Source organism: Pseudomonas sp. DrBHI1 (assembly GCF_002205115.1).
GTDB lineage: Bacteria > Pseudomonadota > Gammaproteobacteria > Pseudomonadales > Pseudomonadaceae > Aquipseudomonas > Aquipseudomonas mosselii.
In genome coordinates this window covers 76,984-128,830 of the sequence record NZ_NIBE01000116.1, presented here as the reverse complement: position 1 = coordinate 128,830, position 51,847 = coordinate 76,984, and the positions used below count along the sequence as shown (strand labels likewise).

General features: G+C 63.1%; 53 protein-coding genes, 1 tRNA gene and 3 pseudogenes. 28 read left to right on the top strand and 29 right to left on the bottom strand.

Features of this window, described 5'->3' with window-relative positions:
* A partial coding sequence (locus CC207_RS22345) for a type II secretion system F family protein (RefSeq protein ID WP_143496162.1) occupies positions 1-708 on the bottom strand: 708 nt, incomplete at its 3' end.
* Positions 709-935: 227 nt separating this feature from the next.
* Between CC207_RS22345 and CC207_RS22340 the strand changes: the two genes are divergently transcribed.
* From CC207_RS22340 to CC207_RS22325, 4 genes are all read left to right on the top strand, one after another.
* Positions 936-1,346: a pilin gene (locus CC207_RS22340; RefSeq protein ID WP_088852781.1), complete on the top strand. Its 411-nt coding sequence runs from the start codon at positions 936-938 to the stop codon at positions 1,344-1,346.
* Positions 1,347-1,404: 58 nt separating this feature from the next.
* A tRNA-Thr gene (locus tag CC207_RS22335) sits at positions 1,405-1,480 on the top strand.
* 357 nt (positions 1,481-1,837) lie between these two features.
* Positions 1,838-2,988, top strand: a protein-coding gene (locus tag CC207_RS22330; RefSeq protein ID WP_088852780.1) for an IS3 family transposase whose coding sequence is annotated in 2 segments (ribosomal slippage) — positions 1,838-2,072 and positions 2,072-2,988 — 1,152 coding nt in all. Because the reading frame shifts where the segments join, the coding sequence is not laid out codon by codon here.
* 184 nt (positions 2,989-3,172) lie between these two features.
* Positions 3,173-4,858, top strand: a complete 1,686-nt coding sequence (locus CC207_RS22325; protein ID WP_062363942.1) for an AIPR family protein — start codon at positions 3,173-3,175, stop codon at positions 4,856-4,858.
* A 307-nt stretch (positions 4,859-5,165) separates the two neighbouring features.
* Here the strand turns inward: CC207_RS22325 and CC207_RS26880 are convergent, their stop codons facing one another.
* The 3 genes from CC207_RS26880 to CC207_RS22320 all read right to left on the bottom strand — a co-directional run bounded on the left by CC207_RS26880 (position 5,166) and on the right by CC207_RS22320 (position 7,009).
* Positions 5,166-5,600: a hypothetical protein gene (locus CC207_RS26880; RefSeq protein ID WP_145978890.1), complete on the bottom strand. Its 435-nt coding sequence runs from the start codon at positions 5,598-5,600 to the stop codon at positions 5,166-5,168.
* Positions 5,601-5,834: 234 nt separating this feature from the next.
* Positions 5,835-6,164, bottom strand: a complete 330-nt coding sequence (locus CC207_RS26875; RefSeq protein WP_143496160.1) for a hypothetical protein — start codon at positions 6,162-6,164, stop codon at positions 5,835-5,837.
* Positions 6,165-6,616: 452 nt separating this feature from the next.
* Positions 6,617-7,009, bottom strand: coding sequence for a hypothetical protein (locus tag CC207_RS22320; RefSeq protein ID WP_088852779.1), 393 nt, complete (start codon positions 7,007-7,009; stop codon positions 6,617-6,619).
* Between the two features lie 1,006 nt (positions 7,010-8,015).
* Here CC207_RS22320 and CC207_RS22315 point away from each other — a divergent pair.
* Complete coding sequence (locus CC207_RS22315; protein ID WP_062363944.1) at positions 8,016-8,246, top strand: hypothetical protein; 231 nt, start codon at positions 8,016-8,018, stop codon at positions 8,244-8,246.
* 182 nt (positions 8,247-8,428) lie between these two features.
* On the opposite strand, the gene CC207_RS22310 is transcribed toward CC207_RS22315, so the two are convergent.
* The 5 genes from CC207_RS22310 to CC207_RS22295 form a co-directional block, all read right to left on the bottom strand.
* The gene (locus CC207_RS22310; protein WP_259370155.1) at positions 8,429-9,025 is read right to left on the bottom strand and encodes a hypothetical protein; all 597 of its coding nucleotides are present in this window, start codon (positions 9,023-9,025) and stop codon (positions 8,429-8,431) included.
* A gap of 506 nt (positions 9,026-9,531) precedes the next feature.
* On the bottom strand, positions 9,532-10,089 hold the full coding sequence (locus CC207_RS26870) for a hypothetical protein (protein ID WP_143496159.1): 558 nt from the start codon (positions 10,087-10,089) through the stop codon (positions 9,532-9,534).
* A gap of 492 nt (positions 10,090-10,581) precedes the next feature.
* On the bottom strand, positions 10,582-11,133 hold the full coding sequence (locus tag CC207_RS22305; RefSeq protein ID WP_178080987.1) for a hypothetical protein: 552 nt from the start codon (positions 11,131-11,133) through the stop codon (positions 10,582-10,584).
* A complete protein-coding gene (locus tag CC207_RS22300) occupies positions 11,112-12,131 on the bottom strand; it encodes a hypothetical protein (RefSeq protein ID WP_088852777.1) in 1,020 nt (339 codons plus the stop codon). The genes CC207_RS22305 and CC207_RS22300 overlap by 22 nt, the downstream gene beginning before the upstream one ends.
* A 160-nt stretch (positions 12,132-12,291) precedes the next feature.
* Complete coding sequence (locus CC207_RS22295; RefSeq protein ID WP_088852776.1) at positions 12,292-13,332, bottom strand: DMT family transporter; 1,041 nt, start codon at positions 13,330-13,332, stop codon at positions 12,292-12,294.
* 199 nt (positions 13,333-13,531) lie between these two features.
* Here CC207_RS22295 and CC207_RS22290 point away from each other — a divergent pair, with 199 nt between their 5' ends.
* Positions 13,532-14,296 carry a carbon-nitrogen hydrolase family protein gene (locus tag CC207_RS22290; protein ID WP_088852775.1) on the top strand — a complete coding sequence of 255 codons (765 nt, stop codon included), beginning with the start codon at positions 13,532-13,534 and terminating at the stop codon, positions 14,294-14,296.
* Positions 14,297-14,311: 15 nt separating this feature from the next.
* Here CC207_RS22290 and CC207_RS27915 read toward each other — a convergent pair.
* Positions 14,312-14,413, bottom strand: a pseudogene (locus CC207_RS27915) (type II toxin-antitoxin system RelB/DinJ family antitoxin); the annotation flags it as partial.
* Positions 14,393-15,845 (bottom strand): annotated as a pseudogene (locus CC207_RS22285) (methylenetetrahydrofolate reductase C-terminal domain-containing protein); the annotation flags it as partial. The pseudogenes CC207_RS27915 and CC207_RS22285, both read right to left, overlap by 21 nt.
* Positions 15,846-16,231: 386 nt before the next feature.
* Here CC207_RS22285 and metE point away from each other — a divergent pair.
* Together metE and CC207_RS22275 are read left to right on the top strand one after the other, a co-directional pair.
* Positions 16,232-18,535 carry a 5-methyltetrahydropteroyltriglutamate--homocysteine S-methyltransferase gene (metE, locus tag CC207_RS22280; RefSeq protein ID WP_088852774.1) on the top strand — a complete coding sequence of 768 codons (2,304 nt, stop codon included), beginning with the start codon at positions 16,232-16,234 and terminating at the stop codon, positions 18,533-18,535.
* Between the two features lie 93 nt (positions 18,536-18,628).
* On the top strand, positions 18,629-19,153 hold the full coding sequence (locus tag CC207_RS22275; RefSeq protein WP_062363956.1) for a histidine phosphatase family protein: 525 nt from the start codon (positions 18,629-18,631) through the stop codon (positions 19,151-19,153).
* Positions 19,154-19,266: 113 nt separating this feature from the next.
* Here CC207_RS22275 and CC207_RS22270 read toward each other — a convergent pair whose 3' ends face one another.
* The gene (locus CC207_RS22270) at positions 19,267-20,223 is read right to left on the bottom strand and encodes an arsenic resistance protein (RefSeq protein WP_028689866.1); all 957 of its coding nucleotides are present in this window, start codon (positions 20,221-20,223) and stop codon (positions 19,267-19,269) included.
* Positions 20,224-20,299: 76 nt separating this feature from the next.
* On the opposite strand from CC207_RS22270, the gene CC207_RS22265 reads away from it, so the two are divergent.
* Positions 20,300-21,007 (top strand): SDR family oxidoreductase, encoded by a 708-nt coding sequence (locus CC207_RS22265; RefSeq protein ID WP_062363960.1) that lies wholly within the window; start codon positions 20,300-20,302, stop codon positions 21,005-21,007.
* Between the two features lies 1 nt (position 21,008).
* A complete protein-coding gene (locus CC207_RS22260; protein WP_088852773.1) occupies positions 21,009-21,551 on the top strand; it encodes a nucleotidyltransferase family protein in 543 nt (180 codons plus the stop codon).
* A 39-nt stretch (positions 21,552-21,590) separates the two neighbouring features.
* Here the strand turns inward: CC207_RS22260 and CC207_RS22255 are convergent, their stop codons facing one another.
* Together CC207_RS22255 and CC207_RS22250 are read right to left on the bottom strand one after the other, a co-directional pair.
* Positions 21,591-22,478, bottom strand: a complete 888-nt coding sequence (locus tag CC207_RS22255) for a hypothetical protein (RefSeq protein WP_139121020.1) — start codon at positions 22,476-22,478, stop codon at positions 21,591-21,593.
* A 370-nt stretch (positions 22,479-22,848) separates the two neighbouring features.
* Positions 22,849-24,027: an acetyl-CoA C-acetyltransferase gene (locus tag CC207_RS22250; RefSeq protein WP_028689863.1), complete on the bottom strand. Its 1,179-nt coding sequence runs from the start codon at positions 24,025-24,027 to the stop codon at positions 22,849-22,851.
* A gap of 200 nt (positions 24,028-24,227) precedes the next feature.
* On the opposite strand from CC207_RS22250, the gene CC207_RS22245 reads away from it, so the two are divergent.
* Together CC207_RS22245 and CC207_RS22240 are read left to right on the top strand one after the other, a co-directional pair.
* On the top strand, positions 24,228-24,500 hold the full coding sequence (locus CC207_RS22245; RefSeq protein WP_088852772.1) for a PepSY domain-containing protein: 273 nt from the start codon (positions 24,228-24,230) through the stop codon (positions 24,498-24,500).
* The gene (locus CC207_RS22240) at positions 24,497-25,027 is read left to right on the top strand and encodes a cytochrome b/b6 domain-containing protein (RefSeq protein ID WP_028689861.1); all 531 of its coding nucleotides are present in this window, start codon (positions 24,497-24,499) and stop codon (positions 25,025-25,027) included. Before CC207_RS22245 ends, CC207_RS22240 begins: the two co-directional genes overlap by 4 nt.
* A 107-nt stretch (positions 25,028-25,134) precedes the next feature.
* On the opposite strand, the gene CC207_RS22235 is transcribed toward CC207_RS22240, so the two are convergent.
* Genes CC207_RS22235 through CC207_RS22220 form a run of 4 tightly spaced genes read right to left on the bottom strand, consistent with a single transcriptional unit; the run spans position 25,135 to position 29,304 of the window.
* Entirely contained in the window at positions 25,135-26,259 is a 1,125-nt protein-coding gene (locus CC207_RS22235) for an agmatine/peptidylarginine deiminase (protein WP_062363962.1), read from the bottom strand.
* A gap of 4 nt (positions 26,260-26,263) precedes the next feature.
* Positions 26,264-27,358 (bottom strand): extracellular solute-binding protein, encoded by a 1,095-nt coding sequence (locus CC207_RS22230; protein WP_088852771.1) that lies wholly within the window; start codon positions 27,356-27,358, stop codon positions 26,264-26,266.
* A gap of 3 nt (positions 27,359-27,361) precedes the next feature.
* On the bottom strand, positions 27,362-28,258 hold the full coding sequence (gene aguB, locus CC207_RS22225) for an N-carbamoylputrescine amidase (RefSeq protein ID WP_088852770.1): 897 nt from the start codon (positions 28,256-28,258) through the stop codon (positions 27,362-27,364).
* Positions 28,255-29,304 (bottom strand): agmatine/peptidylarginine deiminase, encoded by a 1,050-nt coding sequence (locus CC207_RS22220; protein ID WP_028689857.1) that lies wholly within the window; start codon positions 29,302-29,304, stop codon positions 28,255-28,257. The genes aguB and CC207_RS22220 overlap by 4 nt, the downstream gene beginning before the upstream one ends.
* Before the next feature lie 134 nt (positions 29,305-29,438).
* On the opposite strand from CC207_RS22220, the gene CC207_RS22215 reads away from it, so the two are divergent.
* The 4 genes from CC207_RS22215 to CC207_RS22200 all read left to right on the top strand — a co-directional run bounded on the left by CC207_RS22215 (position 29,439) and on the right by CC207_RS22200 (position 33,642).
* Positions 29,439-30,296: a LysR substrate-binding domain-containing protein gene (locus CC207_RS22215; RefSeq protein ID WP_028689856.1), complete on the top strand. Its 858-nt coding sequence runs from the start codon at positions 29,439-29,441 to the stop codon at positions 30,294-30,296.
* A gap of 331 nt (positions 30,297-30,627) precedes the next feature.
* Positions 30,628-31,827: an enoyl-ACP reductase FabV gene (fabV, locus tag CC207_RS22210; RefSeq protein WP_028689855.1), complete on the top strand. Its 1,200-nt coding sequence runs from the start codon at positions 30,628-30,630 to the stop codon at positions 31,825-31,827.
* Between the two features lie 167 nt (positions 31,828-31,994).
* A complete protein-coding gene (locus tag CC207_RS22205) occupies positions 31,995-32,681 on the top strand; it encodes a GNAT family N-acetyltransferase (protein ID WP_088852769.1) in 687 nt (228 codons plus the stop codon).
* Positions 32,682-32,733: 52 nt separating this feature from the next.
* On the top strand, positions 32,734-33,642 hold the full coding sequence (locus tag CC207_RS22200) for an alpha/beta fold hydrolase (RefSeq protein ID WP_088852768.1): 909 nt from the start codon (positions 32,734-32,736) through the stop codon (positions 33,640-33,642).
* 70 nt (positions 33,643-33,712) lie between these two features.
* Here the strand turns inward: CC207_RS22200 and CC207_RS22195 are convergent, their stop codons facing one another.
* The 5 genes from CC207_RS22195 to CC207_RS22175 all read right to left on the bottom strand — a co-directional run bounded on the left by CC207_RS22195 (position 33,713) and on the right by CC207_RS22175 (position 36,470).
* Complete coding sequence (locus tag CC207_RS22195) at positions 33,713-34,054, bottom strand: HopJ type III effector protein (protein WP_088852767.1); 342 nt, start codon at positions 34,052-34,054, stop codon at positions 33,713-33,715.
* Complete coding sequence (locus CC207_RS22190; RefSeq protein WP_028689851.1) at positions 34,047-34,343, bottom strand: DUF1244 domain-containing protein; 297 nt, start codon at positions 34,341-34,343, stop codon at positions 34,047-34,049. Before CC207_RS22190 ends, CC207_RS22195 begins: the two co-directional genes overlap by 8 nt.
* A gap of 13 nt (positions 34,344-34,356) precedes the next feature.
* Positions 34,357-35,049: a dihydromonapterin reductase gene (gene folM / locus CC207_RS22185; protein WP_028689850.1), complete on the bottom strand. Its 693-nt coding sequence runs from the start codon at positions 35,047-35,049 to the stop codon at positions 34,357-34,359.
* A 76-nt stretch (positions 35,050-35,125) separates the two neighbouring features.
* Positions 35,126-35,698 carry an antibiotic biosynthesis monooxygenase gene (locus tag CC207_RS22180; protein WP_069016142.1) on the bottom strand — a complete coding sequence of 191 codons (573 nt, stop codon included), beginning with the start codon at positions 35,696-35,698 and terminating at the stop codon, positions 35,126-35,128.
* A gap of 148 nt (positions 35,699-35,846) precedes the next feature.
* A complete protein-coding gene (locus CC207_RS22175) occupies positions 35,847-36,470 on the bottom strand; it encodes a hypothetical protein (protein WP_028689848.1) in 624 nt (207 codons plus the stop codon).
* 184 nt (positions 36,471-36,654) lie between these two features.
* Here CC207_RS22175 and CC207_RS22170 point away from each other — a divergent pair, with 184 nt between their 5' ends.
* Complete coding sequence (locus CC207_RS22170) at positions 36,655-37,110, top strand: flavodoxin (RefSeq protein ID WP_028689847.1); 456 nt, start codon at positions 36,655-36,657, stop codon at positions 37,108-37,110.
* Between the two features lie 43 nt (positions 37,111-37,153).
* Here CC207_RS22170 and CC207_RS22165 read toward each other — a convergent pair whose 3' ends face one another.
* Positions 37,154-38,038, bottom strand: a complete 885-nt coding sequence (locus CC207_RS22165) for a LysR family transcriptional regulator (protein WP_028689846.1) — start codon at positions 38,036-38,038, stop codon at positions 37,154-37,156.
* 102 nt (positions 38,039-38,140) lie between these two features.
* On the opposite strand from CC207_RS22165, the gene CC207_RS22160 reads away from it, so the two are divergent.
* The 4 genes from CC207_RS22160 to CC207_RS22145 all read left to right on the top strand — a co-directional run bounded on the left by CC207_RS22160 (position 38,141) and on the right by CC207_RS22145 (position 41,313).
* Entirely contained in the window at positions 38,141-38,527 is a 387-nt protein-coding gene (locus CC207_RS22160; protein ID WP_028689845.1) for a CidA/LrgA family protein, read from the top strand.
* Positions 38,517-39,203, top strand: coding sequence for an LrgB family protein (locus CC207_RS22155; protein ID WP_028689844.1), 687 nt, complete (start codon positions 38,517-38,519; stop codon positions 39,201-39,203). Before CC207_RS22160 ends, CC207_RS22155 begins: the two co-directional genes overlap by 11 nt.
* A 173-nt stretch (positions 39,204-39,376) precedes the next feature.
* Positions 39,377-40,282, top strand: a complete 906-nt coding sequence (locus CC207_RS22150; RefSeq protein WP_028689843.1) for an alpha/beta fold hydrolase — start codon at positions 39,377-39,379, stop codon at positions 40,280-40,282.
* A gap of 116 nt (positions 40,283-40,398) precedes the next feature.
* The gene (locus CC207_RS22145) at positions 40,399-41,313 is read left to right on the top strand and encodes an SDR family oxidoreductase (protein WP_088852766.1); all 915 of its coding nucleotides are present in this window, start codon (positions 40,399-40,401) and stop codon (positions 41,311-41,313) included.
* Positions 41,314-41,625: 312 nt separating this feature from the next.
* On the opposite strand, the gene CC207_RS22140 is transcribed toward CC207_RS22145, so the two are convergent.
* A complete protein-coding gene (locus tag CC207_RS22140; RefSeq protein ID WP_028689841.1) occupies positions 41,626-42,408 on the bottom strand; it encodes an IclR family transcriptional regulator in 783 nt (260 codons plus the stop codon).
* 189 nt (positions 42,409-42,597) lie between these two features.
* Here CC207_RS22140 and hmgA point away from each other — a divergent pair, with 189 nt between their 5' ends.
* From hmgA to CC207_RS22120, 4 genes are read left to right on the top strand one after another with little or no spacing between them, the layout of a single operon-like run.
* Positions 42,598-43,899 (top strand): homogentisate 1,2-dioxygenase, encoded by a 1,302-nt coding sequence (hmgA, locus tag CC207_RS22135; RefSeq protein WP_069016137.1) that lies wholly within the window; start codon positions 42,598-42,600, stop codon positions 43,897-43,899.
* Positions 43,900-43,902: 3 nt separating this feature from the next.
* The gene (gene fahA / locus CC207_RS22130; protein ID WP_028689839.1) at positions 43,903-45,195 is read left to right on the top strand and encodes a fumarylacetoacetase; all 1,293 of its coding nucleotides are present in this window, start codon (positions 43,903-43,905) and stop codon (positions 45,193-45,195) included.
* A 12-nt stretch (positions 45,196-45,207) separates the two neighbouring features.
* Complete coding sequence (gene maiA, locus CC207_RS22125) at positions 45,208-45,837, top strand: maleylacetoacetate isomerase (protein ID WP_028689838.1); 630 nt, start codon at positions 45,208-45,210, stop codon at positions 45,835-45,837.
* A gap of 51 nt (positions 45,838-45,888) precedes the next feature.
* Positions 45,889-47,238 (top strand): aromatic acid/H+ symport family MFS transporter, encoded by a 1,350-nt coding sequence (locus CC207_RS22120; RefSeq protein ID WP_088852765.1) that lies wholly within the window; start codon positions 45,889-45,891, stop codon positions 47,236-47,238.
* Here CC207_RS22120 and CC207_RS22115 read toward each other — a convergent pair.
* Positions 47,227-48,033, bottom strand: coding sequence for a SirB1 family protein (locus CC207_RS22115; protein WP_062363983.1), 807 nt, complete (start codon positions 48,031-48,033; stop codon positions 47,227-47,229). The two genes, CC207_RS22120 and CC207_RS22115, sit on opposite strands and share 12 nt — an antisense overlap.
* 123 nt (positions 48,034-48,156) lie before the next feature.
* Here CC207_RS22115 and CC207_RS22110 point away from each other — a divergent pair, with 123 nt between their 5' ends.
* A complete protein-coding gene (locus CC207_RS22110) occupies positions 48,157-49,176 on the top strand; it encodes a Glu/Leu/Phe/Val dehydrogenase dimerization domain-containing protein (RefSeq protein WP_028689836.1) in 1,020 nt (339 codons plus the stop codon).
* A gap of 33 nt (positions 49,177-49,209) precedes the next feature.
* On the opposite strand, the gene CC207_RS22105 is transcribed toward CC207_RS22110, so the two are convergent.
* Positions 49,210-49,473 (bottom strand): YebG family protein, encoded by a 264-nt coding sequence (locus tag CC207_RS22105; protein ID WP_028689835.1) that lies wholly within the window; start codon positions 49,471-49,473, stop codon positions 49,210-49,212.
* 222 nt (positions 49,474-49,695) lie between these two features.
* Here CC207_RS22105 and CC207_RS22100 point away from each other — a divergent pair, with 222 nt between their 5' ends.
* Entirely contained in the window at positions 49,696-50,166 is a 471-nt protein-coding gene (locus tag CC207_RS22100; protein ID WP_028689834.1) for a phosphate-starvation-inducible protein PsiE, read from the top strand.
* A gap of 3 nt (positions 50,167-50,169) precedes the next feature.
* Here the strand turns inward: CC207_RS22100 and CC207_RS22095 are convergent, their stop codons facing one another.
* Positions 50,170-50,469 carry a DUF3509 domain-containing protein gene (locus CC207_RS22095; protein ID WP_051555641.1) on the bottom strand — a complete coding sequence of 100 codons (300 nt, stop codon included), beginning with the start codon at positions 50,467-50,469 and terminating at the stop codon, positions 50,170-50,172.
* Between the two features lie 129 nt (positions 50,470-50,598).
* A complete protein-coding gene (locus tag CC207_RS22090; protein ID WP_023630676.1) occupies positions 50,599-50,946 on the bottom strand; it encodes an HPF/RaiA family ribosome-associated protein in 348 nt (115 codons plus the stop codon).
* Positions 50,947-51,198: 252 nt separating this feature from the next.
* On the opposite strand from CC207_RS22090, the pseudogene CC207_RS27910 reads away from it, so the two are divergent.
* Positions 51,199-51,847 (top strand): annotated as a pseudogene (locus CC207_RS27910) (12-oxophytodienoate reductase); the annotation flags it as partial.

Below are 51,847 nucleotides of genomic sequence, written 5' to 3'. Positions count from 1 at the left end.
CCCGCCACCCCCCAGCACAGTTATCAACAGCACCAGCCACCCCACGTGATTGCCCAGGCCTGTGGATAAATCGATCACCCACTGGGTGAACGCCGGCAACGCCTTGTCGAAACTGGCAAACAGCCCCTGAAAGCGCGGCACCACCTCCAGCAGCAACAACGCCGCCACCCCGAGCCCGGTCAGCAGCAACAGCGCCGGATACAGCATCGCCTTGCGCACCTTCTGCCGCAGCGCCTTGCGTTTCTCCAACATCCCCGCCATCTGCTCCAGTTGCCGGTCCAGCGTGCCCGACTGCTCGCCCACCCGCACCAGGTTGCAGTACAGCGCATCGAACCACGCCGGATGCCGCTGCAACGCCTCCGCCAGCCCCAGCCCCGCCGCCACATCCTGCTTCAATCGCGCCAGCAACGCCGCCATGCCGCTGTCCACCGTGCTGCGCGCCATCACCTCGAACGCCTGCAACAACGGCACCCCCGCAGTCAGCAAGGTCGCCAGCTGCCGGCTGAACCCCGGCGCATCCGCCTTGCCCGCCCGCTGCGGCCACCGCCACTGCAACCCACCCGCCAACCTCACCCGCGTGGCTCGGATGCCCTGGCGTTGCAGCCAGGTCTGCACGAACGCCGGGCTGCGCCCCGGTTGCTGGCCGTGTTGACGAGCGCCGGAGGCATCGATGCCCTCCCAGGCGTAGAGGCGGGTAGACGGTGGCATGCGAAGGTCCTTTGCAGTGCGGCGACAAGCCCCGTAACAGCTTGCCGGGCCCGGGAGCGGGCGCGTTTCCATGACGCTCACTAGAGTAGTTCAGCGAAGATGACGCCCTGCCGTGCAGGGGTGACAAAAGGTGTCGGTTCAGGCCTACTGCGCGCCTGCCGGCCGGGGCGCCGAAAAGATGAACATGCGCCGACCGCGCCTCCATGTATTACGAAGGAAGACCGTTCATGAAAGGGCAACGAGGTATCACCCTGATCGAACTGATGATCGTCGTGGCGATCATCGGCATCCTGGCGACCATCGCCATCCCCATGTATACCAACCACCAGGCCCGGGCCAAAGCCGCGGCGGCGCTGCTGGAAATCTCCGCGCTGAAAACGCCGATGGACATCCGCCTGAACGAAGGTAAGGACGTGCCCGACGTCGCCAGCCTCGGCGGCCAGCCCGCCACCGCCCATTGCGCGATCACCGCCAGCGGCACGGCGGCCGACGGCTCCGCCAGCATCGCCTGCACCCTGGCCGATGCACCGGCCAATGTGCTGGGCAAGACCGTGACCCTGGCCCGCACCCAGGCGGGGTGGAGCTGCGTGACCACGGTGGAGGAAGACCTCGCGCCGAATGGCTGCAAGGCACCGTGAAAGTGAGGTGAAACAGGGGTTTGCGTAACGGACACGGCAATGGTACGTTGCGCAACACGCCGGTGTAGCTCAGTCGGTAGAGCAGCGCACTCGTAACGCGAAGGTCGCAGGTTCGATTCCTGTCTCCGGCACCAGAAATCAAGAAGGCTTGCAGCGATGCAGGCCTTTTTTGTGTCTTGGAAAAGGCGATAGGCCTAGGGCAAGGCGAGTCGCCCGCTGAAACAAATTACCGAGTACTGGTGGTTTGACCTATACAGGCAAATCTTCGAGGATGAGCACCGAGGACTGCAACCGCGCATGTTTGGGAATGGCTTGCCAGTAATTGGCCCCCCGAATCCGGCAGCAGTGAAGCTGGCGCTCACTGACGTAGGGACAGTCGATAGGCCCCACCATATGGCCGTTGATTTGACTGGGTTCTGACCTTAAGGTGAATCGCCCCTGGTTTCGTAGACACCTCCAAGCCTCATAATGAGGCCCAAATAGGAGGTGCCATGAGTCGTCAGCGTTACCCTGAAGAATTCAAGATCGAAGCGGTCAAGCAAGTGACCGAGAAAGGCAAACCTGTCGCCGATGTCGCTCAGCGCTTGGGCATGTCCGTGCACAGTCTTTACGCGTGGATCAAGGTCTACAGCAAGCCCCAAGAGCAGCGTCAGCACGACGATGATCAGCAGGCCGAACTGCGCAAGCTGCGCGCTGAACTCAAGCGGGTGACGGAAGAGCGAGACATCTTAAAGAAGGCCGCCGCGTACTTTGCCAAGGAGTGCGGCTGAAGTACGCCTTCATCAAGAAGCACTCGATCGATTACCCGGTGCGGCGTCTTTGTCAAACCCTCAAGGTGCATCCCAGCGGCTACTACGCTTGGCTGGCCGAGCCTCAATCTGCCCGAGCCAAAGAAGATCAACGCCTGCTTGGCTTGATCAAGCAGGCCTGGTTAGAAAGCGGAGGCGTGTATGGCTATCGCAAGATTCACGATGACCTTCGAGAGCTGGGAGAGATCTGTGGGCGAAATCGAGTCGGTCGCTTGATGCAGGCAGAGGGGCTGCGTTCGCAAACGGGCTATCGCCGTCGTCCTGGGTTTTATGGCGGAAAACCAACAGTGGCATCGCCCAACCATCTGGCCCGGCAGTTCAAGGTCAGTGAGCCGAATAAGGTCTGGGTGACCGATATCACCTACATCCGCACCTATGAAGGGTGGCTGTACCTGGCGGTAGTGTTGGATCTGTTCTCTCGCCAAGTCATTGGTTGGTCAATGAAGCCCAGGATGAGCAGCGACCTGGCCATCGACGCCATGCTGATGGCCGTGTGGCGACGCAAGCCACAGCAGCAAGTGATGATTCACTCAGACCAAGGCAGTCAGTTCAGTAGCTCAGATTGGCAAAGCTTCCTGAAGGCCAACAATGTGATCAGCAGCATGAGCCGACGGGGAAACTGCCACGACAATGCCGTAGCCGAGAGCTTTTTCCAGCTTTTGAAGCGGGAGCGAATCCGACGAAAGATCTACGCAACGCGTGACGAAGCCCGAAGTGATATTTTCGATTACATCGAGATGTTCTATAACCCCAAGCGTCGACACAGCAGTGCTATGCAGCTGTCTCCAGTAGAGTATGAGAAACGCTATTTTCTGAGCTTGGAGAGTGTCTAGGAAACCAGGGGCGATTCAGACTGAACGTTACAATCATTTGACACTGATTCCGAGGCCGAAGCTACAAGTCGGTGAGCTCATCCATCGTGTATCATGTTGACATGAGTGGGAGAAATACGCTATTAATTTAAGAGTTTATAAAACCCAGAAGAATTACTTAACACGACTAGCAAAAGGATCAAGGATGTCTGCTTTAAAAGTAAATCAGATTCGTGGAAAGCTCACCTCAATGTTTGAACAGCACCTAGATCTAAGTGATGTCAGCGAAAAAGATACAGATCGCGACAATAAAGTACTTAGCAGATGCTTGGCTGCTTTCACAGTCTATTTGAGTACAGGCTGCACAGAAAAAGAAGCTGCAGATTCCGTTTGGGATGGAGGCGACGATAACGGCATTGACGCTGCATACTTTGATGCTTCAGACATGCGAGTAATTTTTGTCCAGTCAAAGTGGATCAATAAAGGATCTGGGGAGCCAGAAGCCAAAGATTTGGGTAGTTTTGTTAAAGGCGTTAGAGATGCTATAGAACAAGACTCAACCAATTTTCACAAACGTCTCCAAGCCAAATTCAGCGACATCGCGTTGCGCATCAATACTCCCGGCACCTCAGTAGAGATGATAGTTTCGTCAACGGGGGCTAGTAACTTGGCGAAACATGGGAATGCTGTCCTTGATGATTTTATCTCAGAGTTGAATGGCGACGATCCAGATGCTATAGCAAGCAAAACCATTCTCGGCTTAACTGAAGTCTACAACGGCTTAGCGAGCGATTTATCTCAAAGCAACGTTGCCGTAGATGCCACCATACTTGAATGGTCCTATATTGCATCACCCTACCCCGCATATTTCGGGATGATCGATGGCTTATCGCTAAAATCGTGGTGGAAGGCTCACGGCAAGAGCTTAGTTTCATCCAACATCCGTCACTCACTAGGCAGTACAGAAGTTAACAGTGAGATAAAGACCTCAGCATCTAACACACCGCTGAAATTCTGGTATTTTAATAATGGCATCACCCTCGTTGCGAACGAGGCACTAAAGGCCCCAGCCACCGCTGCATCACGCTCCGCAGGAGTGTTCACGTTCAAAGGAGCTTCAATTGTCAACGGAGCTCAAACAGTGAGCTCTTTGGCTAAGGTGGATGAAGACGAGCAGCTTGGAAAGCTACGAGTACCCATTAGAGTAATCCTCCTGAAGGATGCTCCGGATGGATTTGGGGCAGAGGTAACTCGAACGAATAATTTACAGAACCGTGTTGAACCACGTGATTTCGTTGCACAGGACGCTGAGCAGAAGCGTATTAGGCAAGAGATGGCCATTGAGGGCATAGATTACCAATTTGTACGAAGTGATGACTCCGTGCCAACTGCCACCGCCTGTGAGCTAGTAGAAGTCACAACAGCGCTGGCATGTGCAACAGGCGATTCAAATCTTGCGGTACAAATAAAAACAGGGATTGGTAGATTTTTTGCTGACTTAAAGAAAGCCCCATACAAAACACTTTTCAATCCGCAAACCAGTGGCGCAAAATCTTTCAATGCAACCCTCCTTCTGAGAGAAGTTGAAAAGTGGATTGACCAGAAGAAAAGTACATTACCCAAGAAAAGCGGGCCGAGCTGGGGTGTTCTAGTCCATGGCAACAGGATCTTGACCGCAGCAGTAATGAAAAAGATAGGTATTGAGAAGCTTTCTCAACCAATTGCTGACTTCAAAAGCACTTTGTCGGATATGAAGGTGGGTGATAAGTGCGAAGCTATTCACTTAAGTATGGTTGACAGTATCGAGACGCAATACCCGGGCAAGTTTTTAGCAGTGCTATTTAAAAATCCGACCATGAGTAAAACCATATTCGATGTCGCTACGGTGTAAACTTAATTTAACAGGCTACGACTGGACTTTATAGGAGCTTACGGCGGGCCGGCTATATGTTGATGCATCAACCGGCACGCCTCCTTCACCTTGGGAAACTCCGAGCAAGCTGCCTTGGACGCGCAATAAGCAGCGTTTTGACGCCTCCTCACCAATTATTTGCCCTCACTCGGCTCAAAGCTATGGCTTTGCGCAGGTTCTTAGTTTAAAGAAAAAAGGGACAGATTTATTTTTCGATAGCGCGAGGCTTGACAATAAATTTGTCCTTTTTTCTGCTTAACCTAACTCTGGAATGGTGGGTCAGCCGTCATACTGCTGTGGCCGCAAGCTTGCATGCGCGACAAAAAACATCCACGTCGAAGCTTGATATAGTGTCGGGGCGACCCATCCCACCATGCGTGAAGAAGACAAGCAGGTGTTGCCCGCTTCCACCAACGGAAAAGTTGACAGTATTTGAGCCACGGTGCTTGAGCTTATTCAGTGCATCAACAAGCCGCAAATCCTTAACTGTTGCGCCCATAGGTATCGAACCACTACCCGCTACTTGCGCTAGAAACGCCGCCTTTTCTACAGCACTGGCAGGATCAACCAAATCCCCAACTTTTTTTTGAAGTGCCACTTGCAAAGGCGATCCCTGCCAGCCAGGCAGCTTGTCGAGTCGATCACGATGCCTGAGCAATTCGTTCTGAATGTGATCTAGAAGTCCGAAGGCTTCCTCACTAGTTGCAAGTGCATCGGACATATCCTGAGCAAGCCAGCTCTTGCAAAAGCCGGAAGACGCATTGCCAACTAGGCGAATTGACTCAAATAGTGTGCGGGGCGCCGAAGAGTTTGCGGCCACGAGGAACTCAGTAAAACCATTTGCCATAAGTAATAATTCCGAATAAATAGCAATATTGGAGTCAATACTAATCTTTGATTAAGAGGCCGGATTTAGCCCATGCCAGTGAGCGCAGCAAACGGCTTTAAGCACTTGTCAGGCTACATTATCACTGGATTTGGTAAGAATCCCAGAAGCCGCAAAAACAATCCTGTTTAGCGACTTTATGTGTTTCTCGAATTCGTGCTCAATTTCATCGGGGCATGAGTCAACCCCTTCAGAACCGAGCATGCTAATAATGCCAGCCAACTCATCTAGGGATATATCAATTCGATAGTTGTGATTTGAGTCGGTATTGAAGTCCCTAACGCTATTGGATTGTATGATTACGCTATTTTTATCTTCATCCCACGCCACCCGGATTTTTTTAAGATCTATGGTGCTAGTGCCATGATTTGCGGTTGAACCATAACGAGAAATTTTCATATGAGACCTCTAGTAGCCTAACAATCAAGCTAACGGGCGTCCAAAGCGCAGACTTTGGATGACCAGTGAGCGAAGTGAGCGACAGTTGAGAGCATTGCTATATGCCGACTGCTGCGGGCATGGTGTTTATAAAAGTAATTTTTTTGAGTAAGCATCGCAAGAAATAAATAGTATACTAAACCGCGCCGGGTGCTTTTCGATTAAGCCATATATCACGCCTATGCTATTGAGAGTCAACTCTGACATTGCACTAGGATAGTGCTCTCACTACCTTATTAAACTTGGACTAAAAAGAGACGAAAAAGAGACAGATTTATTTTTCGATAGTGCGAGTTTGAAAATAAATCTGTTCCATTTTCTGCTTTTCTACCTGTCCCCTTTTCTACCTGGACCAGCAAAAGGTCCGACTCAGTAGAGGTCGCACTCTTACTTCACCAGACTTTGAGCGCCATTCAGCTCTTTGCTGCAATCGTGCCCGATACGCCCGCACCTACGGCTGCCCCTGTGCCAGCAACAACGGCAGTACCGACTGCCATGCCGCCACCTCCGGCAGCAACAGCCCCCCCACCAAGCGCTGCGAGCGAAGCGTTAGTCAATGCTGCACCGGAAAGTGTGCTGATCGCGGTACCTGTGCTTGCTGCACCCAACAGCCCCGCTGCACCAGCTGTTGCCGCAATCGCTGGAGCTGCAACCAACGCAGCGCCTCCGGTTGCTACGGTCGCAGCGACGACAGCGATGGTTTTGCCCGGACTCTCAGAGATCGCATCTACGACATCGCCCACAAGACCGCCAGCCACACCTGGAGGGCCAAAGAAGAATTCGTCTATCGAACTGAACAGACCCATGTAACCCACTCCTTGACTGAGACCTGGAACACGATAGAGGCCATATGACATCAAGGAAATAACTTACTCCATACCTGTTCTTGATTCTAGCCCTGCAAGCTTCTGCGCATGGTGGCGCGGCGAGACCTCACACAATGGCGACGGCGTCTACTGAGTCGCCCCTAAATTAGTAGGCGCTTGACGGTAGCTCCTGACCAGTCGCTGTCAGCATGAACGACAGCTGTGGGTCGATAGCAGACATCTGTAAATGGCCGTAATGGGTCGTTTTCGCCGTTCCTCACGTAGTGTTTGAAGCGGGTGGGCCTAGCTCTCACTGGACCTCCGCAATTCCCGATTCGATTCCATTAAAAGCCATAAGTAGCTGATCTATTTATAGATACCCTATGAGGTACAACAGAAAATCCACCAAATTCCAGCTCCGCGAAAACCGGGCCCTCACGACCAACAACCGTCCGTCTGTCTGTCTCCGCACTGCTCGCTTCTCTCCGATTCAGCTTCATGTGGTGAGGTTGGGCCTGTCGCGTGAAAGGCTCACTGCCCATTTGTTACAATGTAGGCAATTTCCCGCAGCCTCCATTGCCTTTTCCCAGCCGTCCTAAGCTTGCATTAGCAGCCCCCAAGGAATAAATTCCCTCCGTCGCGGCCATTTCCGCGACCGGGTTTGGCGACCCGACCGAAAAAGGCGCAACGGCGCCCCGACCACGATTGCAGGCGCTTTTTTTGACGTCCGCAGTTCCGTGTAATGGCGGCTGTGCGTGGGAGACCTTCGGGTCTGCCGGGTTCCTTTTCCTCGGTTCGCCAACCTGCGTACAGCTGCCACCCTATTCGTTTGGCGACGATGGTGTGGTGCTTCAACCGAAAAGGACCTCATGCATGCATTTCGCAAATCTGTACAGGATCCTCGCATCCGCTCTCCGCCGCCCAACCCCCGCGGCCACCCCATCCCCAACCTTCTACCCGATCGACAGCCACTCCCTCGCCACCCGCGCCAACCGGGAGGTGCCCCATGCCTGACCATGAACGCCTGTCTACCCTCCAGAGCTACGTCTGGACCCTCGAACTGCTCGGCGAGGCGCTGGTTCAGCATGACGAGGTGCTGGAGTGCGAGCACAACCCGCAGCTGAGCTTTCGCAACACGGCGGGGATTCACCAGGCGATCCGGATCATCAGCCGGTTGGCCAGTGAGCAGTTTGGCAAGCTGGAGGCGATGAAGGAGGAGGGTGTTTCTGGGGATTGATGCTGCGGAGTATTGGGGCCGCTTTGCGGCCCTTTCGCGACACAAGGCCGCTCAGGTACGGCGTTAGCTTTAGATTTTGCGCAGTCCTGTTGGAGCGGCGGTGCGTTCTGCACAGCAGCCTCGTTAGTGGCGACGCGCTAACTGAGCAGGCCAACATGCTCAAAGCACACCTGCGTCAGGCCCTACCAGAACCACCCACCCCGCGCGAGCTCCTGCTCGCAACTCCGGTACTGCGCCCCAAACACCGACGCCCGCGCCTGCACCTTCTGCGACACATTCTTCAACCACGGCTTGGCGTCGTAGCTGCGGTTGCGGTAGCCGCCCCAGCCTTCGTGGTAATTCAGGTACTGGCCATAGGCGTCCCACTTGGACACGCCGTTGACCTGCTGGCTCTTCTGCATGTACCAGCCCATGAAGTCGAGGGCGTCGGCGAAGTCGTCGCGGGCGGCGCCCCAGCCGCCGGCATCGCGCTTGTAGTCGGCCCAGGTCTCGTCCTTGGCCTGGGCGTAGCCGTAGGCAGTGCTGACCCGGCCCCAGGGGATGAAGCCGAGGAAGTAGTAGCGCGGCGGCAGGGCGTCGTGCTTGAACGAGGACTCCTGGTACATCATCGCCATCGGCACCTGCACCGGCGCACCCCAGCGCGCCTGCATCTTCAGCGCCGCCTCGTGCCATTTCGGCTTCTCGCGGAAGATCTCGCAGAGGTTGTCGGGGTTGGCGGGCGGCTTGGTGGCGCAGCCGGCAAGCAGCAGGAGCAGGGCTGGCATCAAGGGCCGAAGCATGACGGGGTTCCTTTGGCAGACGTCGGGGGCGCGGGTTGCTGGCGCTTTATACATGCTTTGGGGATGCATATGAATCAGCGGCCAGTGGTGTACCGGAAACCATGTGGCTTCTCCAGCAGCTGATCTACCGTGCTAGGGGAGGGTATTGTCGGTGAGACCGAAGTGGCGGAGCTGCTGAGCATGAAGGTCTGCAGTCCTATCAGGCGTGCAAAACTGGGGTTACTGGACCAGTTGTGGCGACATCCAGGCCGACCTTGAAGAGACGCATGTGGATACAATTGATGAGGCGAGCGTGCGTTGACGCGTTCCTCCTCTCGGCCTATTTTTCGCGCATCCCGCCCAAGGCAGTAAGCCGTCCACCTTATCCAGGACGTGCCGAGCCCTTGGGCGTTTTGCAATCTGGAGAGCGTCCATGCCGACAATCAGGATCACCCGTCGGTTGGTCGGTGATCTTTCAAGGAGTGGACGTCGTAGGGCCGCTTTCCGGCCCTGCCGAGAGTAGACTGTTAAAAAGTTTTTCCCGCCTTTAGGCTTGTTCTATTGCTTCGTTGAGACTGTCCTTGACAGGGACGGGACTCAAAAACAACTTTCAAGAATATGAAGTCCCCGACAGCTTCAAAGTCAATTAATTTGGCGAAAAAATTGGGTGATATTAACACCTCCATTTCGTGTCGCCAGTCATTGTCGGAAAATATGTCAAAAGCATAGACCGAATTCACAAAGCTTTCGCCAATTTCAATGACCCAGACGTGATAAGGGCCGATTTCTTTCTTTCCACTGTCTGTCGCGTGGGCGGCAGCGGTAACAGCAGTCAAGCTAGTTGAGAGAAAGAAGTTCACGGGTGTTTCTGACCCGATCTCAAGAGCCTCTGGCCAATCTCCACCATGGAATAGCGTCTGCCCGGGGCTCAATGTAGGAAGCCCCGAAAATTCCTCAAACAAGTTGATACGATCTACATTATATACTCGAGACCTTAGTATCTCGCGGGCGTTTGCATCTGACGGCATCTGGTGTAACCACTCTGAATACTCGTCGCTCTGCTCAAGGTGATGTTCAATGTCCATGTCCAGTGATCCACAAAACCCCATGTGGCGAGCCGCACATTTTGCGAAATCAATAGGTTTACTAAGTGTCAGTCTTGTAGGGCGAGGTGGCTCTTCGATACTTTCATCTGTACGTCTAAAAAGAAACGGATTTGGTTGTCGCTGTACGGGGGAGTAAAATAGCGGGAAGTAGTTGATGATGGGTAGTCTTCTTGTTTTCATGTTGGGCTCGGCTCAGTATGAATGTGGTTAGCGTGTGATATTAATTGTCTATGTCGAGTTTTCTATGGCGGTTTTTAGGCTGTAAATTGGTTGTTGAGGCGGTGAGCATGGCTGCTATTCACCTAATTTGAGCAGTTTAGATTAAGATGGTCAATGATGATTGACTTTCTAAGTTTTAGGGTTTTCCGAATTCTTAAGTACCTAGGTTCAGCAATATGAGGCACAAAGGATCCCATCCTGCAATTGAGTACTTCACTTTGCGACGGGTGTTGCTAAATGCGGTCCGGATCATCAGCCGGTTGGCCAGCGAGCAGTTCGGGAGGCTGAAAGCGATAAGGGAACGTGACCTGAGTTGGGCCCAGCGATAACAGGGCCGCTTTGCGGCCCATCGCGGGGCAAGCCCGCTCCTACAGGTATTGCGTTGATCTCACTTGCGATGCTGGGCGGGATTGCCGAGAGGCTTGAGACGGATTCGTCGGTGGGGATTGGAGTCAGTGTGGCGTGCTCGGGGTGGTCGAACTCATCTGGCGTTCGCGAGAACAGTTCGAGCTGTGCGGGGTAGGTTTCGTCCGTGGGGTTCTGGAACCGATAGAACACTGGGCGCGCGGTGCTGGCTTGGCGGATCTGGTAGCCACCGCTGTGGACGAATGCCCAGAACGCCGCGACGAACTGGCTGTCCAGCGCTTCGATGACCAGAACGATATCGAGGTCCTTGGTAGTCCTGAATGAGACACCGGCCTCGTCCATCACAAGTGATGATGCCACTCCGCCAATCAACACGTACTGATCGCGATAGCGGCTGAAGTGCTGCCCGAAAAGCGTTAGTCCCCTGACCCCAACCATTCCACCCGCTCCCTCAGTTCATCGAGCGCCATCTGGATCCGCTCGTCCTGGCCATTGTCCAGGCTCAGGAACAGGGAAGCTGCATCGGCATGGTTGCCGGATGTATCGAGGTTATCGTAGGCCCAGATTTCCACCCACGCCCGGGTATCGTCCACTGATTGGCTGAGGTGCAGCGAGCCATCGACAAGCAGTGCATCAAAACGCTGCTTGGTCATGCCGTAGACGGGCTGCGCGGGTGCGGCCAAGAGCGTTTGGCTGGCCAGGGCGGTTTCACCAGCCAGGAAAACACCATGGCCTAGAGCTGGTTCAGCGGAAATTGCGACCTTACGTTTCACCGGGGAGCGCATGTAAGGCCGAGCCTGTTTGAACAGCTCGGGGGCGCTGGCGCTGAAGGCATAGGCCTGCACCGCGCCTTTGGGTTGGCTGGCGATCAGCAGGCCTGCCTGAAGCAGTTGCTCCACGACCTTCGAGAGGGTCACGCGGCTGTAGTTCAGGTCACCCAGGAGTGCGCTGGCCGGGAATGGCGTGTCGTTGATCCCTCCTCGATAGAGGCGGGCCAGCAACATGGCCTGGGCGGCGGGGAGCAGTGCGGTGATGGCTGTCTGCACGCGGCGTTGGCGAACACGTTCGCGCAGGTCCATGGCCAGTTCGGGGATGAATAGTTGATAGCCAGGCTGGATGAAATTGAGCTGGTGGCTGATCAGGCTGCGGCGGTCGGCAGCGGACAAAGCAGGGCAGACGTAAACGGGTGTGGCGTGGGTAGCTTGGCTTATCTGGGCGATGTGTTTGGTAAGGGTAACTGCGCCTGGATAGGTTGGATTGCAGGGTAAGAGCAGCAACACCACCAGCGGCGCCGGCTTGAACTGGAGGGTGAGTTCGGAGCACGTGTAGGCGTCCAGAAGATGGTAGGGGAGCCTGGGGGATACCGGTTTCAGGTGAGTGGGTATACCGAGGACGGACTCAAGGTAGCGCTGGGTTTCCTTGTGTGGGTTAGCCATGTCGAGGGTGTGCCGTGTTAAGTCATGTTTTGCACTGTAAACCTCAGTGGTTAACAAATCAAAAATAGGGTTAACAGGTGATGATTCATAGAACGGAAAGCGGGACGAAGTTCTCTACCGCTGACGGATGAGAAAAAACAGTCCCCTTATCCTGGCTGGCTCAGTGCCTATGCCGATGATGAACATCCGGAAAATGCGCATGGCTATGTCGAATCGGCGCATGCACATGCGGGTGGCTGTGCGGCTCGGTACCGTCCCACTCGAAGTCATGCTCATGCTGATGGTGCTCGTCGTGCGTATGCCGATGGCTATGATCGAGGGGCTCATGCTGATGCTCATGAACATGGTTTTCCATCAGGTGAATCCACACACCCAAGGCCATCAACGCCGCGGCGAGCAGGAATATCACGGACACCGACTCACCCAGCATCAGGATCGCGACCGCCGCGCCCAGGAACGGCGCTGTGGAAAAATACGCCCCGGTACGCGCACTCCCCAACCCGCGAAGGGCCAGGACGAACAGCACCAGGCTGACGCCATACCCAAGAAACCCAACCAGCAGGATCGACCCCAGCGTGCCCAGGGCCGGCAGTTGCGAGCCGATGGCCAAGGCCAGGCCGCCATTGACCACGCCCGCCGCCAGGCCTTTGATGCCAGCGATGAACAGCGCGTCGGAGGCGGAGACTTTGCGGGTCAGGTTGTTGTCGATCGCCCTGCAAAGGCAGGCGAATGCCACCGCCAGCGGCCCGGTCCAGTCATGGTCCACCGCGGTCTCTTGCGGCCATGACAGTACGATACCGCCCAGGACGATGGCGATCATACCGATCACGATCCGGCGGTCGGCGTTTTCCTTGAACACCACCCATGCCAGCACTGCCGTGAGGACCGACTCGAGATTGAGCATCAACGATGCAGTGGCCCCCGCTGTGCGAGTGAGCCCGAACATCAGCGCCACAGGCGCAAGCACGCCGCCAAAGAAGATCGCACCTAGCAACCAGGGCCATTCTCCGGCAGGCAGCCCGGGCCGCTGCCAACCGCGATCGCGCACCAGACGGACGAGGGTCAGGCCGACGCCGCTGCCCAGGTAGAGCAGCCCGGCCAGCAGGATGGGCGGGGTATCGACACCCAACAGTTTGGCGAGCGGTGTGCTTGCGCCAAACAGTGCGGCTGCAACCAACGCGTAGAGAACACTCAGATTCATGATGGGGCCGCCCTGTCAGGCTGATTGCGTGCAGGAGAGCATCATAGCCTTTCCGCACAAGGGCTGGAGCCACGCTGTGGGGCCAGTGGGAGAGCCATCGCGGGGCAAGCCCGCTCCCACGTTGATCCTATCGTCGATGTAACAGTTGTCTTCTGGGTGGTAGCCGAGCAGAGTCCACTTACCTTGTCAGGAGACGCCCATGCCATCAGCCGTTTTTGCCGCCGCCCAATGCGCCATTGGTGATGGCGACCTCCCCGCCAACCTGGCCTTGCACCTGGCGTTCATGCGCCAGGCCCATGAGCATGGCGTGGACCTGTTGCTCTTCCCCGAACTGTCGCTCACGGGCTATGCCCCCGCGTTGGCCAGTGGCCTGGCGCAGGATCTGGACACGCCGCTGCTGGCGCCACTGCGCCAGCTTGCCCAGGAAGCGGGCATGACCACGGTGGTCGGGATGCCGCTCACGGTACCGGGCCAGGACAAGCCGCGAATTGCGGCCTGCATTCTCCACCCGGATGGCTCGATTGCGGCCTATACCAAGCAGCACCTGCATACCGGCGAGGACGTGTTCTTCAGTGCGGGGAGCGGCGGTGAGTTGTTGTCCGTTTCCGGGCTGTCCGTGGCCTTGTCGGTGTGCGCCGATTTCAGCCATCCGGAGCATGCCGCCAAGGCGGCGCAGCGCGGCGCGCAGGTGTATGCGACAGGTGTGCTGATCGGGGAGGGTGGGTATCCGGCGGATAGCGCGTTGCTGCAGGGTTATGCGCAGCGGCATGCCATGGCGGTGCTCATGGCCAATCATGGCGGCACCACGGGCGGCTGGGCGGCGGCTGGGCGCAGCGCGTTCTGGGACGAGCAGGGGCGGTGTGTCGTGGCTGCTTCAGCTACCGGGAATCGGCTGTTGGTTGTATCCGGTCAGGCTGGGGAGTGGCAGGGAGTGGAGGTTTCACTGGCTCAGCACGCAGGCTGATCCGCTCGTGCCTGGCTACAGGTCGTCCAGTGAGACCTTCACTCGTTGTGGCGCAGCCAGGCGCTCCCGTGTTTTGGCAAGCAGGTCGTCGTCGCTCATCGGTGTGGGCTCAAGTGGCGCAGGCTCGAACCACACCGGCCACGAACTGCGATGCCGGCTCTCCACCTGCACGCAAGGAATCAACCGCTCGCGCAATACCTCGGTCCGGCCCACGCTCACCGCCAGCCGATACTTGGCACTGTGCACGCACTCCCGGTCGCCAAACTCGCAACGGTCCAGGCTCGTGCCGCCATGGCCCGTTCGCCAGGCCTTTGGGGCAGGTCTCGGGGCAGATGTAGAGGGTGTCCTCCAGCCGGCAACTGCCGCAGGTATCGCACCCCACCAGCGGGCGTTTGATACGTCGCTCCAGCCGATGCAGCCACTGCGCCGCCATGGGGTTGGCCCACAGCGACCGGGTCACGGCCCAGCCGAAGCCCTTGCTCAAGGCCGTGGTGCGGCTGAACAACTGATGGTGCATCGCCGAGAGCAGGTGATAGCGGGCCTTTTCCTTGTTGGACGCGGTGATCTGCCGTTGCCCGAGGCGCCAGGCGTGCCCCGGTGGATGGAAGGTGACCGGCGCTAGGTTTGCTTCCTGCCAGGCCGCTTTCCAGGCCGGGGCCCAGTCCTGCAGTGAAGTGAACTGCGGCTGCAGCGCATCGATGGCCTGCTCCAGCGCTTCGAACTGCGCCACTTCGTGGATACCGGACAGGTGCACGCCGGCATAGCCCATCAACTTCAGGCCGATCACCTGCAAGGCCAGGCGATGGTTGGCGCGTTCCCTGGCGTGGGCCTTGGACACCGCCGTTTCGGCGGCGAGCAGCGCGCGCATCGATGGCGTGACGGTTACCCCGGCAACGTGATCGAGCATCCCGGCGCGGCCCTCGGTCAGCGCCATGATGCAGGCCATCAGCGGCTTGGGCCGGGGCTGGCGCTGCATCCAGTCGAAGGCTTCCTGGTGTTTGTCGATATCGAAACCGAGCTGCAGGATGAACAGGTCGGCGCCGGCGGCGAGTTTCTTTTCGGCCTTGCAGTACTGCGCGCCGCCTTCTGCTTCCTGGTACTTGAACGGGTTGAGCGCGGCGGCCAGCAGCCAGTGTGGACGGGCCTGGCGGACGATCTGCAGGGCGGCGACGGATTCCAGGTAGCGTACCGGGCGTTCGCCGGGGGTGTGGCCGGGCAGGCGGTCGCCGGTCAGCAGCAGAAGCTGGTCGAGGCCGGCGGCGTCCATGCGTTGCAACTGGGCCAGCAGGTCGCGGCGTTCGCGGTCCTTGCCGGAGAAGTGCAGCAGGGCGGGAACGGGGTTCGCGAGCCTGCTGAAGGCCTCCAGCGGCGACATGTCCAGGGCGCTGCTGACGCGGTCGCCGATGGCTACGGTCATCGGCCAACCACACAGCCGGGTGCGGGCCATGAGGGTTTCGAGGGTGGCGAAACGCTCGGCGCCGGGCTTGGGGACGAATTCCAGGATGCAGGCGAAGGCGTTGGCGTCCAGGGTCGTTTTCAGCAGGCTCATTGGGTACGGGCTACCGGGTTGGGGCAGGGTGGCAGTGTGCGGCAGATTGGCGGGTGGGGCATGTCTGATTGCGCGGGGTACTGTGCTGGTTGAGACATTCACAACGCTCTGTCAGGTGGCCTAGATCCCTGTGGGAACGGCCTTGCCGAGGCGTCGGACCGGTCGGAAAGGGCTGCGCAGCGGCCCCAGGATTTCAGCATTCATGCACAGATCGCCGTGGCCGCTTTGCGGCCATTTCGCGACACAAGGCCGCTCCCACAGGGATCATCATTTCTGTAAGGCATCATGAACAATTCTTGAGTTCATCTCAAATTTAATGAGTTTGTCTCACCTTAGCCCCGCGCCCAAAATGCCCTCATTCATTTTAAGGTTCGAGGGACGACAACATGGCACTGGCACACAACCTGGGGTTCCCGCGCATCGGCCGCGACCGCGAGCTGAAGAAAGCCCAGGAAGCCTTCTGGAAGGGCGAGCTGGACGAAGCCGGCCTGCGTGCCGTGGGCCGTGGCCTGCGCGCCGCGCACTGGCAGGTGCAGAAGGCTGCCGGCATCGAGCTGCTGCCGGTGGGCGACTTCGCCTGGTACGACCAGGTGCTCACCCACTCGCTGACCTTCGGCGTGATCCCTGAGCGTTTCCGTGCCAAGGACGGTGCCAAGCCGACCCTGCAGACCCTGTTCGCCATGGCTCGTGGTGCCGTAGGAACAAAGGGCAGCGATAGCTGCTGCGGCGGCGCCCACGCCCAGGAAATGACCAAGTGGTTCGACACCAACTACCACTACCTGGTCCCCGAATTCACCGCCGACCAACAGTTCACCCTGAGCTGGGAGCAACTGTTCGAAGAGGTCGAGGAGGCCAAGGCCCTGGGCCATGCGGTCAAGCCGGTGCTGATCGGCCCGCTGACCTATCTGTGGCTGGGCAAGACCAAGGGCGCCGATTTCGACAAGCTGGAGCTGCTCGATCGCCTGTTGCCGCTGTACGACCATATCCTCAACCGCCTGGCCGTGCAGGGCGTGGAGTGGGTGCAGATCGACGAGCCGATCCTCGCCCTCGACCTGCCGCAGGATTGGAAGAACGCCTACGAGCGCGTCTACAACATCCTCCAGCGCGCCCCTTTGAAAAAGCTGATCGCCACCTACTTCGGCGGCCTGGAAGACAACCTGGGCCTGGCCGCCAACCTGCCGGTCGATGGCCTGCACATCGACCTGGTGCGTGCCCCGGACCAGTATCCGACCATCCTCGACCGCCTGCCGGCTTACAAGGTGCTGTCGCTGGGCGTGGTCAACGGCCGCAACGTCTGGCGCTGCGACCTGGAAAAGGCACTGGACGTGCTGCGCCATGCCCATGAACGCCTGGGCGATCGCCTGTGGGTGGCGCCGTCGTGCTCGCTGCTGCACAGCCCGGTGGACCTGGAGCGTGAAGACCAGCTCGATGACGAACTGAAGAGCTGGCTGGCCTTCGCCGTGCAGAAGTGCCAGGAAGTGGCGCTGCTGGCCAAGGCGCTCAACCAGCCCGAGGCTGCGGAGGTTGTCGAGGCGCTGGCGCAGAGCCGCGCCGTGCAACACCGCCGCGCCACCTCGCCACGGATTCACAAGCCAGCGGTGCAGGCCCGTGTCGCCGCGATCAAGCCAGCCGACAGCCAGCGAGCCTCGGCTTTCGAGCAGCGGATCGCCAAGCAGCGTGCCGGGCTGGACCTGCCGGCGTTTCCGACCACCACCATTGGTTCGTTCCCGCAAACCTCGGCGATCCGTCTGGCGCGTCAGTCGTTCAAGCAGGGCAAGCTGAGCGAGGCCGATTACGTCGAGGCCATGCACAGCGAAATCCGCCACGCGGTGCAGATCCAGGAAAACCTGGGGCTGGATGTGCTGGTGCACGGCGAGGCCGAGCGCAACGACATGGTCGAGTACTTCGCCGAGCAACTGGACGGTTATGTGTTCACCCGCTTCGGCTGGGTGCAGAGCTACGGTTCGCGCTGCGTGAAGCCGGCGGTGATCTTCGGTGACCTGAGCCGCCCAAAGGCCATGACCGTGGACTGGATCAAGTACGCCCAATGCCTGACCCGCAAGGTGATGAAGGGCATGCTGACGGGCCCGGTGACCATGCTGATGTGGTCATTCCCGCGCGAGGACGTGAGCCGTGAGGTCCAGGCGCGCCAGCTGGCGCTGGCGATCCGCGACGAGGTGGTGGATCTGGAGGCGGCGGGCATCAAGATCGTGCAGATCGACGAGGCCGCCTTCCGCGAAGGCCTGCCGCTGCGTCGCAGTGCCTGGCCGCGTTACCTGGAGTGGGCCACCGAGGCGTTCCGCCTGTGCGCCTCGGGCGTGCGTGACGAAACACAGATCCACACCCACATGTGCTACAGCGAGTTCAACGACGTGATCGAGTCGATCGCGGCGATGGATGCCGATGTGATCACCATCGAGACCTCGCGTTCGGACATGGAATTGCTGGAGGCGTTCGAGCGCTTCGACTACCCGAACGAGATCGGCCCTGGTGTGTACGACATCCACTCGCCACGGGTGCCGTCCAAGGAGGAAATGGTCAAGCTGCTGCGCAAGGCCGCCCAGCGGATTCCGGCCAAGCGGTTGTGGGTCAATCCGGATTGCGGGTTGAAGACGCGCGGTTGGCCGGAGACCGAGGCGGCGTTGGTGAACATGGTGGCGGCAGCCCGGGAGCTGCGTGCCTCAGCTTGATGACGCGTTGGCAGTACCGGCCCTATCGCGGGGCTGGTACAGGTTTTCCATATTTCGGCTAGAGTGCCCGGACATTCCTGCCAAAGCCTCGCCATGAAGCCTACCCACCTCACCCTGATCTGCCACGCCCGCACCGAGGCGCAACGGGTGGGGCGTTTCGCCATGGACGACGAGGCGCTGCGCGATCCACCGTCGCTTTTGACAGACCTGCCTGCAACCGCCCGCTATCTCATGGCACCTGAACTACGTAGCCGCCAGACTGCCGAGGGCCTGAACGCGACTGTCGACGAAGGCCTGCGCGACTGCGACCTCGGCAACTGGAAAGGCATCCCGCTCAAGCAACTGGACGAAGCCACCCTGCGGGTCTGGCTTTGCGATCCCCAGGCTACCCCTCACGGCGGTGAATCCATCGCCATGCTGTGCGAGCGTGTCGCGACCTGGATGGATACAGCGCTGACGCCGGGCGAGTGGGTCGCGATCACCCATCCCTTTGTCATCCGCGCCGCGATGCTGCATGCGTTGGGCGCGCCTTTCGAGTCGTTTCATCGCATTGATGTGCCGCCCTTGGCCCGTGTGTGCTTGAGCTATTACGGGCAATGGAGGCTGCAGTTGGGCTGATGCCTGTGCACAAGGCTGCTATCGCCGGGGCCGCTTCGCAGCCCTTTCGCGACACAAGGCCGCTCCCACAGGTACGACGTTGACCTTGAGGCTAGCGCAGTCCCGTGTCATGCCTAACGCCGAACCAACGCCGGCACGGCCCGCACATAGACCAGCTCGCTCACCAGCTCCACCAACGTCTGGGTAATCACCGCCGCCGCCGCTAATGCCCGGATCGACTCCGGCAGCGCCAACGCCAACGGCAGCACCACCAGCGAATTACGCGTGGCGGCGCTGAAGGTCACGGCCCGTGCTTCCCCTGTGGACAACGTGAACAGCCGCGCCGCGAACCAGCCAAGCAGCGGCGCCAGCAGGGCAAAACCGAGATACACCGGCACAACCGGCAGCAGGTTGTCCAGCTGGCTGGCCACCACGCCGATCTGCGAGCCGATCACTGTAATCAGCACCAGCGCCATGGCCGGCACCGGCAGCCAGGCCCAGGTGTCGTTCCATTTGGCGACCAGCGCCGAGCGCCGCGCGCCGGCACTGGTGACGACCGCCAGCAACAGCGGCAGCACGATCAGCAGCACGAAGGCTTCGATGAACGGCGCCACGGAAATCTCGACATCAGCCGCGCCACCGAGCATCAGCGCCAGGTACAGCGGCAGCAACGCCAGCTGCACCAGCAGCAGCACCGGCGTGGCGGCGAGGGTCAGGCGCGAGTCGCCCTTGCCGATATGGGTGAACACCACCACGTAGTCGATGCAGGGCGTCAGCAGCACCAGCAGGGCGCCGACCAGCACGCCGGGGTGCTCGACCAGGCCGCGCGTCCCGGCCCACACCAGCAGCGGCACCAGCACGAAATTGGCCAGCAGCAGCGCGCCCATGAAACGCCGGTTGCCCAGGCCCGCGCGCAGGTCGAGGAAGGGGATCTGCAGGAACATCGCGTACATCAGCACGGCGATGGCCGGTGTCACCAGCATCTCCAGTGCCTGGGCAACGCCGGGTGCAAGCAGGCCGACGGCGCAGGCAAGCACCACGGCGATGAAGTACAGGGGGATCTGGTTGCGTTCGAGTTGATCTCTGTCCACGGATGGCCTGGCTTTTCCGACTGAATTACTAGGTGGGGCAGGGTACTATCTGGCGCAATCCATAGGGAGTGATGCGATGCGAATTCTAGTGGTGGGTGCGAGCAAGGGATTGGGTAAGGCACTGGTCGAGGGCCTGGGTAACGCGGGTGATACGTTGATCGGCGTGTCGCGCACCCGGCCGGCGTCGTTGCCGAGCGCGGTGCGCTGGATCGAGGCCGACCTCGGCCAGCCTCGCCAGGCCGCGGCGGTCATCCATGAGGCGGTGGCCGAGGGCGGGCTGGATGTGCTGGTGTACAACGTCGGGATCTGGGAACAGCGGGCCTTCGAGGAGGACTACAGCTTCCTCGACGATGACGAGGGGCAGATCGAGCGCATGGTTGCCACCAACCTCACCGCGCCGCTGTTGTTGATCAAGCGCTTGCTGCCGGTGCTGCTCAAGAGCGCACGGCCACGAATCATCCTCACCGGCTCCACATCGGGCCTGCCAGGTAGCGGTCGGCCAGAAGTCACCTTCGGCGCCAGCAAGTTCGGCCTGCGCGGCATTGCCGAAACCTTGCGTGAAGGCTTCCGCGAGCAGGGGCTTGGCGTGAGCTGCCTGAACCTCGGCTACCTGAATACCGAGGATGGACTGGAGGTGCCGCTGGCCGAAGCCGAACAGCGCGGCGAGGGGACGCTGATCCCGCTGCACGACGTGGTCCAGGTGTGCCGGATGCTGCTGAGCCTGTCGGCGGCCAGCTACGTGCGCGACATCACCTTGCCCGCGCTGCGTGACGAGCGTTTTTAAGGTGAGTTTCGAACGGCAGGTCCAGACCCTGATCCGCAATGACCCTGTGCGCTGGCCCCTGCTGGCGCTGGTGCGCGATCTTGGCGTGCCGGATGCCTGGATCGGTGCGGGTTTCGTGCGCAATGCCGTGTGGGACCATCTGCATGGACGGGCCATGACCGCGCCGCAAGGGGATGTGGATGTGCTGTGGTTCGATCCGGCGCGCAGCGATCCGGCCGAGGACCTGCGGCTGGAGGCGCGGTTGCAGGCCCAGGCGCCGGAGGTGTTGTGGTCGGTGAAGAACCAGGCGCGCATGCACCTGCGTCATGGCCAGGCGCCTTATGCCTCGACCGGCGATGCCATGTGCTACTGGGCGGAGGTCGCCACGGCAGTGGCGGTGCGGCGCACGGCCGATGACCAGTGCGAGGTGCTGGCGCCGCTGGGGCTGGACGATCTGTTCGGCCTGCGGCTGCGGTCCACGCCGGGCAAGGCCGAGGTGATGGCCGCTCGGGCGCGGGAGAAGGGCTGGTTGCAGCGCTGGCCGAAGTTGCGCTCGCTTGGTTGAAAAGCCCGGCAGGGAAACTGCCGGGCTTGGCGCGCGGCCTCAACTGACCAGGCAGATTGCCCGCAGTGACGAGCCTGGTTTCACTGGCGTGGTGGTGTCACCGAGCCATTGCTGGGTATCGGTTTTCTGCTGTTTGGCGAACACATCCCTGACGTTTTCCCAGCTTTCCACCGACAGCTGGTAAACCGCCTGGGACAGGGTATAGGACGACTGGAAGGTGATGGTGCCTTTCTTGCTGGTGGCCTTGATGGTGAATTCGCTGGCATACAGCATGAAGTTCACCGAGCCGGCGATCCCCGTCTGCAGGATATTCTGGTTGAAGTTGGACTGGCGCTCGGTCTGCTCGGAATAGGACAGCGCCGCATTCACCAGGCTGCTCAGGGATTTCTTGATTTGCTCGACATCTTTGGCCGCCAGGCCGATGAAGCCTTTGACGAACGAATCGATCAGCGCATTGGCGTCATGGCTTTTCTGCTGGATCTGCGTCACCTGGGCGGCGAGCAGCGACAGGAAGGGAATCTCGGCGATCTGCTGGGTGAAGGCGATGAAGTGTTCGCGGTCGCCCTTGGCCTTGGGCCTCTGATCGGTAGGCTGGTCAAGTGGGTTGTATTCCGAGCGCCGGCGGGCGATGTCGATGGCGGTCTGCAGGCCTTCGTAGATGCTGACCGGCGCTTTGCCCGGGCTGACGTTCTTGTTGGCGTCGTTGGCGTAGCTGTCGGTCGCCGCGCCGGCTGCCGGGCTGAAGAACGGGTTGATGGCATCAGCGCCGGTGCGCATGGCGCGGCCGGTCGAGGTGAGCTGGTGAGGGTGGTTGTAGTCGTGGGCGAAGATATTGCCGTGTGCCGTGGTCGACTTCACCCGGGCCTTTCCTTCCAGCCAGGCATGTGCAACTTCTTTCTCGGATGGGGCGGCTCCTGGAGCGTTCATGTCAAATCCCTTTAGCAGATTTATTAATAGGGTCGAGTGCGCTGGAACCTAAGCAGTTCATAGGGCGCCTGACTCAGGCTAGAGGGGAGTTTTAAGGTGTCAAAGTGTCTTTTTTTACGCAGTAGGAAAGTGATGGGGGATATGGAGCCAATCGAATTAAGTAGTGGCTGGCTTATCGTGAAGTTATTGTTTTTTTCGTTTTAATGTATGTAATTGAGTGTGTTTCTGTTTGAAGCGTATTCGGATGTGTTTTCAAGTCAATTGCAACTAATGCTTCGGCGAGTTGGTGTGATCCGCGTCGAACGCTTCGCGGATAACCCGCTCCCACAGGTTTGAATATCGCCGTGTGGGAGCGGGCTGCTGGGTGTGATCAGCGCTCGATGGCCAGTGCCACGCCTTGGCCGCCACCGATGCACAGGGTTGCCAGGCCTTTGTTGGCATCGCGCTTGATCATCTCGTGCAGCAAGGTCACCAGCACCCGGCAGCCGGACGCACCGATCGGGTGACCCAGGGCGATCGCGCCGCCATTGACGTTGACCTTGGAGGCATCCCACTCCAGCTGCTTGCCCACGGCCAGTGCCTGGGCGGCGAAGGCTTCGTTGGCTTCGATCAGGTCCAGGTCGGCCAACTGCCAGCCGGCCTTGTCCAGGCAGCGTTGGGTCGCTGATACCGGGCCGATGCCCATGATCGCAGGGTCTACGCCGGCGCTGGCGTAGGCGGCGATCTTCGCCAGTACCGGCAGGCCCAGGGCCTTGGCCTTGCTGGCGCTCATCAACAGCACGGCGGCGGCACCGTCGTTGAGGCTGGAGGCATTGCCGGCAGTGACGCTGCCATCTTTCTTGAACGCGGCGCGCAGCTTGCCCAGGGACTCTGCAGTGGTGCCGGGGCGTGGCTGTTCGTCGGTGTCGAACACCAGCGGCTCGCCTTTCTTCTGCGGGATGTGGATGGGGGTTATTTCGTCCTTGAAGCGCCCGGCCTCGATGGCGGCCACGGCCTTGCGCTGCGACTCGGCGGCGAAGGCGTCCTGTTGTTCACGGGTGAGGGCGTACTTGTCCACCAGGTTCTCGGCGGTGATGCCCATGTGGTAGTCGTTGAAGGCGTCCCACAGGCCGTCGGTGATCATGCTGTCGACCAGTTGGCCGTGGCCCATTCGTTGGCCGGTGCGCGCCGAGGGCATCACGTAGGGCGCCAGGCTCATGCTCTCCTGGCCACCGGCGATCACCACCTCGGCGTCGCCGCAGCGGATGGCCTGGGCGGCCAGGTGCAGGGCTTTCAGGCCCGAGCCGCAGACCTTGTTCAGGGTCAAGGCCGGCACTTCGTAGGGCAGGCCGGCCTTGACGGCGGCCTGGCGGGCGGGGTTCTGGCCGGCGCCGGCGGTGAGCACCTGGCCGAGGATCACTTCGTCGACCTGGGCCGGGTCGAGCTGGGTCTGGGCCAGCAACTGGCGGATCACGGCGGCGCCCAGCTCCACGGCGGATACATTGGCCAGGGCCCCCTGGAAACTGCCGATGGCAGTGCGGGTGGCGGCGACGATGACGACTTCGTTCATTGTTGTTCTCCGGGATGCGGGCGTGATCCTGACAGCATCCCCGCCCGAGGCTTATTTGAGAAGTTTGTTTTTCTTTGCCATTGATCTGAAATTCAAATGAATGGCGCATGCAATTCTGTACCGCCGTTCGGATGAAACTAAGCTTGGCTTCAGCTTCGCTGGGCAGAATGAGGCTTCCATCAACAAGCAGGAGTTTCCCAATGCGCCGTTCACTTATCGCGATCACCCTGTTGCTGGGTAGCGCCGCCGCTTTCGCCGCCGAGCCCAAATGCACCACGGCTGACAAGGGTACCTGGCAGGACGCCGAGCAGTTCCAAGCCAAGCTCAAGGACGAGGGCTACAAGGTCAACAAGTTCAAGGTGACCAAGGGTAACTGCTACGAGATCTACGGCTTCGACAAGGATGGCCGCAAGGTCGAGATCTATCACGATCCGGTCAGCGGCAACGCGGTCAAGACCGAGATCCATAAATGACCGCCGGCGTGCGGCTGTGGGACCCGCTGCTGCGGGTGTGCCACTGGTCGTTCGCCGCGGTGTTCCTCGCCAACTACGTCTTCAACGAGGCCGGTGACGACTGGCACCAATGGCTGGGTTACTACGCGTGCGGCTGCCTGGCCGTGCGCTGCGCATGGGGTTTCGTCGGGCCCCGCAGTGCACGTTGGGCGGATTTCTGGCCGACCCTGGAAAGGTTACGAACCCATGGACGCGCGTTGTGGCGTGGCGAGCCTTACCACCGCATGGGTCACACGCCGATCGGCGCGCTGGTGATGGTGCTGATGATGACGGGCATCGCCAGCCTGGGCCTGACCGGCTGGATGATGCTGGAGGTGGATGCGTTGTGGGGCGCCGAGTGGCTGGAAACGCTGCACAGCTGGTTGGCCGATGGCCTGCTGGCGCTGGTTTGCGTGCACCTGCTGGCGGCGCTGGTGGAGAGTGTGCGGCTGCGTGAGAACCTGCCCTGGTCGATGGTGACGGGGCGGCGCAGGTCCGAGGATCCGTGAAGTGTAGCCCATCGCGGGGCAAGCCCGCTCCCACGCCAGACCTGCATGTTCAAAACTGGCGTGGGAGCGGCGGTTCGGCGTCCCGACTTGCCCCGCGATGATCGTCTCTACACCGCCGGGCACTGGTTGGTCACGCAGTGAATCCCGCCGCCACCCGCCGCGATCGCATCGATATCCAGTTGCACCACCTTGCGCCCCGGATACAGCTTCACCAACAACGCCCGCGCCTTCTCGTCGGCACTGCGATCACCAAACTGCGGCGCGATCACCGCGCCATTGATGACGAAGTAGTTGATGTACCCCGCCGCGAAGTCCGGATTGTCCTCGCTGAACTTGCTGCGCCGTGGCTTCAGTGGCGGTGACATCGTGTGGATCTCCAGCTTGCGGCCATCGGCATCGGTGGCATTGCGCAGGATTTCCAGGTGCTCGAGGGTCACTTTGTGATCGTACGAGTCTGGATCGTTGTCCAGGTTCGCCACTACCACGCCGGGCGCCGCGAAGCGCGCGTAGAAGTCCACATGGGCATCGGTGATGTCCTTGCCCTTGATGCCCGGCAGCCAGATGATCTTGCGCAGCCCCAGCCGCTCCTTCAGTTCGGCCTCGACCTGGGCCTTGCTCCAGCCGGGGTTGCGGTTGCTGTTGATCCAGCTGCTCTCGGTCATGATCCCGGTGCCATGGCCGTCCACCTCGATACCGCCGCCTTCGCCCACCAGTTCGCTCTGCTGGTACTGGGCGCCAGCCAGCCTGGCGACGCGGGCCGCCAGCTTGGCGTCGTAGCGGTGCTGCTGCTTGCCGCCCCAGCCGTTGAAGTTGAAGTCCACCGCGCCCAGCACGCCGTCGTCGTCAACCACGAAGTTGGCGCCGATGTCGCGCATCCAGATGTCGTCCAGCTCAGTCTCGACATAGGTGATGTTGTGGCTGCCGCATTCCTCCTCGGCGATGTCGCGCTCGCTGGCGCGGCAGAACACCGTCACCGGCTGGAACGCGGCGATGGCCCGGGCGATGCGCCCTAGCGCGGCCTGGACGTCTTCGGTGAAATCTTCCCAGATGGCGTCCTGGGCGCCGAAGGCGATGTAGGCGCGCTGGTGCTTTTCACCCTCGTCGGGCATGAACCAGCGGCCCGACTCGGCGGCGCGGGCGCGGGTGCCGCCGAAGGGCAGGCCGAAACTGGCGGCGGCGCCGAGGCCGGCGACGACGCTCATCTGTTGGAGGAAGGTGCGGCGAGTTGGCATGGGGTCAGTCCTGTGCAGTCTTGAAGCGGGTCCAGACGCGCATGCGCGCACGCATGTCGGCCTGGGGGATGTCCTTGCCCGGAATCAACCGGGTGTAGGTGGCATCGCTGAGGTAAATGTCCGGGTTGTCACGCAGGCGCGCATCCACCAGGGGGCGGGCCTTGGCGCTGGCGGTGGGGTAGCCGGTGAAGTTGCTGATCGCGGCCATGTTCTCCGGGCGCATGACGAAGTTGATGAAACGATAGGCGTATTCCGGGTGCTTGGCGTCGGCAGGGATGGCCATGGTGTCCATCCACACCGTGGTGCCTTCGCGGGGCACGCGGTACTGGAAGTCGATGGTCTTGCCCGCGGCCTCGGCGGTGCGCTGGGCCTGGATCACGTCGCCGCTGTAGCCCAGCGATAGGCAGGTGTTGCCGTTGACCAGCTCGGTGACCGGCTGCGACTGCAGCTTGCGCACATAGGGGCGAATGCCCTTGAGCAGTTCGCTGGCGGCGGCCAGGTCTTCGCGTTTGGCGCTGCGCGGCTCGCGACCGAGGTAGTGGAGGACCACGGCCAGCACTTCGTCGGGCGAGTCGATCATCGAGATGCCGCAGTCGGCGAACTTGGCCGCCAGTTCCGGCTTGAACAGCAGGTCGAGGCTGTCCAGCGGGGCGTCGGGCATGCGCTCGCGGATCTTCGCCGCATCCATGGTCAGGCCGATGGTGCCCCAGGTGTAGGGCACGGTGGCCTGGCTGGCCTTGGGGTAGCGGTCGTGCAGCTGGCGCAGGCCGGGCTCGATATCGTCGAGCGCGGTCAGTTGCTTGCGATCAAGCGCCTGCAGGCTGCCGGCGCGCATCAGTCGCTCGGCCACGGTGTCGCCGGGGAACACCAGGTCGTAGCCGCTGCGACCGGACATCAGCTTGGCCTCGAGCACTTCGCTGCCGTCCATGACGTCGTAGATCACCGGGATGCCGGTGTCGGCGGTGAAGCGCTTGAGGGTGTCCTCGGCAAAATAATCGGCCCAGTTGTACAGGCGCAGGGCATCCTGCTCGGCCTGGGCAGCGCTGGCGCAGGCCACCAGGGCGGCGATGGCGAGCAGTTTCGATGGACGGCTTGGCATGGTTCAGGCCCTCGCGGTCTGTGGGGTGCGGCCGTCCAGGCTGAGCAACGGCGCGTACATGCTGGGGCGACGGTCGCGGTAGATGCCCCAGCTAAGGCGGTCTTCGCGCATGCGTTCCAGGTCCAGGTCGTGCAGCCAGACGCCGCTGCTGTCGCGGTCGGCCTCTTGCAGCATCGCGCCCTTGTGGTCGCAGATGAACGACGAGCCGTAGAAGCGCATCGACAGGTTGTCGTCGCTGCGCGCCACCTCGTGACCGACGCGGTTGGCGGCCACCACCGGCAGCAGGTTGGCGGCGGCGTGGCCGCGCATGGCCATCTGCCAATGGTCACGCGAGTCCAGCTCGGCGGCGCCCGGCTCCGAGCCGATGGCGGTGGGGAACAGCAGCACCTCGGCGCCCATCAGCGCCAGGCAGCGCGCGGTCTCGGGGAACCACTGGTCCCAGCAGATACCGATGCCCAGGCGGCCGAAGGCGGTGTCCCAGACCTTGAAACCGGTGTCGCCGGGGCTGAAGTATTCCTTTTCCTGGTAGCCGATGGCGTTGGGGATGTGGGTCTTGCGGTACACCCCCAGCAGGCGGCCGTCGGCGTCGGCCACGGTCAGCGAGTTGAAGAAGGCGTTGCCGGCGCGCTCGTACCAGCTCAGCGGCAGCACCACGCCCAGCTCCTTGGCCAGGGCGGCGAAGCGCTTGAGCAGCGGGCTGTCGTGGTAGTCCTGGGCCAGGGCCTGGTGGCTGTGGCACTGCTCGATGCAGAAATACGGGGTGGCGAACAGCTCCTGCAGCAGGATCACCTGGGCACCCTGGGCGGCGGCCCGGCGCACCAGCTGCTCGGCACGGTCGAGGTTGGCGGCCAGGTCCCAGCTGCAGGCCATCTGCGTGGTGGCGATGCGCAAGGTGCTCATGGGCGCGCTCCCTGCCAGGCCGGCTGCTGCTGGGTGATGCAGTGGATGCCGCCGCCGCCGTGGGCGATATGGTCGATGCGCACCGGCACGACCTCGCGGCCGGGGAAGGCCAGGGCCAACTGCCGGGCGGCGGCCTGGTCGGCGTCGATGCCGTAGGCCGGCATGATCACCGCGCCGTTGGCCAGGTAGAAGTTGGTGTACGAAGCGCAGAACACCTCGGCCTCGGTATCCACGGCCGCCGTGGCCTCGTACAGGTCGAGCAACTCGAACGAGCGGCCTTGGGCATCGGTGGCCAACTCCAGGGCGCGGCGGTTCTCGCGGGCCACCTCGGCGTACACCGAGCCCTGGTCGTGGGTGGCGTCCACCAGCAGTACGCCGGGGCGGGCGAAGGCGCACACGCCATCGACATGGCCGTCGGTCATGTCGCCGGTGACGTACTGCGGGTCACCCGGCAGCCAGATGGTCTTGCGGATGCCCAGCAGGCGGGCGAAGCAGTCCTCGAAGTCAGCCTTGCTCAGGCCCGGGTTGCGGTTGGGGTTGAGCAGCACCGACTCGGTGGTGATCAGCGTGCCTTCGCCGTCGACATGGATGGCGCCGCCTTCGTTGCACAGCGGAGTGCTCAGGCCTTCGAGGCCGAGATGATCGAGGATGCGTCGGGCCAGGCTGCGGTCCTTGCCGTGCTCGGACTTGTCGCCCCAGGCGTTGAAGCGCCAGCTCAGGCCGGCCACGCCCTGCTGCGGGTGGATGAGGAAGGTCGGGCCGCTGTCGCGGCACCAGCTGTCGTCCACGGCCAGTTCGACCAGCTCGATGCCGGGGCCGCACAGTTCGCGGGCAATGGCCATGGCCGAGGGATCGACCACCATCTTCACCGGCTCGAAGCGCGCGATGGCGGCGGCCACGCGGGCATAGTCGCGCTGCACGTCGGCCAGGGTCACGCCCCAGCCCGCCTCCCACAGTGGCTTGTTGTGTGGCCAGATCATCCAGGTGGCGGCGTGGCGGGCCCATTCGGCAGGCATGCGCCAGCCGCTGTCGCGGGACAGGGTCATAGTGAACTCCGATCTATTAGGGATTTTTATCAACGAAGCCCGCCGTCGCGGGTGTTGCTGCCCATGTTATGGCTGGGAAACCGGAGCGACAAACGATAGATTTAGCGTATTTCTGATCAGTCAGGCTTATCAGCATGCTCAAGCATTGGCCCCCGCTCAACGCCCTGCGTGGCTTCGAAGCCGCCGCCCGTCTGGGCAGCTTCCACAAGGCCGCCGAGGCCCTGAACCTTACCCAGTCGGCGATCAGCCAGCAGATCCGCAGCCTGGAAAGCTATCTGGAGCAACCGTTGTTCCACCGCAGCGGGCGGAGCGTCAGCCTGACCGACGCCGGGCATGACCTGCTCAGCACCACCCAAGCCCTGTTGCAGCAACTGGCGGTGGGCATCCGTCGCCTCGACCAATACCGCAAGCCCAACCAGTTAGTGGTCAATACCACCCCGGCCTTCGCCCGGCATTGGCTGTTGCCGCGCCTGGCGGATTTCCACCAGCGTCACCCGGATGTCGACCTGTGGCTGTTTACCAGCTTCGAGGTCCCGGACATGGCCAACGAGACCATCGACCTGGCGATTCGCGACGATATCGGGCCGCAGGCTGAATGCAGCTTCACCGTGCTGCACCAGGACAGGTTGTATCCGGCTTGTCACCCGACGTTGCCCGAGACCGGGCGCACGACCTTGCACGGCGAGCGCGAGATGGACTGGAGTCACTGGCAGCTGGAAGGCGGCGAGGAGGTGGGGCAGCAGGGCAAGGGGCTGAACTTCTCAGACCCGGGGTTGCTGCTGGAGGCGGCGGGCGAGGGGCTGGGGATTGCCCTGGTCAGTCAACTGCTGGCGCAGCGGATGGTCGATGAGGGACGTTTGCGGCCCTTGTCGGCACAGCGCGTACGCGGGCCGGTGTGGAGCTGCCTGGTGCATTGGGAGAGCCAGGAGGATCCGCTGGCGCGGCAGTTCCTGGCGTGGTTGCGAGAGGCCCTGTCGCCTGTGTTGTCCTGATGGAACGGAACCTGTGGGAGCGGCCTTGTGTCGCGAAAGGGCCGCACAGCGGCCCCGGCGATCTTCGCGTCAACACTGGAACCCTGGGGCTGCTGCGCAGCCCTTTCGCGACACAAGGCCGCTCCCACAGGACCGCGCCAGCCTCAAGATCAACGCCGTACCTGTAGGCGCTGGCTTTGCCGGCAAATGGGAGCGTGCGGACAATGCAGCAATGCGAATCACCCCGTAATATGTGTCGGATATCCCGCGAGGGTAGTCTCACCCTCTAGATCAAACGGCAGCGCCCCGAATCCTGGCGCTGCCCCAGCCTAAACCTGACGAGGTACAGACATTGGCCATCATTCATCCCAAGGTTCGCGGTTTCATCTGCACCACGACTCACCCCAAGGGCTGCGAGCTCAACGTCCGTGACCAGATCGAAGCCACCCGCAAGCTGGGCGTGCGCGAGGATGGTCCGAAGAAAGTCCTGGTGATCGGCGCCTCCAGCGGCTACGGCCTGGCCGCGCGCATCACCGCGGCGTTCGGCTTCAAGGCCGACACCCTGGGCGTGTTCTTCGAAAAGCCGGGCACCGAGACCAAGGCCGGTACCGCCGGCTGGTACAACGCCGCCGCCTTCGACAAGTTCGCCAAGGCCGAAGGCCTGTACAGCAAATCGATCAACGGTGACGCTTTCTCCGACGAAGCCCGCGCCAAGGTCATCGAGCTGATCAAGAACGAAATGGGCGGCCAGGTCGACTTGGTGATCTACTCGCTGGCCTCGCCAGTGCGCAAGCTGCCGCAGACCGGTGAAGTTGTCCGCTCGGCGCTCAAGCCGATCGGCCAGCCGTACAAGTCGACCGCCATCGACACCAACAAGGACACCATCATCGAGGCCAGCATCGAGCCGGCCACCGAGCAGGAAATCGCTGACACCGTCACCGTCATGGGCGGCCAGGACTGGGAGCTGTGGATCGACGCCCTGAACGCTGCAGGCGTGCTGGCGCCGCAGGCCCGCACCGTGGCCTTCAGCTACATCGGCTCCGACATCACCTGGCCGATCTACTGGGACGGCGCCCTGGGCAAGGCCAAGCAGGACCTGGACGAAACCGCCCAGCGCCTGGGCAAGAAAGTCGGTGGCAGTGCCAACGTTGCGGTGCTCAAGTCGGTCGTTACCCAGGCCAGCTCGGCGATCCCGGTGATGCCGCTGTACCTGTCGATGGTCTTCAAGATCATGCAGGAGAAGGGTATCCACGAAGGTACCCAAAACCAGCTGGACCGCATGTTCCGTGACCGCATGTACCGTGCGGACGGTGCGCCGGCTGCACTGGACGACGAAGGCCGCCTGCGTCTGGACGACTGGGAACTGCGTGATGACGTGCAGGACGCCTGCCGTGCCATGTGGCCGAAGGTAACCACCGAGAACCTGTTCGAACTGACCGACTACGCCGGCTACAAGAAGCAGTTCCTCAACCTGTTCGGCTTCGAGCGCGCTGACGTCAACTACGACGAAGACGTGGCCACCGACGTACGGTTCGACTGCATCGAGCTGTAAGCAAGTCCTTGACCGCGCAGCCGTTGATGACGGCTGCGCGGTTCCCGCCGACGACTTGTTAATATTCTGAAACAAATCCTCCAATGGCCCTTTGCCATGGGCACCCTCTGCCTGATCTATACCCCAGCTATTGGCCTGGCAATTCCGCCGGGGCCGAGGAGGGAGCAATGGGCGCACTGCAAAAACTACAAGAACGCATTCGCCAGAAGGGCCTCAAGCGCACCTTCAAGACCTTGTTCGAACGTTACGTGTTCTTCCACTGGGAATTGTTGTGGATGGAACGCGACCTGATCAGTCCGGTGCCTCCCTACAACCTCAAGGCCCACACACCGGTCACCCTGGTGCAGATCACCACCGCCAACGCCGACGCCTTCGCCACGAATTTCGGCGACCGCGTCGAGACCATGCGTGAACTGGCCGCCGAAGGGCACACCGGGCACATGTACCTGGACGAGCAGGGCGATGCCGTGGCCTTCATCTGGGCCAGCGTGGTCGACTATCACGACAAGCACTACTACGGTTGCACCTTCCCGGTGAAACCGGGCGAGTTCTTCGAGTTCGGCGGCGAGATGACCCGCCCCTATTTTGGCAGCGAGCTGTCGGTGACGGCCCAGGTCGAGCTGTGGAACACCATGCGTGAAAAGGGCTGCCACAAGGTGGTGGACGTGGTGGAGACCCACAACGTGCCGGCCATGAAGCTGCACCTGCGCATGGGCTACCACGAGCAGGGACGGGTGATGCACGTGTACGGGCTGTTCGGGCGCTGGAAGCTGTTCCGCGAGACCCGCTACGACGGCTCGCGCCTGGCGGTGCTGCGCAAACCGGGTGTGGCCGGCGCGCTGCCCACCACCTAGCTATAACGGGGGTATGTTTGCTAGCGTTGGCGGACAACGCAGGGAGCGCGCCATGAGCAGCCTCACCCAACCCGCCAGTGCATTTCGCCAGCTCGCCGCCGACGGCTACAGCCTCGGCGGTTTTCGTTGGCGTCACGCCCAGACCGACGCCCAGCGCCCGCTGGTGATCATCAATGCCGCCACCTCGGTGCGCTGTCATTATTACTCGCGATTCGCCGATTACCTGTTCGCCCAGGGCTTCGATGTGCTCACCTATGACTACCGAGGTATTGGCGAATCACGCCCGGCTTCGTTGCGCGGTTTCAAGGCGTCGTGGAGCGACTGGGGGCGCCTGGATTTCGAGGCAATGTTGCAACTGGCCGCAGCCGAACAGCCCGGGCAACCGGTGCATGTGGTCGGCCACAGCTTCGGCGGCTGGGCGCTGGGGCTGGCACCTTCGGCCGCGCAGGTGCGCCGAGCGGTGCTGGTGGGCGCGCAGTTCGCCTATTGGCGCGACTATGCGGCGGACCAGCGCTGGCAACTGTTCGGCAAGTGGCATGTGGTCATGCCTTTGCTGACCCGGGTATTCGGCTATTTCCCCGGCAAGCGCCTGGGCTGGCTGGAGGACACCCCGGCCGGGGTGGTGCGTGACTGGAGTACCCGCACGCCGCGCTACGAGCACCGGCCCAGTGGGCGCCTGCTCGAGGCGCTGCCGTTCGAACAGGTGCGGGCGGCGACCCTGGCCATCAGCCTGACCGACGATCCGTTCGGCACGGTGGCGGCCACCGAACGGTTGTTGGGGTACCTGCGCCAGGCCGAGCGTCGGCACCTGCGGGTGGCGCCTGTGGATATCTCGGTGGCGGAGATCGGGCATTTCGCGTTCTTTCACGATCGGTTTCGTGAAAGTTTGTGGCCGATTGCGCTGGGGTGGCTGCGAGAAGGGCAGTTAGAGGGCCAGGTGCCGGGTAGCGTTATCAGTTGAGGGCCTCGTCGCGGGGCACGTCGCATCGGCGCACCGCCGCGACTTGCCCCGCGATGGGCGAGAGGCGAAGTCAGGCCATGCGCGCCAGCGGCTGGGCGGTGAACTTCACGCCGGCCAAACCATGCTTGATCAGCGCACGGATGTTGCCATGGTCGCTGCCCTCGGGGGTGGCCACCACGCTGCGGTAGTGCTCGCCGAAGGCCAGCAGCGCTTCCTGGTCGCTCAGCCCTTCCAGCAGCGCCAGGCCCAGGGTCTTGCACGAACCTTCGTTCTGCCCGGCGGCGTTGTGCACGTCGCCGTTGTCGAAGGCCTGAGGCTGGTAGCTGTAGTTCGCGGCGATGAACGCCAGGGTATCGGCGAAAACGTGCTCGCCGCTGGCGAGGCTGCTGCGCAGGGTGTTCAGGTCAGTCACGGGGTTTTCCTTGTTCGAACGCCGCCTGTTGCTCGGCGCTGGCTTCTTTCTGGTATTGGGCTTTCCACTCGGCGTAGGGCATGCCGTACACCTGCTCGCGGGCATCGTCCAGGCTCAGCTCGATCTGGCGATCGTCGGCGGCGGCCTTGAGCCATTTCGACAGGCAGTTGCGGCAGAAGCCGGAGAGGTTCATCAGGTCGATGTTCTGCACGTCGGTGCGTTTCTGCAGATGGTCGACCAGGCGCCGGAACGCGGCGGCTTCGAGTTCGAGCTGTTGTTGCGGGGTCATGGGCGGTGTCTCTTCAGGTCATGCGGTTCTTCAGATGGCGGCCACCGTTGATGACCACCTGGCTGCCGGTGCTGTACTGGCTTTCGAGCAGGAACAGCACGGCGTCGATCAGCGGGCGGGCGCCGGGTTCGAATTCGAGCAGGGCCTTTTTCAGGGTCTGCTGGCGGTACTGCTCGTCGCCGCCTTCCTTGAGGATCAACAGGCCCGGCAGGATACCGTTGACGCGCACCTTGGGCGCGTACTTTTCGGCAAACGACAGCACCATGTTCTGCAGCGCGGCCTTGGTCGCGGCGTAGCCGATATGGCTCTTGCTGCCGCGCGATGAGGTCTCGTCGCAGATATGGATGATGTCGGCCTTGTCCACCTTGTTCAGCCACTCGCCGAGGGCCAGGTTGAGGTGGTAGGGCGCCTCGACGTGCAGGCGGAACATGGTGTCGAGGTTGTCCAGGCCATCGTCGAGCCACAGCGAGGCGTTGTGGATGATCCCGCGCAGGCCGTCGTAGTGGCCGTGCAGGTGGTCGATCAGGGCCTGGCGGTCTTCGCTGCGGGTCAGGTCGGCCTGGAACTGCCGGATGTTCGGGTGGGCTGCCTGGGGATGCAGGCTGCGGCTGGCGCTGACCACCGTATGGCCGGCCTGGGCCAGCTCCAGGGCCAGGGCCAGCCCGACGCGCTGGCTGGCGCCGGTGATGAGGATTGGGCTGTTCATGTGCGGGCGGTCTGTTCGTCTGTCCGTGCGTGATGCCCCAGCATACCCGAACTGCGCGGCCTTGCGAGCCCGTGCCTCAGCGGCTGCGCAGCCCCTGGGCGCGGTCGCTCGGGGCAGGCGGCGCGGCGTTCAGCCAGCCGGCCAGCAGGCGGGTGGACAGTGGGATGAACAGGTACACCATCAAGGGGGTCAGGGCCAGGGTGCTGAGCAGCACGCGGGGCAGCAGTTCCAGCGCTGCCAGCCAGTGGCCGAACAGCAGGTTGAACAGCAGCGAGACCGGGAAGAACGCCAGCCAGATGGCCGTGGCCTGTTTCCAGCGCGGCGGTTTCTGCACCGTATTGGTGCCGAACCAGTCGTCGATGCCGCTTACGCGCCTCTCTTTGGGGCGTTCGAACAGACCGTCGCCGCGCTCAAGCCAGGTCCGGCGCGAGGCGGAATGCTCCCAGGCGTGCAGGGTCTGCTCGTCGGTGAAGCGGAAGATGATCTGGAATTCATCGCCCTCGGCCGGCGGCGCGAGGATGCCCGAGCCCAGGTAACCGGGGAAGTCGGTGGCCAGTTGCTCGCCTTCGTGCAGCCAGGCCAGCAGGTCCTGGTAGCGACCACAGGCGGCGCGGCGCGACACCATCAGGGTGACGGGTGGGGTAGACATCGTGTATCTCCTGGCGACGGGGCTGGCGGGTAGCCGGCCCCTTGGCATGCGGCCCGGGGTGGTGGGCGGCGCAGGCGTGCTTGCAAGAATCGGGCGCAGATTATGCGCAATCCGTCATGACCGGTCAGTTTCAGCGGCTGGACGGTCGTCAGCAGGCGGCGGGGGCCTGGGCGTGCAGCTCGGGGTGGGCCTGGCGGTGGGCCTGCAGGATGTACTCGCGCAGACGTTCGATTTCTTCGGCCGGGCTGTGCGACAGGTCATAGGCGGCCAGGCGCGGGCCGATGCGCCGACGCAGCACGCCGTGCAGGCCGATCGGCGGTATATCCGCGGCGGCGAAGCGCAGCTTGAAGTGGGACGGCGCCTCGCGCCGGCCACGGACCTCCAGCAGCACGCCCTTGAACGAGATATCCCGCACCCACAGGTCGCTGGCCTGGCCGCGGTCGTCGAGCAAGGCACTCGGCCGCTCCAGCGACAGGCGCCAGGGCCGCAGCATGGGGCCGTCCTCGTAGATGTCCGGCGAGCCCAGTTGCAGGTGGAGGGCGTGGAATTCGTCCTCGACCAGTTGCAGGGGGAAGCTCAGCTGCTGGTTGTTGAAGCTGGCCTGCAGGGTGACCTGCTCGTTGGCCACCAGGCGGGTGAGCAGGTCCTTCAGACGACGGTCGCCATTGACCAGCAGGCTCGACATGGGGTCGGCCAGGTTCAGCTGGGGCGAATGCTGCATGTCCTGGATGAAATCCAGTTCGTCCTGGGAGAGTAGGGCGTCTGCTTGCATGGTCGAACTCGAAGGGGCGATCGGTAAGGGCAATTTCTTCACGGCTGTCGACAGTAGCCAATACGCTTCGTTCCGGTCATTCGTCGGATAATCCTGAAGTGTGTGACTTTAGGCATAGGCGGCCTTTTGCCACTGTCGAGTGCTAGTATCCTACGTTTTCACTCAGTTTCGGAATCCTCACCCGATGAAAGTCGCCATTATTTCCGGTTCGGTATACGGCACCGCCGAAGAAGTCGCCCGTCACGCCGAGTCGCTGCTCAAGGCCGCCGGCCTTGAAGCCTGGCATGCCGCCCGCGCCACCCTGCAGGACATCGAGGGCTTTGCCCCGGACGCGTTGTTGGCAGTGACCTCGACCACGGGCATGGGCGAACTGCCTGACAGCCTGATGCCGCTGTACAGCACCATGCGTGACGTACTGCCGGCGGCCTGGCGCGGGTTGCCCGGGGCGGTGATCGGCCTGGGCGACTCCAGCTATGGCGACACCTACTGCGGCGGCGGCGAGCAGATGCGCGAGCTGTTCGCCGAACTGGGGGTGAACGAGGTGCTGCCGATGTTGCGGCTCGATGCCAGCGAGACGGTGACGCCGGAGACCGATGCCGAGCCGTGGCTGGCGGAGTTTGTGGCGGCACTCAAAGGTTAAATCGCCCGTGTAGGAGCGGCCTTGCCGCTCCTACACGTTCGCGTCATGCTTCGTCGCGTTCACGCAACAACGCCAGCCACGCCTGCGCCGCCCGCGACAGATAAGCCCCGCGCCGCCAGATGAAGGCGATGTCCCAGCGCAGATGTTCCGGCGCCCGTAACGGCAAACGCACCACCCCGGGCCGCTCCAGCGCCCGCGCGACGATCGCTGGCAGCAGCACCACGCCTTGGCCGGCCGCCACCAGCGCGGCGAGAAAGTCCGCCTGGCCGCTGCGTCCGCCTTCCCTGGGCGTGAATCCCTCCTGCTGGCAGGCACTGAGCAACCGATCGTTCAACACGAAGCTGCGCTGGTACAGCAGGAACGGCGTGTCGGCCAGTTGCGCCAGGGCGACGTCGGCTTGCCCGGCCAGTGGGTGGCTCGCGGGCAGCAGGGCCTCCAGCGGCTCGTTGCAAAAGGGTTGGTAGTCGAACGCCGGATCGCTCGGCGTCAGGCTGCCGCCCAGTTCCAGCTCGCCACTTCTCACCGCCTGCTCGACCATGCGGCTGCCGCCTTCGAGCAGCTGGATCGAGATGTTTGGATGCCGCCGCCGGTACTCGGCGAACAACCCGGCGAACAGCGCGTCGCTGCCCAGCAGCGGCAGGCCCAGGCGCAGCTCGCCGCGGGCCATCTGGCTGAGGTCGTCCAGTTCGCTCTGCAGCTCCTGGCGCTGGCGCAACAGCGCCTCGCCCCGCTCGAGGACGATGCGCCCGGCGGCGGTCAGCAGTAACTGCGAACCCTGGCGCTCCAGCAGCGGCTGGCCGATATCCTGTTCCAGCTGGGCGACCTGCTTGCTCACCGCCGACTGGCTGATGTGCAGGGTGATCGCCGCTTGGGTGAAACCGCCCCTGTGGACGACCTCGATGAAACTGCGCAGCTGTTTGAATTCCATGATCACTCGATTCCATTTTGGAATGGCTGTCAGTCTAACAATTCGCTTCTGGCCTGGGGGCGCGACTTCTACAATGGGCACGTTGTCGAGGAACCCCCGCCCATGAATCCTGCATTGCTGAAGAAAACCCTGCGCCTCTTCGCCGAGCTGGCGGTGCTGCTGGCCCTGTTCCTGATCGGTGGCCAGCTGGCCGCCTGGCTGGCCTGGCCGATCCCCGCCGGGGTGATGGGCCTGGCGCTGCTGCTGGTGCTGTTCGCCTGCGGCGTGCTCAAGCCGGCCACCCTGCAACTGGGCGCCGGCTGGCTGATGGCCGAGATGCTGCTGTTCTTCATTCCGGCGTTGATGAGCCTGCTGGACTACGGCAGTCTGCTGCGCAGCGAAGGTTGGCGCATCCTGCTGGTGATCGCGCTGAGCACGCTGCTGGTGATGGTGGTCACCGCGCTGACCGTGGAACTGGTGTGCCGCTGGAGGCTGCGCCATGAGCCTTGAACCCATGCCGCTGTTCTGGTTGGCGCTGACCCTGGGCGCCTACCTGGGCAGCCGCTGGCTGTACCGGCGCAGCGGGCGCTATCTGCTGTCGCCGCTGATCCTGGTGCCGGCGCTGCTGCTGGCGGTGGCCGTTCCGTTGCACACCGCCTACGCCGAGTACGCCCGTAACACCCACTGGCTGATGGGCGTGCTGGGCCCGGTCACCGTCGCCTTCGCGGTGCCGATCTGGCAGCAACGGGCATTGCTGGCACGGCATTGGCCGGCGCTGCTGGTGGGCATGCTGGCCGGCAGCGTGGCCTCGATCGGCAGCTCCTGGGCGCTGGCGCATTTGCTGGCGCTGGACGAGGCGGTCAGCCTGTCGCTGCTGCCGCGCTCGATCACCACGCCGTTCGCCATGCCGGTGGCCCAGGACCTGGGCGGCGTGCCGGAACTGACGGCGGTGTTCGTGATGTTCACCGGCGTGCTCGGGGCGATGTTCGGCGGCATCCTGCTGCGTTGGTTGCCACTGCGCACGCCATTGGCGCGGGGCGCGCTGTTCGGCGTCGGCGCCCATGGCGCGGGCGTCAGCCGGGCCCAGGAGGTCGGCCGCGAGGAGGGCTCGGTGGCCGGCCTGGTCATGGTCCTGACCGGGCTGCTCAACCTGCTGGCGGCGCCGCTTCTGATGAAGTTGATCTGACCGTTCGTGCTACTGACTCGCACGGTCATCAGGCTGGCTGCCAAGGCGACTTATCACCTTCGTATAGGCTTCTAGACTGAGCCTCGACATAGAGAGCACATGTATGTGCCGAGGTGACATGCAATGAACGCAGCCTTGCCCTCTTCCGACACTTATCCACCGGGACGACCGTGATGCCACTGGCCGAGATTCCATTGTGCGTCTGGCGCACCCGGAGCCAGGGTTTCACCTTCCGGGGCCAGAGCATCCGCTACTGGACGGCAGGGCAAGGAGAGCCCCTGCTTTTGCTTCACGGTTTCCCCACGGCCAGCTGGGATTGGCACTACCTGTGGGCACCCCTGGCCCAGCGTTTTCGCGTGGTGGCCTGCGACATGCTCGGCTTCGGCGATTCGGCCAAGCCCGCGGACCACGACTACAGCCTGCTCGAGCAGGCCGATCTGCAGCAGGCGTTGCTGGCGCACCTGCACATCGACCAGCCGGTGCACCTGCTGGCTCATGACTACGGTGGCAGCGTCGCCCAGGAACTGCTGGCCAGGCACCATGAGCAGCGGCTCAAGGTGGCCAGTTGCGTGTTCCTCAACAGCGGGCTGTTCCCCGAGAGCTGCCGCGTGCTGCTGGTGCAGAAGCTGCTGCTCAGCCGCCTGGGCTGGCTGGTCGGGCGCTCGTTCGGGCGCGACGACCTGGTGCGCAACGTCACCCAGGTCTACGGCCCCTGCACCCACCCCAGCGAAAGCGCCCTGGACGACTACTGGAGCCTGATCGCCTCCAATCGCGGCCCGCGCATCCTGCACCGGCTCATCAGCTTCCTGCCCGAGCGCAGGGCCCAGCGCGAACGCTGGGTCGCGGCGCTGCAACGCCCAGGCGTACCGCTGCGCTTCATCAATGGCGCGGTCGATCCGCTGTCCGGCGCGCACATGGTCGAACGCTACCGCGAACTGGTGCCGGAGCCGGACACCGTGGTGCTGCAGGGCATTGGCCATTACCCGCATACCGAGGCGCCGGTGCAGGTGCTGCGCCACTACCTGGCCTTTCGTGAACAACCGATGAGCTATGTGCCGCTGAAGGTCGCCTGGTCCTGACCGGGTGATCATCGCCGGGCGTTATCGGGCGGCATTCGCCACGGTGCGCTTGATTGCCCGGCCCCGGCGGCTGGCGGAGACTGCGTTGCATCCCTTCATTGCCAGGAGCCTTGAGCATGAGCGAACCAGTACGTCTGCAGGATCGAGTGGTGATCGTCACGGGGGCCGGTGGCGGCCTGGGCCGGGCCCATGCGTTGCTGTTCGCCGCGCGCGGCGCGCACGTGGTGGTCAACGACCTGGGCGGGTCGACCCATGGTGAAGGCGCCAACGCCTCGGCGGCCGACCGCGTGGTGGAGGAGATCCGCGCCGCGGGCGGTTCGGCGATCGCCAACCATGACTCGGTCACCGATGGCGCGCGCATTGTCGAGCAGGCCCTGGACACCTACGGCCGGGTCGATGTGCTGGTCAATAACGCCGGCATCCTGCGCGACAAGACCTTCCACAAGATGGAAGACAGCGACTGGGAGCTGGTCTACCGCGTGCACGTCGAGGGCGCCTACAAGGTCACACACGCTGCCTGGCCGCACCTGCGGGCGCAGAACTGGGGGCGGGTGATCTTCACCTCGTCCACCTCGGGCATCTATGGCAATTTCGGCCAGGCCAACTACGGCATGGCCAAGCTCGGCCTCTATGGGCTGACCCGCACCCTGGCCATCGAAGGTCGCAAGCACGGCATCCTGGTCAACGCCATCGCCCCGACCGGCGGCACGCGCATGACCGAGGGGCTGATCCCGCCGCAGGTGTTCGAGCGGCTGCAGCCCGAGTTGATCAGCCCGCTGGTGGTGTACCTGGGGAGCGAACAGTGCCAAGACAGCGGCGAGCTGTTCGAGGTGGGCGGCGGCTGGGTCGGCAAGGTGCGCTGGGAGCGCAGCCAGGGCGTGGGGTTCGACCCGCGCGAAGGGTTCACGCCCGAGCAGGTGGCGGACAACTGGGCGCGCATTGGCGACTTCGAGGGCGCCGGGCATCCGCAGGACAGCCTGCAGGCGTTGCAGCAGATGATGGCGAACCTGCAGAAGTATCCGTTGGGTTGAACAATGCCGGGGCCGCGCTGCGGCCCTTTCGCCGGTCTTGCGAATCCTGCACAAATAAAAAAGGCCGCTGCAATCGCAGCGGCCAATCGAGACGTTAGATCAAGGAGCTTCAAAATCAACGTCGGTGAACCTGGGCGGGCCCGAAAGGCAGGGGGGAGAGCCCTTCGTGCCGGCCAGTGAGATCAGAATAAGCGCTTGATCCCGTGGGAAAAATAGCGGCTTATGACATTCACCTTTACGTTTCGGGTAAAAGTGCCAGGCGGACTATAGCCAGCCTGCGCAGTGAAAATCCGTAATGCTTTGTAAGCCCTTTCACTGATCCGCGCCGTATCCCATCCGCCAGCTGGTGGCTTGGGTGGCGGCTAGCAGGCGCCGGGCGGCCGGGCCGTGCTCGTCGGCATGGAAGATCGAGGTCGGCCCGACCACGGTCATCACCGCGGCGACCTGACCCATGGCGTTGAACACCGGCGCGGACAGCGCATCCACCCCCGGCATCAGCAACCCGTGCACATGGTGCAGGCCGCGCTGGCGTATCTGCTCCAGCAGGGGCGCATAGTCGCTCGCCTTCTGGCCCAGCGTGGCCAGTTCCTGGTCGCGCAGCTCCACGGTCTCCCGCTCGGGCAGATGCGCCGCGAACACCAGCCCGGTGGACGAACTCAGCAATGGCAGCACCGAGCCGATCTGGGTCACCACCGTCACCGCCCGCACCGCCGGCTCGATGCTCACCACGGTCGCGCCTTGGTTGCCCCACACGGCGATGAAGCAGCTTTCGTTGAGCTCGTCGCGCAGCTGCGACAGCGGCAGCGCCGCCACCTTCAGCACATCGATGCTGCCCAGTGCCGCCATGCCCACCCGCAACGCCTCGCGCCCGAGCCCATAGTGGTTGGTGGCCGGGTCCTGTTCGGCGAAGCCGCTGGCGATCAGCGCCTGCAGGTAGCGGTGCACCTTGCTCGCCGGCATGTCCACGTGCTCGGCCAGGCGCGACAACGAGGTGGAGGGGGAGAGTTCGGCCAGGGCCTTGAGGATGTCGGTGCCGACTTCCGCCGAGCGGACCTTCTGTTTGCCGTTGTCGGCGCTGCTGCTGGCTTTGGCCATGGGGGACTTCTATGCGGAATTCTTGGGGTGGCGCCTTTATAGCTTGACGCCTGCGCGCGGGCAAATTACGTTATTCGTAATCTGATTACGATAAAAACAATGCAGACGCGCTGCCGCCCCTGGTGCCGGTTTCAGGATCGGGCCCGCAGCCAGCTGCCCGCAACGGCTCCCAGCAGCCCGGAGGCACCGATGACCCGCGACACTTCCCCTGAACTCGAGTACCTGAGCGGCTTCGGCAACGAATTCGCCAGCGAAGCCTTGCCCGGCGCCCTGCCGGTCGGGCAGAACTCGCCGCAGAAAGCTCCCTACGGGCTGTACGCCGAGCTGCTGTCGGGCACCGCCTTCACCATGACCCGCAGCGAACTGCGCCGTACCTGGCTGTACCGCATCCGCCCGTCGGCGCTGCACCCGCGTTTCGAGCGCCTGGAGCGCCAGCCGCTGACCGGCGCGCTGGGTGCCATCAACCCCAATCGCCTGCGCTGGAGCCCCCAGCCGATTCCGTCCGAGCCGACCGACTTCATCGATGGCTGGCTGCCGATGGTGGCCAACTCGGCATCGGAAAAGCCGGCCGGGGTGAGCGTCTACATCTACCGCGCCAACCGTTCCATGGAGCGGGTGTTCTTCAATGCCGACGGCGAGCTGCTGCTGGTTCCGGAACAAGGTCGCCTGCGCATCGCCACCGAGCTGGGCGTGCTCGAAGTCGGGCCGCTGGAGATCGCGGTGATCCCGCGGGGCATGAAGTTCCGGGTCGAATTGCTCGATGCCCAGGCCCGTGGCTATATCGCCGAGAACCACGGCGCGCCGCTGCGCATCCCGGACCTCGGCCCGATCGGCAGCAACGGCCTGGCCAACCCGCGTGATTTCCTCACCCCGGTCGCCCATTACGAAGAGAGCAACGGCCCGGTGCAGCTGGTGCAGAAGTTCCTCGGTGAACACTGGGCCTGCGAGCTGCAGCATTCGCCGCTGGACGTGGTCGCCTGGCACGGCAGCAACGTGCCGTACAAGTACGACCTGCGCCGCTTCAACACCATCGGCACGGTCAGTTTCGACCACCCCGACCCGTCGATCTTCACCGTGCTGACCTCGCCCACCAGCGTGCACGGCATGGCCAACATGGACTTCGTGATCTTCCCGCCGCGCTGGATGGTGGCCGAGAACACCTTCCGTCCGCCATGGTTCCACCGCAACCTGATGAACGAGTTCATGGGCCTGATCCAGGGCGCCTACGACGCCAAGGCCGAAGGCTTCCTGCCCGGCGGCGCCTCGCTGCATGGGGTGATGAGCGCCCACGGCCCGGACGCCGAGACCTGCGACAAGGCCATCTCGGTGGACCTGGCGCCGCACAAGATCGACAACACCATGGCCTTCATGTTCGAGACCAGCCAGGTGCTGCGTCCGAGCCGCCAGGCCCTCGAAAGCCCGCAATTGCAGGCCGACTACGATAGTTGCTGGGCCACCTTGCCGAGCACCTTCAACCCGAACCGGAGATAACCGATGAACCACACCGCCATTGCCCGCAGCTGGGTCGAGCACGCCAACGGGCACCGCGACTTCCCGCTGCAGAACCTGCCCCTGGGCATCTTCAGCCGCCCAGGGCAGGCGCCACGTTGCGGCGTGGCCATCGGCGACGCGATCCTCGACCTCGAGGCCGTGCTGGCCGCTGGCCTGTTCGACGGCGCGGCCAAGGCCGCCGTCGAGGCCACCGTCGGCGGCGCGCTGAACGCCTTCTTCGCCCTGGGCCGTACGGCCCGCGTGGCCCTGCGCGAGCGTCTGCTGGCACTGCTGGACGAGGGCAGCGAGCACCAGGCTGCGCTGAAGGCCGCGCTGTACCCGGCCAGCGAATGCCAACTGCACCTGCCGGCGAAGATCGGTGACTACACCGACTTCTACGTCGGCATCGAGCATGCCAAGAACGTCGGCAAGCTGTTCCGCCCGGACAACCCGCTGCTGCCCAACTACAAGCATGTGCCGATCGGCTACCACGGCCGCGCCTCGACCATCCGTGCCTCCGGTGCCGATGTGCGCCGCCCCAAGGGCCAGACCCTGCCGGCGGGCCAGACCGAGCCGAGTTTCGGCCCTTGCGCGCGCCTGGACTACGAGCTGGAGCTGGGTATCTGGATCGGCCAGGGCAACGACATGGGCCAGCCGATCCCGGTGGGCGATGCCGCCGAGCACGTGGCCGGCTTCTGCCTGCTCAACGACTGGTCGGCGCGGGACATCCAGGCCTGGGAATACCAGCCGCTGGGCCCGTTCCTGTCCAAGAGCTTCATCACCACGGTGTCGCCGTGGGTGGTAACCGCCGAGGCACTGGAGCCATTCCGCTGCGCCCAGCCGGCCCGTCCGGAGGGTGACCCGCAGCCGCTGTCGTACCTGCTGGACAAGCGCGACCAGGCTGCCGGCGCCTTCGACATCGAGCTGGAAGTGCTGCTGCTGACCGAGCGCATGCGCGAGCAGAACCTGCCGGCGCATCGCCTGACCCTGAGCAGCACCCGCAGCATGTACTGGACCGTGGCGCAGATGGTTGCCCACCACAGCGTCAACGGCTGCCAGCTGCAACCGGGCGACCTGTTCGGTTCGGGTACCCTGTCGGGCGCCGCGCCGGGGTCGTTCGGCAGCCTGCTGGAGATCACCGAGGGCGGCAAGCACCCGGTGGAACTGGCCAGCGGCGAGGTGCGCAAGTTCCTCGAGGACGGCGACGAGATCATCCTGCGCGCCCGTTGCGTGCGCGAGGGCGTGGCCAGCATCGGCTTCGGCGAGTGCCGCGGCACCATCGTCGCGGCCAACTGAGGGGGCAGGGCGATGGAACTGTTCACCTACTACCGCTCCACCTCGTCGTATCGGGTGCGCATCGCCCTGGCGCTCAAGGGCCTGGACTACCAGGCCCTGCCTGTGAACCTGCTCAAGGGCGAACAGCGCGGCGCGGACTACCTGGCGCTCAACCCCCAGGGCCGGGTGCCGGCCCTGCGCCTGGAGAGCGGCGAGCTGCTGGTGCAGTCGCCGGCGATCATCGAGTACCTGGAGGAAGCCTTCCCCGAAACGCCACTGTTGCCCCGTGCGCCCGAAGCCCGGGCCAGGGTGCGCGGCGTGGCGGCGATCATCGGCTGCGATGTCCATCCGTTGCACAACGTCAGCGTGCTCAACCAACTGCGTCAGTTGGGGCACGACGAGGCCCAGGTCAACCAGTGGATCGGCCACTGGATCAGCCAGGGGCTGGCGGCGGTGGAGCAACTGATCGGCGATGACGGCTTCTGCTTCGGGGCGACGCCGGGCGTGGCCGACGTCTACCTGATCCCGCAGCTGTACGCGGCCGAGCGCTTCAACATCGACCTCGGCGGCTACCCGCGCATTCGCCGGGTGGCCGCCCTGGCCGAGCAGCACCCGGCCTTCCACCAGGCCCACCCGGCGAGGCAGCCCGACACGCCCGACTGATCGCCACCGCCCGCACCTGCACTCATAACAACAAAAGACAGGGACCTTGCGATGCACAACCAGATAGCCAGCTTTCGCGCGGCGCTCGACGCGCGCCCGGTGTCACCCTACCAGTGGCGCCTGCTGCTGCTGTTGATCCTGCTGTTGGTCACCGATGGTTATGACGCCCAGGTGCTGGGCTATGTGATCCCCGCGCTGGCCCAGGACTGGGGGCTGGAGAAGGCCGCCTTCGGGCCGGTGTTGAGCGCCAACCTGCTGGGCCTGACGGTCGGCTCGCTGGCGGTGACGCCACTGGCCGACCGCTTCGGCGTGCGCCGGGTGCTGCTGTGCTGCGTGCTGCTGTACGCCAGCCTGACGGTGCTGATGGTGTTCGCCTCTTCCCTCGACAGCCTGATGCTGGCGCGCTTTCTCTGCGGCATCGGCATGGGCGGCGCCATGCCCAGCGCCATGGCGCTGATGGCCGACTATGCGCCGCCTCGGCTGCGTACCCTGATGGTCACCCTGGCGGCCTGCGGATTCTCCCTGGGCGGCGCGGCGGGCGGCTTCGTCGCCGCGGGCTTCATCGATCATCACGGTTGGCAGGCAGTGTTCCTCGCCGGCGGCGTGGCGCCCTTGCTGCTGTTTCCGTTTCTGATGCTGTTCCTGCCCGAGTCGCTGCCGCGCCTGCTGCGCGACGCCCCGCCCTATGCGCGGTTGCAGCGGGTGACTGCCCGGTTGTTGCCCGGTTGGCAGATACCAGTGGCGCGGATCGCCAGCGACGAGCCGGCGGACAGCAAGCTCACCATGGTGGCGCTGTTCCGCGACGGTTTCGCCCGCCCGACCCTGCTGCTGTGGAGCACCTTCTTCGTCAGCCTGATCCTGCTGTACTTCATGATCAGCTGGCTGCCGTCGCTGCTGCAGGAAAGCGGGCTGGCGCTGAACCAGGCCAACCTGGTCACCTCGCTGTTCCTGTTCGCCGGCACCTTCGGTGCCGTATGCCTGGCCTGGTGCGCCGACCGCATGGCCAACAAGGCCTATCTGCTGGCCGCCGTGCTGCTGGGGGCAGCGCTGTTCAGCGTGCTGGTCGGCCTGAACCATGATGACCCGCGCTGGCTGGTGCCCAGTGTGTTCGCCGCCGGCTTCTGCATCATCGGTGGCCAGCTGACGCTCAATGCCTTCGTCAGCAACTTCTACCCGGCCCAGGTGCGCGCCACCGGCACCGGCTGGGCCCTGGGCGTCGGGCGCTTCGGCTCGATCCTCGGGCCGCTGCTGGGCAGCCTGCTGCTGACGTTGCACATGCCAGTGGAGCAGATCTTCTTCTTCTGTGCCGTCCCGGCCGTGCTGGGAGCGTTGTTGATCAGCCGGGTGCGGGCGCCGCGGCCGCGTGAGCCGAAGGTCGCGGGCGAGGCCTTAATGGATTGAGCGCTTGGCGCTGGGCAGCTGGCCGAGGCGCTCGCTGAGTTTCAGGCGTTGCAGCGGGTCGTCAGTGAGCAACAGGGCGTGCTCCAGGTCGAAGCGTTCGGCCTGGGGGCAGTCCAGGTGCTGGTACAGCGTGGCGCGGGCCAGGTAATCGCTGACCTGCACCGGGCCCAGTTGCATGACCCGTTCGGCATCGATCAGGGCGGCCAGGTTGTTGTCGTTGCTGGTATGCAGCTGGCGCAGGTTACGCGACAGGCGCTGGAGCATCTGTCTCGGCGAAGCGCCGCGCAGGTGCTCGGCGGTCAGCGGCAACTGCGGGCCGTACTGGCGGGCGAGCAGTTCGCGGCAGTCGTTGGGGTAGAGGCGCCGGCCACCACAGGGGTCGAGCAGGTGATCGGCGCCGGGTACGCGCAGCAGGAAATGGCCGGGGAAGTTGACGCCCTCCAGCGGGATCGACAGGCGGCGGGCCAGTTCCAGGGCGAGGATGGCCAACAGCAACGGCTGGCCGCGGCGGCGCTGCAGCACCTTGTCCATCAGGGCCGCCTGCGGTCGCAACGGGTGGTATTCGTCCTGCTGGAAGCCCAAGGCGTTGAGCTGGCGTAGCAAGGGCTGGGCCAGCTCGTTGAGCGGCAGCATCGGCAGGCTGGTGCTGACGTCGCGTTGCAGTTCGTGCAGTCGGGCCAGGCCGGCTGCGGGCTCGACACTGGCGTCATGCTCGGCGGCAATCCACAGGGCAGCTTCCAGCAGGGCGACCGGCTCGCGTTCCAGGCAGGCCAGGCAGGCTTGGCGTGGGTTCATGGGACCTCTCCATCACGCTTAACTTGTAGCCCTGGCGCGGCTTTTCGTCCAGTGGTCCGTCCGTGCGGTGTCCGGCCTCGACCTGTTTATACTGGTAGGAGCACCTCTTTGGGGAGCCCGTCTATGTTCGAGCTCATGCAAAGCACCCGCGCCCAGTCACTGCACCTGTTCATCGACCCGCCCACAGGCCTGAAGGCCGTGGTGGTGATTCACAGCGAACAACTGGGGCCGGCCATGGGCGGCTGCCGCTACCTGCCCTATGCCGACGACGAGAGCGCCATGGCCGACGCCATCCGCCTGGCCCAGGGCATGAGCTACAAGGCGGCCCTGGCCGGGCTGCCGATGGGCGGTGGCAAGGCGGTGATCGTGCGTAATCCGCACGTGGAAAACCGCGCGGCGCTGTTCGAGGCCTTCGGCCGCTTCGTCGACAGCCTACAGGGGCGATTCATCACGGCGGTGGACAGCGGCACCTCGACCCTCGACATGGACTGTATTGCCCAGTCCACTCCCTACGTGACCAGCACCACGGCCTCGGGCGATCCGTCGCCCCATGCGGCCATGGGTGTGTTCGCCGGCATTCGCGCCACCTCCATGGCCCGGCTGGGCAGCGACAACCTGGAGGGGCTGCGGGTGGCGGTACAGGGCCTGGGCAATGTGGGCTACGCCCTGGCCGAGCAACTGCATGCGGCGGGCGCCGAGTTGCTGGTCAGCGACCTGGACCCGGGCAAAGTGCGCCTGGCGGTGGAGCAGTTCAGTGCCCATCCGGTGGCCCATGAGGCCTTGATCAGCACCCCGTGCGACATCTTCGCCCCCTGTGGCGTGGGGCCGGTGCTCAACGGGCAGAGCGTGATGCAACTGCGCTGTGCGGCGGTGGCGGGGTCGGCGAACAACCAGCTGACCACGTTGCAGGTGGCCGACCAGTTGGAGAGTCGGGGGATCCTGTACGCGCCGGACTACGTGATCAATGCGGGCGGGTTGATCTATGTGGCGTTGACCCATCGGGGGGAAACTGTGGGTAGCATCACCGCGCACCTGGCGCGAATTCCCACGCGGCTGACCGAGGTGTTCGCCCATGCCCAGGCAGAGAAACGGTCGCCGGCGCGGGTGGCGCAAATGTTGGCGGAGCGCTTGCTGTATGGCTGAGGGCCTGGGCGCGGGGCTTGCCCCGCGATGCGGTCATTCGGCCGCGCCACCTTCGAGCAGCTCTGCCAGCGCATCCGGCTGGCTCTTGAACGCCCGGGCGAACACATCGCGGTTCTTGGCCATGTAGATACCGGCTTCCTCGACCTGCTGTTCGCTCAGCGACGGCACGGCCTTTTGCAGCACCTCGGCCAGGCGCTCGGCCAGTTCGAGCATCTTGTCGTGACGGTCTGCTTCGGCCTTATCCATGAACAAGCGCTCCGGGTCGCGGCTGCTGCGGTACACCACTTCGACGGCCATTCATCACCTCTGTGCCTTTTTGCTGGTTGGGTTGCGGGTAACTGTATTTTTATACAGTACATCGCTCGACCATCATCCTGCAACCGCAATGATGGCCCGGCAAACTGAAAATCAGCGTAGCCCACAGGTGCCCTGCGGCAATCGGACGCCTTCCAAGACAGGGGCAGTGGCCCTTTAACTGCATGGCACAAGACCTTCAGCCGTATCTAGGAATCGAACATCGTGAACATCAAATGGGCAGAAAGACTGCGCAAAGGCCTGCACGGCTCCGCCGACTCGCTGGGCAACCTGTGCGTGGAAGCCTTCCACTACCTGGCGCTGTTCGGCATCGGCGCGATCACCGCCTATGCGGCGGTGGCGACCTTCATGGACATGCTGGGCAAGGGCGGGGTCAGCGTCGATGACATCCTGCTGCTGTTCATCTATCTGGAGCTGGGGGCGATGGTGGGGATCTACTTCAAGACCAACCACATGCCGATCCGCTTCCTGCTCTATGTGGCGATCACTGCATTGACCCGCCTGCTGATCGGCGATGTCTCGCACCACAAGGCGCCGGATGTCGGGCTGCTGTACGTGTGCGGGGGCATCCTGCTGCTGGCATTCGCCATCCTGGTGGTGCGCTACGCCTCGTACCGTTACCCGTCGACCAAGGCGCTGGATGCCAGCGGCAAGGAAGTGGACGAGGGCAAGTAGCGCTTAGTTGGCACTGCCGGCGGCAGGAAAGCGCTGCTCGCCGTGCCAGGTGCGGGTCAGGGCCGCCAGCACCTCCAGTGGGTTCTGCCCCAGCTCGATGGCCAGGCCCAGGCGGATGCTGTCGATGACCCGCTGCAGGCGCACTGGGTCGTTGCGCTGGGCCTGGCTGATCAGGCGCCTGGCGACCACGCCGCTGTCGTCGGACAGGGTCAGCATGATGCTGCCGTCCAGGCGCTCGATGCTCAGGTTGACCCGGTACTCGGGGGCGAAGGCGGCGCTGATCTGATCGAAAGGGTTGTTCATGGTCGGGGTCTGCAGTGAATGACTGCAGGGGTTGACCGGAGGCGGCCGGGGTTGGTTCAGGCCCGCTGATCGGCCAACAATGAAAACGCCCGGCGCCAGGCCGGGCGTGCTTGTCTGAACCCTTGTCGGTCAGGCGTCTGGATCGCTCAGTTCCAGGGCGCCGCGCTTGCTGCGCAGTTTGCCGTAGAAGTGTTCCAGCGCGTGGTTCAGCTTGCTGGCGGCGCCATCGACGGCATGTTCCAGCGAAGTGGCGGTGTGGGTCACGGAGATCGGCTGGTGGCCTTTCGGGCGAGCCTCCATCTGGCAGCGTTTGTCGTGGGGACCGGGCTTGGCGCCGTTTTCGTCACGCAGGTGGACTTCAATGCGGGTGAGGTCGTCCTCGTAACGTTCGAGGCTGCTTTGCAGGGTACTGCGGACCCATTGGTCGAGACGGATGTTGCCTTCGATGTGGTTGCTGCTGTTGACCTGGATTTGCATGATTCAATCCTTATTCAGCTTGCTCGCGAGAGGCGTGCCTAGGCCACTGAGGGCGTTGGGTTTTCTGCGCCTCTTGACTCTAAAGTCAGGCAACCGACGGACGAATTCAAGCCCTTTTGCAAAATAAATTTCCTGTTGCAAATCGGTCCGCCCACAGCGATACCTGCCGATCACTGCAATCAATGATGCTGTGACACGCACTTGGCGGCCCCTAAGCTCGGGCGCATCCATTTCATCCCTCGGGAGCGCCGCATGTCCAGCAACCCTCTGTTCCAGCCCTTCACCCTCGGCTCCCTCGACCTGCCGACCCGCGTGGTCATGGCGCCGATGACCCGTACCTTCTGCCCCGGCGGCGTGCCCCACGACGGCGTGATCGAGTACTACCGCCGCCGCGCCGGCGCCGGTGTCGGCCTGATCATCACCGAGGGCACCACGGTCGCGCACAAGGCCGCCAACGGCTACCCCAACGTACCCCGTTTTCACGGTGAGGATGCCCTGGCCGGCTGGAAACGCGTGGTCGAGGCCGTGCACGCCGAGGGCGGGCGCATCGTGCCGCAGTTGTGGCATGTGGGCAGTGTGCGGCGCCTGGGCACCGAGCCGGACGCCGCGGTCCCGGGCTATGGCCCGAGCGGCAAGGAAAAGGACGGCCAGGTGCAGGTCCACGGCATGAGCCGGGAGGATATCCGCGAGGTGATCGCCGCCTTCGCCCAGGCGGCGCGCGATGCCCAGGCCATCGGCATGGACGGCGTGGAAATCCACGGCGCCCACGGCTACCTGATCGACCAGTTCTTCTGGGAAGCCAGCAACCGTCGCGATGACGAATATGGCGGTGACCTGGCCGGGCGCTCGCGTTTCGCCATCGAACTGATCAAGGCCGTGCGCGCGGCCGTCGGCCCGGACT

Excerpts from the sequence above, each read along its gene's own strand:
- CC207_RS22230 (WP_088852771.1), bottom strand. The coding sequence starts at position 27,358 with ATGCCAAGCCGTCCATCGAAACTGCTCGCCATCGCCGCCCTGGTGGCC.
- CC207_RS22165 (WP_028689846.1), bottom strand. The coding sequence starts at position 38,038 with ATGGAATTCAAACAGCTGCGCAGTTTCATCGAGGTCGTCCACAGGGGC.
- CC207_RS22115 (WP_062363983.1), bottom strand. The coding sequence starts at position 48,033 with ATGAACCCACGCCAAGCCTGCCTGGCCTGCCTGGAACGCGAGCCGGTC.
- CC207_RS22140 (WP_028689841.1), bottom strand. The coding sequence starts at position 42,408 with ATGGCCAAAGCCAGCAGCAGCGCCGACAACGGCAAACAGAAGGTCCGC.
- maiA (WP_028689838.1), top strand. The coding sequence starts at position 45,208 with ATGGAACTGTTCACCTACTACCGCTCCACCTCGTCGTATCGGGTGCGC.
- CC207_RS22090 (WP_023630676.1), bottom strand. The coding sequence starts at position 50,946 with ATGCAAATCCAGGTCAACAGCAGCAACCACATCGAAGGCAACATCCGT.
- CC207_RS22295 (WP_088852776.1), bottom strand. The coding sequence starts at position 13,332 with ATGAATCTGAGTGTTCTCTACGCGTTGGTTGCAGCCGCACTGTTTGGC.
- CC207_RS22205 (WP_088852769.1), top strand. The coding sequence starts at position 31,995 with ATGGGCGCACTGCAAAAACTACAAGAACGCATTCGCCAGAAGGGCCTC.
- CC207_RS22120 (WP_088852765.1), top strand. The coding sequence starts at position 45,889 with ATGCACAACCAGATAGCCAGCTTTCGCGCGGCGCTCGACGCGCGCCCG.
- CC207_RS26870 (WP_143496159.1), bottom strand. The coding sequence starts at position 10,089 with ATGGACATTGAACATCACCTTGAGCAGAGCGACGAGTATTCAGAGTGG.
- CC207_RS22315 (WP_062363944.1), top strand. The coding sequence starts at position 8,016 with ATGCCTGACCATGAACGCCTGTCTACCCTCCAGAGCTACGTCTGGACC.
- CC207_RS22190 (WP_028689851.1), bottom strand. The coding sequence starts at position 34,343 with ATGACCCCGCAACAACAGCTCGAACTCGAAGCCGCCGCGTTCCGGCGC.
- CC207_RS22265 (WP_062363960.1), top strand. The coding sequence starts at position 20,300 with ATGCGAATTCTAGTGGTGGGTGCGAGCAAGGGATTGGGTAAGGCACTG.
- CC207_RS22105 (WP_028689835.1), bottom strand. The coding sequence starts at position 49,473 with ATGGCCGTCGAAGTGGTGTACCGCAGCAGCCGCGACCCGGAGCGCTTG.
- CC207_RS22215 (WP_028689856.1), top strand. The coding sequence starts at position 29,439 with ATGCTCAAGCATTGGCCCCCGCTCAACGCCCTGCGTGGCTTCGAAGCC.
- hmgA (WP_069016137.1), top strand. The coding sequence starts at position 42,598 with ATGACCCGCGACACTTCCCCTGAACTCGAGTACCTGAGCGGCTTCGGC.
- CC207_RS22170 (WP_028689847.1), top strand. The coding sequence starts at position 36,655 with ATGAAAGTCGCCATTATTTCCGGTTCGGTATACGGCACCGCCGAAGAA.
- CC207_RS22150 (WP_028689843.1), top strand. The coding sequence starts at position 39,377 with ATGCCACTGGCCGAGATTCCATTGTGCGTCTGGCGCACCCGGAGCCAG.
- CC207_RS22255 (WP_139121020.1), bottom strand. The coding sequence starts at position 22,478 with ATGAACGCTCCAGGAGCCGCCCCATCCGAGAAAGAAGTTGCACATGCC.
- folM (WP_028689850.1), bottom strand. The coding sequence starts at position 35,049 with ATGAACAGCCCAATCCTCATCACCGGCGCCAGCCAGCGCGTCGGGCTG.
- CC207_RS22200 (WP_088852768.1), top strand. The coding sequence starts at position 32,734 with ATGAGCAGCCTCACCCAACCCGCCAGTGCATTTCGCCAGCTCGCCGCC.
- CC207_RS22320 (WP_088852779.1), bottom strand. The coding sequence starts at position 7,009 with ATGGGTCTGTTCAGTTCGATAGACGAATTCTTCTTTGGCCCTCCAGGT.
- CC207_RS22110 (WP_028689836.1), top strand. The coding sequence starts at position 48,157 with ATGTTCGAGCTCATGCAAAGCACCCGCGCCCAGTCACTGCACCTGTTC.
- CC207_RS22235 (WP_062363962.1), bottom strand. The coding sequence starts at position 26,259 with ATGCCAACTCGCCGCACCTTCCTCCAACAGATGAGCGTCGTCGCCGGC.
- aguB (WP_088852770.1), bottom strand. The coding sequence starts at position 28,258 with ATGAGCACCTTGCGCATCGCCACCACGCAGATGGCCTGCAGCTGGGAC.
- CC207_RS26875 (WP_143496160.1), bottom strand. The coding sequence starts at position 6,164 with ATGAAAATTTCTCGTTATGGTTCAACCGCAAATCATGGCACTAGCACC.
- CC207_RS22340 (WP_088852781.1), top strand. The coding sequence starts at position 936 with ATGAAAGGGCAACGAGGTATCACCCTGATCGAACTGATGATCGTCGTG.
- CC207_RS22245 (WP_088852772.1), top strand. The coding sequence starts at position 24,228 with ATGCGCCGTTCACTTATCGCGATCACCCTGTTGCTGGGTAGCGCCGCC.
- metE (WP_088852774.1), top strand. The coding sequence starts at position 16,232 with ATGGCACTGGCACACAACCTGGGGTTCCCGCGCATCGGCCGCGACCGC.
- CC207_RS26880 (WP_145978890.1), bottom strand. The coding sequence starts at position 5,600 with ATGTCCGATGCACTTGCAACTAGTGAGGAAGCCTTCGGACTTCTAGAT.
- CC207_RS22275 (WP_062363956.1), top strand. The coding sequence starts at position 18,629 with ATGAAGCCTACCCACCTCACCCTGATCTGCCACGCCCGCACCGAGGCG.
- fahA (WP_028689839.1), top strand. The coding sequence starts at position 43,903 with ATGAACCACACCGCCATTGCCCGCAGCTGGGTCGAGCACGCCAACGGG.
- CC207_RS22325 (WP_062363942.1), top strand. The coding sequence starts at position 3,173 with ATGTCTGCTTTAAAAGTAAATCAGATTCGTGGAAAGCTCACCTCAATG.
- CC207_RS22310 (WP_259370155.1), bottom strand. The coding sequence starts at position 9,025 with ATGCTTCGGCCCTTGATGCCAGCCCTGCTCCTGCTGCTTGCCGGCTGC.
- CC207_RS22095 (WP_051555641.1), bottom strand. The coding sequence starts at position 50,469 with ATGAACAACCCTTTCGATCAGATCAGCGCCGCCTTCGCCCCCGAGTAC.
- CC207_RS22290 (WP_088852775.1), top strand. The coding sequence starts at position 13,532 with ATGCCATCAGCCGTTTTTGCCGCCGCCCAATGCGCCATTGGTGATGGC.
- CC207_RS22180 (WP_069016142.1), bottom strand. The coding sequence starts at position 35,698 with ATGTCTACCCCACCCGTCACCCTGATGGTGTCGCGCCGCGCCGCCTGT.
- CC207_RS22160 (WP_028689845.1), top strand. The coding sequence starts at position 38,141 with ATGAATCCTGCATTGCTGAAGAAAACCCTGCGCCTCTTCGCCGAGCTG.
- CC207_RS22250 (WP_028689863.1), bottom strand. The coding sequence starts at position 24,027 with ATGAACGAAGTCGTCATCGTCGCCGCCACCCGCACTGCCATCGGCAGT.
- CC207_RS22300 (WP_088852777.1), bottom strand. The coding sequence starts at position 12,131 with ATGGCTAACCCACACAAGGAAACCCAGCGCTACCTTGAGTCCGTCCTC.
- CC207_RS22155 (WP_028689844.1), top strand. The coding sequence starts at position 38,517 with ATGAGCCTTGAACCCATGCCGCTGTTCTGGTTGGCGCTGACCCTGGGC.
- CC207_RS22145 (WP_088852766.1), top strand. The coding sequence starts at position 40,399 with ATGAGCGAACCAGTACGTCTGCAGGATCGAGTGGTGATCGTCACGGGG.
- CC207_RS22220 (WP_028689857.1), bottom strand. The coding sequence starts at position 29,304 with ATGACCCTGTCCCGCGACAGCGGCTGGCGCATGCCTGCCGAATGGGCC.
- CC207_RS22305 (WP_178080987.1), bottom strand. The coding sequence starts at position 11,133 with ATGGTTGGGGTCAGGGGACTAACGCTTTTCGGGCAGCACTTCAGCCGC.
- CC207_RS22240 (WP_028689861.1), top strand. The coding sequence starts at position 24,497 with ATGACCGCCGGCGTGCGGCTGTGGGACCCGCTGCTGCGGGTGTGCCAC.
- CC207_RS22175 (WP_028689848.1), bottom strand. The coding sequence starts at position 36,470 with ATGCAAGCAGACGCCCTACTCTCCCAGGACGAACTGGATTTCATCCAG.